The organism is Campylobacter concisus, from assembly GCF_003048875.2.
In the GTDB taxonomy this organism is placed as follows: Bacteria; Campylobacterota; Campylobacteria; order Campylobacterales; family Campylobacteraceae; genus Campylobacter_A; species Campylobacter_A concisus_AU.
Genome location: NZ_CP049264.1, coordinates 343,253 through 400,221, shown reverse-complemented (window position 1 = coordinate 400,221; position 56,969 = coordinate 343,253). Strand labels below are relative to the sequence as shown.

Below are 56,969 nucleotides of genomic sequence, written 5' to 3'. Positions count from 1 at the left end.
GGTTTGCCCTCAGCTTTTAGCTCTTCTTCGATCGCTTTTGTAGCTTTTGCAAGCTCTGCCTCACCTATCTGGCAGCGGCTAGCATACTCAGGGATGTGGTGAAGTGGCTTGCCTAGGCGTTTTAACTCTTCATTTTCTTTTTCAAGTTCAGCGCGAAGTGCGATAAATTCTTTCTCAACAAAATCTTTATCAAGGTCTTTGTAGCTTATAACGCTTGGCTTCATAGCAGCTGCGTGCATACATAAATTTCTTATAAATTCAGCTGCTTTGTTTGCAACTTCAGCACTTTCGCAAGCTGCACCGATAAGCACGCCAACACGGCCATTTGAGTGAACATAGCCATTTACCACGCCCTTATCATCAGCACTAATAGTCTCAAAGCGGCGAACTACAAGGTTTTCACCGATAGTTGCGATCTGAGTCTTGAAGTATTCTTCAAATTTAACACCGTTTAAAGTGCTTGTATTTAGCTCTTCAACTGTTTTTATGCCACTTGATTGGATGTGAGCTGTTGTGTCTTTTGCAAGCGCTTGAAACTGTGGGTTTCTAGCAACAAAGTCAGTCTCAGAGTTGATCTCGCTGATAGTTGCTTTTTTGCATTTTGAGCAAACTTCAACGCTTACTAAGCCCTCACTTGCAAGGCGGTCAGCCTTTTTAGCAGCTTGGCCTAGGCCTTTTTCGCGAAGGATATCAACAGCTTTTTCCATGTCGCCATTTGCTTCGCCAAGTGCCTTTTTGCAGTCCATCATACCAGCTCCGGTTGATTCGCGGAGCTCTTTTACCATTTGTGCAGTTATTTCCATTACTCTTCATCCTCGCCAAAGTCTTCTTCGCTCATAGCTTCAGCTACAACTGCGTCTTTCTCGTCTTGGCTTACTTCTTCGCCAGCAGCTTGCTCGCCACCATCTTGCTCAAGAAGTGATTTGCCTTCATTGATCGCCTCAGCCATCTCTTGGCAGAAAAGCTGAACAGAGCGGATCGCGTCATCGTTTCCTGGGATAGGGTAATCAACAACGTCAGGATCGCAGTTTGTATCGATCGGTGCTACAACTGGGATTTTTAGGCGATTTGCCTCTTGAACAGCGATCTTTTCCTTAACTGTATCAACGACAAATATCATATCAGGTAGGCTTTTCATATTGCGGATACCACCAAGAGTTGCGATAAGTTTCTCTTTTTTGCGGCGAAGCATCAAAGCCTCTTTTTTAGTTAGTAAATTTATCGAACCATCTTCTTCCATAGTCTCGATAACTTCTAGTTTGCGGATAGACTGGCGGATAGTACCGAAGTTTGTCATCATACCACCTAACCAGCGGTGATTTACATAAGGCATTCCACATTTTTCAGCGTACTCTTTTATAGCGTCGATAGCTTGTTTTTTAGTACCGACAAATAGCACTGACTTGCCTTCAGCAGCTGCGTCACGAACGATGTTGTAAGTGTAGCGGAAGTAGCGGATAGTCTTTTGTAGATCTATAATATAGATACCTTTTCTCTCGCCAAAGATAAATTTTTTCATCTTTGGGTTCCAGCGGCGTGTTTGGTGACCAAAATGTACGCCACACTCTAATAAATCTCTCATAGTTACCATGAGTTTCTCCTTGTTTTAGGCATTTTGCCTTGAATTTAGTTTTATCCTCCACGACCATTAATGCTTTTGCACAACCAAATTTAGGATTGTCGTGTGTGAAATAAAGCTTGGATTTTACTAATTTTTTTATAAATTCAAGCTTTATATAATAACAAAGTCTTATTTTTGCAAATTCTCCACTTGTTTACTATTGATTACTTTTTGAATTTCTAATTTTTCCCAACCTAGAAATTTTTGCCAATCCATGCAGCCACCAGCAAAACCAAGAAAGAAAGCAAAAATAGCAATCAAAATAGTAGTAATACTAACAAATTTTTGAAAACTCTTTTCTCTTTTTCTATCTTCAATTTTATTTAATTCATTTTGTATATAAAATTTTTCTCTTGATAATTCTAAATTTTCATCAACTTGACTACACTTTCCAAACATAGTATTTAATTTTTTATAAAACTCTATCAGCCCTACTTTTAAAACTGCATTTCTTGATTTAATTTTAAATTCCAACAAATTCTCTCTTGCTTTTAAAACAGATTTCAAATCATTAATATTATTAGTCAGCGTTTTACTAAGTTCACTAGTATATTTCATAACAAGATATAAAAAAACAACGACTACTTCACAACCTTTATTTAGTTGATTAAAAAAAGGATTTTTTATCTTACTAATAAAAACAATCCCTTTTTCACTATAAAATATATTGTGTGTATTATCTAAGTCTAGGAAATCGTAATTCCCCAATTTATCTATCTCAGAACTAACTTCTTTATCATACTCATTGAGTTGTTCATCTTCTCTAAAAATTGTAATAAAGTGCTCATAATAAATTCTGTCATCGGCTAGCACATTTAAAATAAAAAGAATATTTTCCTTTTCAAAATAAATAAAAGTATCACTATAGGGTATTTTTCTATTTATGTAGCTATCATTTAGTTTTAAATTTTTTACTTCTTTTTTAAAGTCTTCTTTCTTTTCTTTCTCTATTGTATAAGTTTTGCACACTGTTCCATCACAAAAAATTGCAGAATTATTAAAAAAAGAAGTGCCATCTTTCTGTCTATAGGCAAAATTACTAAACTTAACATCAAGTTTATCGTTTAAAAAATTGATAAATTTTTCATCTATTACCTGATACACTCCATATCTTATGTTAATCAATGGTTCTTTATTATTATCTAATGCATAAATTTGCTCATCCATATTTAGTCCTTGTATAAAATATCCTTTTTAAAAAATAATGTATTTTATTCTGGTTATTTTTAATTTTTACTTAACTTACATTAATAAAATATTTAATATATTAATTTACAGAATTTCACTCATAAAAGCCTATAAAATCGGTATGTATGAGCATATAAAAAGATATAGTAAATTTACTATATCTTTAAGGATATTAATTTTCGAAAAAGCCTTTTTTAACGACCTTTTCGTCTTTAACACAAAACTCGCCTTTTGCGATCACATCGTATAAATTTAGCTCCTCGTCAAAGACGCAAAGATCAGCGTCGTTGCCGATTTTTATCTCGCCTTTTTGGCTTAAATTTAGATATCTCGCCACGTTTTTGCTCATCAAAGCCAAGGTATCTTCTATATTTAAAATTTTATTTCTTACTAAAGCTTGCAATACCTCTAAATTTGACGCACATGAGGCACAGCCATATCCCACTAGCTCGCCATTTTCGTTAAATTTAGGCACGCTGCCATTGCCGTCTGAACTCATAGTTAGTCGCTCTAAATTTAGCCCATTTTCAAGGCCATAAGCCACCACCTCATGAAGTGGGGCAAATTTACTACCACCGCTTGTGATATCGATATTTCCGCCCATTTTTTGAAATTTCAAAGCCTCGTTAAACAGGTCTTTCGTCCTAGCGCAGTGTGTCGGCGAGAAGTAGTAGGCTGGAAATTCATAGTCTTTTATCACCTTAAATACGTTGTCAAATTTCTCGCTTAAAGCACCCATGTGCATGTGAAGCACGCCGCCTTTTTTAGAGACCATGCCGCCTATACGTATCTTGCTTAGTATATTGATGAGCTCCTCTTTTGAGACGTAGCTGCCGCGGTTATCGGTTAGTGCGATCTTTACGCCGATCACTTTGTCGATTAGTATGAGATCTTTTGCGATGTCGCCGGTAAATGTCACACAGGGGCTTGCGTATGAGCCGGTGTGTATGAAGGTCGAGATGCCCTCAAACTCGAGCGCTTTTGCCTTTGAGTAGAGATTTTCCAAGCTTCTGGTGACACCATCGGTCCCCAAAACGCCAACAAGCGTCGTCGTGCCGTACTTTACGATCTGACTAAGCGTAATCTCAGGCGTTCTTGAGTGATATCCAGCTTCGCCGCCACCACCCGTGATATGCACGTGCTGATCAATGAGGCCCGGGGCTAAAATTTTGCCTTTTAGGTCGTAAATTTCTAGCCCTTCTACACTAAAGCTTAGCCCCTCGCCGATGGCTAAAATTTTACCGCCACCTACCAAAACATCGCATTTGCCAAGAAATTTTGGCGTGTATAGATTAGCATTTTTAAGCAAAAGCATATTTTCTCCTTTATTTGCTAAGTTGTACTTTTTCTTCTATCTCCATCAGTTTTATAAAAATTTGCTCGATACTTTCCCTATCCACGGCGCTTAGCTCCATCTTTTTTGAGCTAAGTAGCATCTGCACAAACTCTTCGTTCATAAGCTGCTCAAAGCCCAAATTTCTAGCGTTTTGAGCTATTTTTGCCGCTAGTGGATTTTTAAAGCTCTCATATCCCATTTTTATCCTTAAATTTCACTGCAAATCCGCAAAATCTACCGCACACGCCGTCTCTTCGGTACGAAAAATATCTCTCATCACAGTGCGTGCAGATCTCGCTAAAGTTTAGATTTCTAACCCCAAGTGCCTTAAATTCATCCCTTAAGGTCGCGTTCATATCAAAATTTCTACCTATCTTATATGCGTTAAATTCCCCAAGATCAAGCTCGCCCACCTCGTAGCAGCCACCTTTTATATTTGCCCCGACAAAGACGCTCATTTCATCTGCTTTTGAGCCAAATTTCTCGCCCATGAGCATAACTGCTTTTGTGCAAATTTTTAGCATAACGCCGGCTCTTCCTGCATGAGCCACGCAGATCACACCGCGCTTTTCATCTATCATCACAACTGGCGAGCAGTCCGCCACCAAAACGCAGACGCCCACACAGCTTAAATTTGTGATCACAGCGTCGCACTCTGGTAGCTCATCGTCCTCGTTTTCAAGAACAAAGACCTTGTCCGAGTGGATCTGCTTCATAAATTTAAGCTGCCTAACACCCAAATTTCTAGCCAAAATTTCTCTATTTTTTATAACATCTCTTGGCTCATCGCCCACGTGATCGCCTAAATTTAGCGAGCTAAATTTACCCTCGCTCACGCCGCCAAGCCTGTTTGTAAAGCCAGCTACTATGCCATTTTTATCAAAAACGATCTCTAAATTTTCACGCATCTTTGCTCGCTTAGTAAAGGCTTGAAATTCTCTCGACCTCGTCCCAGCTAAGGCCGCCATTTTGCTTAGCCTCAAGCATCCTAGCCACGTAGCGAGCCAGCAAGTCGCTCTCGATATTTACGCGTCTGCCGACCTTGAAAGTGCCAAAAAGGCTATCTCTAAAAGTGATGGGAATGATCGTGAGCCTGATACCCTTTGGCAAAATTTCATTTATCGTAAGGCTCACACCCTCAACGCCCACTGAGCCCTTGTTTGCCATGAGAGCCATCGCCTCCTTTGGCAGGTCGATGTAAAAATCAACGCCGTTTTCATGCTTATTTATAGCTGAGATCACGCCGATAAAGTCGATATGCCCCTGCATCAAATGCCCATCTACTCGCTCTCCAAGCTTCATCGCAGGCTCGATATGCACCAAGCCGGCTAAATTTTCAACCGCGACATTTGCCCTGCTCTCTGCGCTTAGCTCCACACTAAAGCCATCATCATATAGTTTTGTTACACTTAAGCAAGCGCCATTTACTGCGATGCTATCGCCTAAATTTGGGCGAAATTTAGCCTTTAGCCGTAAAACATTTTGCGAGTAGCTAATGACCTCGGCAAGCTCTCTGATTAAGCCATTAAACATATTTTGCCTTTAAATTTTTTAAGGATTTTACTAAAATTTGCCTAAATTTGGCGCATGGATAGATATGCTAGTTTTGTGAAATTTAATACCAAATATCGTGGATAAGATAACTTTTAAAGCAACTATTGAGCGGTTACGCCAAAACACAAAAAGTACATAAATTTCTATCTAATCAGCAAAGAGAAATTTAAAGAGAGCCAAGAATGTTGGCAAATTTAGCGATGAGCCGCTAGTATGGGAGTAAAAGTCACTTGCAAAGTAAATTTAACTAGCTGCAAAACTACAAAAAATTAAATTTCATCTACTATTTGCCTTTAAATTTTTAAATTTACACATTCTACGCGCGAAATTTAGATGGCATGCCAAATAATTTTACTACCAAATCCACACCAGCAAGAACTTTTGGCTAAATTTTCGTCCCTAGCTCGTTTGTAAAACTAGCCAAGTTTTGTTAAAGTCACGCGCCGCTAGGTCGTCCCTCTTTATCCACAGATAAATTCTACCCTCTCCGTCCCAGTCCATGTCGCTCTGCTCATCGCTATCTATCTGCAAAAGCAGCTGCCACTGGGCGGCATTTTTCTCAAACTCCGCGATATTTGGGTGGTGATAAGCGCTACCATCGCCGCAGTCAAGGCCATTTGCCACGAGCTCGCACTCTAGCTCCATGCCGTCTTGGATGTTGTCAGAGTGACCAAGTAGCTTGTTTTCTTTGGCCTGCCAGCTTGGCTCGATGACCTCGTGATAGGCCTCCCACTCCTCCTCACTAAACTTGCCAAATGGCACGAGCGAGCTTTGCAAACTTGGCAAATTTAGCTCGTTTTTAAAGCTAAGAGAGCGTGCGCCAAATGTGAAATTCACGCCATCCATGTTTTGGCGAGCAAGTTGGTCTTGAGCTGCCTCGGCAAAGATCACGGCAAAGCCCTTTTTATCAGCAGGCTCAAAGCCCCAGATGCGTAAATTTATATCATAAAAAAGATAGAGCATGCCACTTTTTGGTAGTAACCCATCGGTGTCAAATTTGCTAACCTCAGCAAAATTTATCTGCGCCACAAAGCTAAGCGCGCCGTTTTCATTTGACGGCCAAGGCACGCTAGCTGGCAGATCTGGCTGTCCGCCAAATTTAGACGCTCCAACAGCGATATCACCGTCATCTTTAGCCTGCGTATCTATCTTTATAGCATTTTTAGCCATTGGCTTTAAAAACTCAAAAAGCCCCTCCAGACCGCGCTCTTTGCAGCCTTTATAAATTTCATTTAGATCCATATTTTTCCCTTTTTAGCAAGCATCAATGTAGATGTGATACTTTTTACAGTGCAAACAGCGAAACAAATATCCAGCAAAGTTGCCGCCCGCTACAAGCACCTCGCGCGCCATTTTCACGTCGTAATCGTCTCTTTTTGCGTAGTCATCAAAGACCTCGTCTGCGATGCCAAGCTCTAAAAGCTCCTTCGTGCCCACATCACCCAAAAATGCGCAATAATCATCACAGCATGCCACCCAGTGCTCGCCCTGCCAGCTCTCATAGCCAGGTGTTCTTCTAAAAAGCTCCTCATCTTTTTTGGCGTCATCAGTGGCGAGTTGGTCGGCGTCTTGCACAAAGATAGCGTCAAATTTCTTGGCAGCTTCGCCATTTGCGATGCAAGCTGAGCAAAGATAGGTGACATCTTGCTCGCTATATATGCTGCCATCATAGTAAATTTCAGTGGTTTTGCCGCAGCACTCGCAGGTGACACTCATATCATCTTTAAATGCGCCAGTTTTTAATGGCTCTGGGTGATAGCGAAATTTTGGCAAGGTGGCGACCTTTGCCTTTTGGGCTAAAATTTGCCCTTTACTTTTTGGTCTTGGCACCGCCCATTTGTCGCCCTCATCCATAAACTGCGAAAGGTAACCAAGTGTTTTTAGCTGCTTTTTGTCGTTTTTATCGTGTATCTTTAAAAGTAGCTCATAAGCGCTCTTTTGCATAGATAAAAGCTGATAAATATCTACTAAAACGTGTTTTGCTTGCGCATCCTTGCTTGCTTCAAGCTCTTCTTTAAACTGATACAAAGCCTCCACACTCGCTGCATTACCGTTATTTTTGTAGTAATCTTTTGAAAGTTTTATATATTTTTCTTGAAATTTATCCACAAATGACCTTTGTTTAAATTTGCTAAGAATTTTAGCCTTAAACACTTAAAAGTCGCATAGATGAGTTATTAAAATTTAGAAGATTGCGATAAAAATATAAAAATATTTCATTTTTTAGAATTAAAAAAGCGTATTAAATTTAATGCAAAGGAGAGTCACAAGCAAATTTACTTAAATTTCAACTCACTTGTGACTATAAATTTTACTCTTCGTAAGCTCCGATAGAGAGAATTTTATCTATTCTTTTTGCGACAAGCTCGTTTATATCAAGCTTCTCAAGCTCAGCTAGCTCTGAGATGAAGTAGTTTGCAAGTGCTTTTGCAGCACCGTCTTTATCTCTATGAGCTCCATTTATCGGCTCGTTTATCACGTCATCTATAAGCGATAAATTTTTTAAGTCATCAGCCGTTATCTTCATAGATTTTGTAGCTTGCTCTTGCTTAGCTGGGTCGTTCCAAAGTATCGCAGCACAACCCTCTGGCGAGATGACTGAAAAGACAGAGTTTTTCATCATAGCAAGTCTATCAGCCACGCCGATAGCTAAAGCACCACCACTTCCGCCTTCACCGATAACGACAGCTATTATTGGAGTTTTTAAATTTGCAAATTCAAATAAATTTCTAGCTATGGCCTCGCTTTGACCTCGCTCTTCAGCACCAACGCCAGGATACGCACCTGGAGTGTCTATCAAAAATAAGATAGGTAGGTTAAATTTTTCAGCCAATTTTGCTACGCGTAAAGCCTTTCGGTAACCCTCCGGATGAGGCATACCAAAATTTCTTTTTAGTTTATTTTTAGTGCCACGACCTTTTTGCTCGCCTATAACGACAGTCTTTTTACCTCCGATATAGCCGATGTAGCAAACTATTGCTGGGTCATCGCGAAACGCCCTGTCGCCATGGATCTCATAGCCATCAACTAAAAATGAATTTATATAATCAATAGCATATGGTCTATCTGGATGACGAGCAAGTTGCAAACGTTGATATTCGTTTAAATTTTTATATACTTTTGATATCTCTTTAGATAAGTTCTTATTTAAAATTTCAACAGCATGTTCATCGCCTCTGATTTTAGCATTTGCTATATCTTCATCAATTTGCTTTATGCTCTTTTCAAAATCTAAATAATTTGACATCTTAATCCAACTTTTTAAATATCACGACGCCGTTTGTTCCACCAAAGCCAAATGAGTTGCTCATAACAGCTTTTATATCAGCTTTTCTGGCTTTATTTGGAACGTAGTCTAGATCGCAATCTGGATCTGGCGTTTCGTAGTTTATCGTTGGAGGGATGATGCCATCTCTCATTGCCATTATAGATATGACAGCTTCGATCGCACCAGCACCGCCTAAACAGTGTCCAGTCTGACCTTTAGTTGAACTAACTGGTGGGCACTTATCACCAAAAACAGCCTTTAACGCAGCTGTCTCATTTTTATCATTTACTGGCGTTGAAGTACCATGTGCGTTCACGTAGTCTATTTTTACGCCTTTTGCCATATCAAGTGCTTGCTTCATCGCGCTTAATGGGCCTTCAAGTGTTGGTGATGTGATGTGGTGTGCATCTCCGCTCTCACCAAATCCAACTACTTCAGCGTAAATTTTAGCGCCTCTTGTAACAGCCGACTCATACTCTTCAAGTACAAGTGCGCCAGCGCCCTCACCCATTACAAAGCCGTCGCGGTTTGCATCAAATGGCCTTGATGCCTTACTTGGCTCATCATTTCTAGTTGAGAGTGCTTTCATCGCTGCAAAACCACCTATGCCAACGCCACAGATAGTAGACTCAGCACCGATAACTAGCATATTTGTTGCTTGACCGATCATTATGCATTTTGCAGCTTGTGATATCGCATGAGTGCTTGCTGCACAAGCTGTTACGCTTGATAAATTTGGACCTTTTAGTCCGTGGTTTATTGAAACTATGCCACCTAGCATATTTACAAGTGCAGATGGGATGAAAAATGGCGAAATTCTCTTTACGCCTTTTTCAAAATATGTGATTGAGTTTTTCTCAATATTTGGCAAACCACCTATACCAGCTGCTGAACTAACGCCAAATTTATGAGCATCAAACTCCTTAAAATTTGCATCAGCCATAGCTTCGTTAGATGCTTTTATGCCAAGCTGTATGAAACGATCTACTTTTTTCACCTCTTTGCCGTCTAAAATGCTATTTGGATCAAAATCAGTTATCTCGGCAGCAATTTTAACAGGGAATTCGCTTACATCAAAGCTCGTGATCTCTTTCACACCTGTTTTACCCTCGCAAATAGCCTTAAAAGAGCTCTCTTTATCAAGACCAAGTGCGTTTATCATGCCAATACCAGTTACAACGACTCGTTTCAATACATCTCCTTAAATCAAACTATGCAAATTTAAATTATTTGCCTAGTTTTTCTATATAATTTACAACGTCTTGAATGCTTACTAATTTCTCTGCTTCGCTATCAGGAATTTCTACTTCAAATTTCTCTTCTAAAGCCATAACTAGCTCTACAACGTCAAGTGAATCAGCGCCCAAATCTTCGATGATTTTAGACTCTAGTTTTACCGCTTGTGGATCTACGCTTAGTTGCTCTACAACTACGTCTCTTACGTCTTCAAATACTGCCATTTAAGGTCTCCTTATAAAAAATGTCTGTTATCTTATAATATTTACGCTTTTATTTATTTTAAATTTCAAAACTTGTTGAAATTTCATTACATATAAAGTCCGCCGTTTATTTTTAGCGTCTCGCCAGTCACGTAGCTCGCGTGATCACTTAGTAAAAATGCCACAGCCTCAGCCACCTCGCTAGCGCTACCAAAGCGTTTTAGCGGGATATTGTCGCTATAAGTTTTTTTTACCTCATCACTTAGCCCATGCGTCATATCAGTCTCGATAAAGCCCGGAGTTACGCTATTAAAGCGAATATTTCTGCTTGAGCCCTCTTTTGCAAAGCTCTTACTCATGGCGATTAGTCCGCCCTTGCTAGCTGAATAATTCACCTGTCCAGCATTTCCCATCTCACCAACGATAGATGCGACATTTACGACCGCTCCAAAGCGCTTTTTACTCATCACTTTCAAAGCCTCTCTACATCCTATGAAAGCTGAAGTTAAGTTTGCATTTATCACATCTGTAAATTCGCTAGTTTTCATGCGAAGCGCTAGCTTGTCATTTGTGATACCAGCGTTATTTACAAGGTAGCTTAGCTCGCCGTCGCTATCGACTATCAAATTTATACCTTTTATAAACTCATCTTCGTCTGTTGCGTCAAATTTTATCACCGCAGCCTTGCCGCCATTTTGTTCGATCTCAGCCTGCAAAGCGTCTGCTATCTCAGGCTTTGAGCGGTAGTTTATCCACACTTTTAAGCCCATATTTGCAAGCGTCTTTGCGATCTGTGCGCCGATACCTCTGCTTGCACCTGTTATTAGCACGTTTTTTCCGCTAAATTTCATAGATTCTCCTTATAAATTTTGCTTATATTATCAAATTTAAAATAACGCATCGTCCATTTCAGCTGGGATCTCAAGCCCCATGAGTTTTAAAACGCTAGGCGCGATGTTGTTTAGACCGCCGTTTTTTACTTTTTTTACGCCATCAGCCATCACAAAGCAAAAGACGTCATAGGTCGTGTGGTTTGTCAGTAACTCGCCGCTGCTATCACGCATCTCTTCGCAGTTTCCGTGATCGCTTGTGATGATCATAGCGTAGTTTTTCTCTTTTGCCTTGGCATAAATTTCTCCAAGAGCTGCATCCACCGCTTCAACCGCCTTTATAGCGGCCTCGTAGTTGCCAGTATGTCCCACCATGTCGCCATTTGCAAAATTTACCACGATAAAGTCTTGCTCGTCATCCATGCCCTTTAGCACGGCTTTGCAAACCTCAGCAGCGCTCATCTCTGGCTTTTCGTCGTAGGTTTTTACTTTTGGACTAGGGATGAGCACCCTAGTTTCGTTGCTAGCTAGCTCCTCGACGCCGCCATTAAAGAAAAATGTGACATGTGCGTATTTTTCAGTCTCAGCCGTGTGAAGCTGCCTTAGTCCAGCAGCCGCTATGACCTCGCTTAGAGTGTTTTTTATCTTTTCATTTTTAAAGAGCACTTCAAATTTAAAATTTGCGTCGTATTCGGTCATGGTGATTAGATTTTTGATAGCAAAAGGGCGCTCAAACTCGCTAAATTTCTCTTCACCTAGAGCCTGGCAAATCTCTCTTGCTCTATCATTTCTAAAATTTATCACAATCACGCCGTCATCTTCGCCCATGCCACTAAAGCCATTAAAGCTTGCTGGCTTTACAAACTCATCTGTCACGCCCTCATCGTAGCTTTTTTGTAGATACTCACTTGGCGACAAGCTGCTTAAATTTGCTCCCTTTACCAAGCTATCATAGGCCTCTTTTACGCGCTCCCAGCGTTTATCTCTATCCATTGCGTAAAATCTCCCACAAACGGTCGCTACCTTAAATTTAGCCTCCAGGCTTTTTATGAAATTTAGACCGCTATTTGGGCTAACGTCGCGTCCGTCGGTGATAGCGTGGGCAAAAACTTCGCAGCCACTTTTGCTAGCAAGCTCGCACATACCATCAAAATGCTCCATATGAGAGTGCACGCCGCCGTCGCTATAAAGCCCTATGACGTGGATCTTTTTGCACTTTTTAAAAAGAGCTTTTAACGCTTCATTTTCTGCTACTGAGCCATCATTAAAGCCTCGTGAAATTTTGACCAAATTTTGATATAAAACTCGCCCGCTTCCTATGCACATGTGCCCTACTTCGCTGTTTCCCATCTGCCCTTCAGGTAGTCCCACAGCGTTTCCAGAGGTTTTTATAAGTGAGTTTGGAATTTCTTTAAAAAATTTATCGTAGTTTGGCTTTTTTGCCGCCTCAAATGCGTTAAATTTGCCATTTTTGTTTGAACCAATGCCATCAGTTATTATAAGTATAGTTTTTTGAGCCATTTTTAAATTTTATCCTTAAATTTAGATAATTTTTAAGGCCATTATACTAAAATTGCTTTTTTTTAAAATAAAGGCCCCTATGTTTTACTATATCTATGAAATTTTAAATTTTAATATCTTTCAGTATATCACCGTTCGCGCTGGCATCGCGTTTTTCATAGCATTTATCTTGACAGCTTATCTGATGCCTAAATTTATCGCTTGGGCAAAGGCAAAAAACGCCGCCCAGCCTATCTACGAGCTTGCCCCGCAAACTCACCAAAAAAAGGCAAAAACGCCAACCATGGGCGGGCTTGTCTTTGTATTTACAGCCGTGATCGCCACGATCATCTGCGCTAGGCTTGATAACGCCTTTGTGCTAGCCTCGCTCTTTTGCCTAGTTTGCTTTACTCTGCTTGGCTACAAGGATGACTACAGCAAAATTTTAGGTGCGAAAAACCACGCCGGCCTAAGCCCAAGGGCAAAGCTCTTTTTTCAGTTTCTCATCGCCTTTTTACTCGCAGCGTTTTTATACATCAGCAAAGAGCTAAACACCGAGTTTTACCTGCCGTTTTACAAGCAGCCGATCTTTGATATGAAAATTTTTGCCATTTTCTTTTGGACGCTAGTCATCGTCGCAGCCTCAAATGCGGTAAATTTAACAGACGGACTTGACGGACTTGCCGCCGTGCCATCGATATTTTCGCTTTTAACACTTGGCGTTTTTGCCTACATCTGCGGCCACGCTGTCTTTAGCTCGTACCTACTTTTACCAAAGATCGCAGGCGTTGGCGAGAGCGTAGTCGTAGCCTCTGCGCTAATTGGCTCGCTCATGGGCTTTTTGTGGTTTAACTGCCATCCGGCCGAGGTCTTTATGGGCGATAGCGGCAGCCTAAGCGTTGGCGCATATATCGGCTTTATGGGCGTTGCGACCAAAAACGAAATTTTGCTCATCATCATCGGCCTCATCTTTGTCGTTGAGACGCTAAGCGTCATCTTGCAGGTTGGCAGCTTTAAAATTTTTAAACGCAGAATTTTCTTAATGGCGCCTATACATCACCATTTTGAGATAAAGGGCTGGGCTGAAAATAAGATCATCGTGCGCTTTTGGATCATCGCGCTTTTGGCAAATTTGATCGCACTAACCGCGCTAAAGATCAGGTAGATCATGCGAGCGCAGATAGAGCCTGACTTTGAAGCTGCTAGAAAAAAGTATGATGAAATTTTGGAGCAAATTTTAGCCTACACCGACTATTGCGACGAATTTGGCGATGAAGACGGCAAAGAGTACCGCAAGGTAGAGCAGCGCCTAGCCAAGATAAGCGGCAAGGATATGAGTAAATTTAGCCTGCACGAGTGGTGGGAGGCCGAGGGCGCTGAAAATCTCGCCTTTGACATCGCCTTGCCAGAGCCAAAAATGGTGCCTGATATAACAAAAGATGAGCTTAGCGAGATCGTAGAGCGTATGTTGGCGCCTGTGCCTGAATTTGATGATGATTTTTTAGAGGCATTTTATGTAAGAGTGACATTTGCCTGCAAAGGCGCTTATTTTGCAGAGTTTTTGAAGCTAAATTTTGCCAAAACATTTAGCTTTGAGCTCTTTGAGCGCCGCGAGATAGAGGGCGTGATGCGTGAGCTAAGTGCTAACGAGATAGTAGAAATTTTATGGGGCAAAAGAGGATAAAAGCATGAGAAAATCACTTTTTGGCTATGGTGGCACGACAAAGGCGATCGCTAAAAACTTCGTAAATGACGGACTTTGGGATATCTACGATGATAAATTTAGCAAAATTTCTAAGGACGAGTTTGGCAACGCTCTTTTGCCAGTTGGCGAATTTGACCCAGCAAAAAGCGGCCTAGAGATACCAAGCCCAGGCATCCCGCCTCACCACGAGCTTATAAAAAAAGCTAAAAATTTGATCAGCGAATATGACTATTTTTATGAAATTTACAAGGCGCATTTGCCATTTAACATCTGGATAAGCGGCACAAACGGCAAGACAACGACTACAAAGATGATGCAGCACCTGCTAGAGAGCAAGGGCTCAGTCATGGGCGGAAACGTCGGCATCGCGCTAGCAAATTTAGACCCGCATGCTAAAATTTGGATACTTGAGACTAGCTCATTTACGCTGCACTACACAAAGCACGCAACGCCTGGCATCTACGTGCTTTTGCCGATCACTCCAGATCATCTAAGCTGGCATGGCAACATGAGCGAGTACGAAAAGGCAAAACTTAAGCCGCTTGCTAGCATGAGCGAAACAAGCGTAGCTATCGTGCCTGAAATTTATGCTAAAACGCCTACAAAGGCCAAAGTGATCGCCTATAAAGATGAGAGCGACTTAGCTTGTTTTTGCGGTGTAAATTTGGGCGATATAGCCTTTAAAACGCCGTTTTTACTTGATGCACTGCTGGCACTTGCGGTGGAGAAAATTTTATTTGATCGCTGCGATGTGGGGCTTTTAAACACATTTGTCATCGAGGCAAACAAGCTCGAAGAATTTACTGATAAGATGGGTCGAAACTGGGTAAATGACACAAAAGCGACCAACATAGATGCGAGTATTCAAGCTGTTAAACGCTACAAAGATCACTTCATGCACCTGATCCTCGGCGGCGACGACAAGGGCGTTAGCATGGATGAGCTATTTGAGATTTTAAAGGATCTTAAAGTCAAAATTTACGCCATCGGCTCAAATAGCGACAAGCTTATGAATTTAGCTGCTAAATTTGGCGTCCCTGCCCTAAAATGCGACTTTTTACAAAACGCTGTAAATGAGATAAGTAAAGAGCTACAAAAAGGCGAGATAGCGCTTCTAAGCCCAGCAGCTGCGAGCCTTGATCAGTTTAAGAGCTACGCCGAGCGAGGAGATAAATTTAAAGAGTTTATAAGGGCTCTTTGATTTTAAACTATTTTTTAGATGTTGGCGTTTTGTCTAAATTTTGCTACCAAAATTTAAAGAAAAAGCAAAAATTTTCTCTATAAGAGTTTTTTATTGAATACTTTTTAAGTTTATGCTAATATTTGGCGAAAAAATTAAGGAAGAATTTTATGCCAATTACCCCTAGAAATGATGCAAATTTTAAAGAAAACTTAATAGATATCATCAAACTATCATATAGCGCCGACATCAATAAGCCTTTCATCTCTGGCGACAAGCTACTTATGGGCTATAGCTTTAGTCTAAAAGACGATCTAGACGCGATATGTACTCAAATTTATGGTGCCAACAAAGCAAAAGTGATAGAGGCTATTAGAAAAACAATAACCGACACTACAACTAAAACCGTGGTTTCAAAAATAAATACAGAAAAGCTTTTTAACGATATAAATAATGCTGCAAAGGTCGCTTACGGCACAGAGTTGCCTGAGTTTAAATTTAGCCAAGACGAGCAGTTAAATGCCATATTAGAGTCAAAACTAAAGCCACTAGTGGCTGATATAAAAGAGAAGCTAAGGGGCTCGTCGCTTGCAAATTTAGAGGAGGTCAAACTCACTTCATCTGGGACATCTAATGTCTCAAAAGAGCATGTAGCACTCCTAGCCTTGCTTCACATAAGTAGCAAGAAAAATATCGACCCAGCCTTAGCAAGCTATATCAAGAGCAAAAGCCGCTTTAAAGCGTGGTTTTGGCTAGCTCACGAGAGCTTTAGCGGTGACAATCCACACAACCTTAAACTTTTAAGAAAAAAGATCTCAGCTCAGTTTGGCCTTTACGAGTCAGACGAAAACAACAAAGCTCTAAACGACACGTCTAGCGCAGCTAGCATGGAGCGCGTCAGCTTTGGCGAGTGCATAGATATCTTTACCCACCTAAATATCTCAAAAGCTATGTATGTCACAAAAGACAAAAACGGTAAAGAGCATAAAGAGGATGTCACTCATTTAGAATTTATGCAAAAAGATGAAGAGAGATCAAATAGCACCGATTCAAAGTGCGAGGGGCTATTTAAGCCATTTGCCGATAAGCTAAATTCTCTTTTGAGCTCTGAGACATCAAAGAAATTTGAGACCGAAAATATCTACTGCGTAAATTTAACATCCTCTTCTACATCTAACGCTTCAAGGATAAATAAGCTCTTAAAAAGAAGAGAAGAAGAGCTTTATAAGCAAGAGGATATGCTAATACTCTGCCCTATCAAGACGGCTACTCCTATTAGGATATTTCAGCCTAAAAAGAGCAACTTTACCATAGTGTTAGCTAGCCAAAGCGAATTTGACTGCAGCGAGCTAAACCCAAAAGAGCTAAACCCTAGCAGGCCAAACTATGGCAAGCTAAATTTATGCGAGCTAATACTCACTGACTTTAAATTTGACTCTTATGAGAAAGAGAATAAGGGCGCTTCATCTGATAGAGATATCAAATTTAAAAACGCAAAGACAAAGTCAGATAGTGTGATCCTTTATAAAGAAAACGATGATGGCAAAGATGATAAAAACAAGACAAAGGGTGCTTGCTTTACTAGTATAAGGCAAAGTAGCGATGAGATAGAGTACAAGCTAGAAGATGGTGTGGTAAAGATGAGCCACTTCCCCCTCCCTTCATCTAAAGACGAATATCTAAATTTCAATCTTCTAAATTTCGCTAAGGAGAATAACTTTACCCTTAGAGATGATAAAGACTCAGCTATGTTTGATATGAAGCTTCGTCTAGCTCTTGGTAATAATGCAGAACCTACATCAACATCTAGCTCAAGCCTTGCTCTAACACTAAATAATCTCATCATTGAAAACGAAAAAGGTGAAGCTAGTGATATAGATAAGATATATCTTCACCACTGCGGTGATAAGAGTATATATGAGAGTATATCTTTAGTTAAAAATAAAGACTCAGATATCAAAAACTCATATACAGCTACATTTAATATCCCTATAGATAGAAATGATAAGAAAGATACCAAGCTTATAGTCTATTCAAGTGATCTAAGCAAAATTTATGATACCAAAGGGATACATGCCTACACTGGTACAGCTATCATATCTATAGGATATAAAGATAAAAGTGGTGGTAGCTTTAGCTATACAAACAAAGTATCTTTAAGAGATATAACAGATCATATAGTAAATGTAGTATCTGACAATGAGTATCCATTTAAGACAAATGAAGAGATAAGCCTAAAGGCTATATATAAACAAGAAAAAGGTAGCAAGAGGTATAAAGAGGTACTTTGGGGATATATGGTGATAAAAACCATAGAATATAACGAGCTATCAAAGAAACAACCTAGAGAAGCTGTAGCCTTAAAAGATCAAAAGGGTAAAGAGATAGCATTTAAAATTTCAGATCTTATAAAAAAAGATGATCTAGAGAGGCTAAAGCAAGGTGGTCATACTATAGTATTTTTTGCATATCTTGAAGGAGAGAAGGATAAATTTAAATACAAAAGCGTATATGGTAAAAACCATATAAGGATAGATATAAAGATACCTCTATATATTAAATTTAAAGATGATAAGCTCATCATATATGAGTTTGAGCATGCTATAAAAGAGAAGAGCTTTAAAGCTAGTCTAAATCATGATGATGCCTTAGTAAATAAAAGTGGCTACTTATATATAAATAAAGATATGTCAGCACAGGATATAAATATCTATGAAGATGACAAGCTTACTAAAGAGCTAAAGAGTGAAGATAGTACAAATAAGAGATATCAAATTTACATAGATGAAGCAAATTCCACAAACAATCAAAACCCAAGCAACACAAACCAAACAGATCAAACAAAGATAAACCAAGATACCAAGTATGGTATCAATCTACTAAGCAAAGATAATATGAATAGCTTTATCAACTCTTTTAATGAGTCAAAGAGTATAACAAGAGTAGATAAGGGTATGTGGGTGGATGGGGATGAAGGGGTTGGGGTTGATTTAAAAACAGACAATAAAATTGCTTGGGGTAAAAAAGTTTCTTTAGAATTTAAGGAAAAAGTTATAGAAATATGTATAAATTTAAAAATAAATCCTGATTTTTTAATGTCATGCATGGCTTTTGAGACAGGTGAGACTTTTTCAGCTAGTATAAAAAATCCAGTTGCTAGTGCTATAGGACTTATACAATTTTTAGAAACAACAGCAGCTAGCCTAGGGACAACCACATCAAAACTAGCAAATATGTCTGAAGTTGAACAACTTGAATATGTAGAAAAATATTTTATGCCTTATGCTGGAAAAATTGAAACCATAGAGGACATTTATATGGCAATTATTTATCCAAAAGCTGTTGGTAAGTCGAACGATTACGTATTATTTAGTTCTAGTAGTTCTAGCTATATAGCAAATAAAGGATTAGACAAAAATATGGATGGAAGCATTACAAAAGAGGAAGCTGCGGCAAAAGTTAAGGAAAAATTAGAAAAGGGTCTAAAAAAAGGCTATAAAGGTTAATTCTATGAAAAAATTTTTATTTTTATCACTACTTTTTATCGTATTTTCTAATGCTCAAAACTTAAGTATAGAAACATATAGCAAGGATAACAAATGCTCCATAAGCATAAATGATGAAGAGATTTATAGCAGAGAGTGCGAGTATGAGCTTGAACCAAATTTAATATTTTATACCAAAGTTAATCGCAGCGAAGTGTGGATATTTCAAGACATACAAAACTATGCTGCTTGCAATGGACACGGCCCTTTAAGAATTTTTGAAAAGAAAGACGATGACAAGATAAAATTTCAAGGCGAGATAGATTGGTGCGCGAGTGTGCCATTTTTCGAAGTCACTAATGAAGGCATCTTGATAATAGACAAACCACACAAAAATGCACTAACCAACAACGGCGACCCAAATTTTAAAGGTAGCGGGAAACTATCTGAAGAAAGCAAATATAAATTTGAGAATGGAAAGATCAAAAAGATATAGTTTTACCTTTGTTAAATAGATATAATGCGACTAATAGAATAAACGGTGGTTTTAATGGATTTAGTGATAGGAAAAATAATTTACTCAAAATGCATTCAAAAATAGAATGTTTGAGGGATAGTTTTAATAATCTAGAAGACAATAACTACTCTATCAAAAGCAGCAAAGCATGGAATATTCACGATGCTGTTTATCAATATGCCAATTTAAATAACTCTGAATCAAATGAGTGTCGCTTAAGATACCTTGAACTAACAAAAGATTATTTAAAATTACCAAAAGGAAAAAAGAGAGATACAATCATGAGTAGAAGAGCAAAAATTAATACAATTTTAGGAGTAGATAAATGAAAAAATCACAATTCTTTATAGCATTTTTTGTGCTTATAGTATGCTCTAGCAGCTATGCTAAGGATATAAATATAACTGGAACATATAAATTTAAACCATGCAATATATTAATAAAAATTTCAAAAAAAGATAGTGGTAATAAAACAAAATACCACTACACTATAACAGAAAATAATCAAACCAAGTCAAAAGGATATATGCCCGATATAATAAGCAATAGCGAGGGTGAATTTTATGTACAATTTAAAAATTTTCAAGCAGCATATGAAAATGATACTCTTGTTATACAAAACTATGGAAATTCAATGAATCAATATATGCATTTTAAGGATTGCGATATCAAATTTTTAGAATTTGAAAAAGAACAACAGAAGTGATAGTAACTATGCTTCACTTTGAGTATTTTACAAATGGGACCAACAAAGACGCTCCTTTAACTGTCACAAATGATCCAAATAATAAATTTAAAAGACGTAAAGACCTAGCAGATCCTATAGAGATACTAAAAGAGGGATATAAAAACACGTTTGGAGAGACACTATGAAAACTGCATTTTTTAAAATAGTCTTAATTTTATTTTTAGCATTAGGTGCCTCATTTGCAACAGATGATTATGATGACGACTGGGAAAGAAAGGCAGTACCTAAGAAATTTTTAAATAAAGATTGTAAAAAGCTTGCTAAGAAAATTTGGAATGAAGATATGTATATTTACTATAGAAGCATATTAGATGTATGGAAAGATTATGTTTTAATATTATTTTATCCACCGCAGCCAGAGCTAAAAGATATAGAACGAATGAAAAATATAAGATATATAACCCACGATGCAAATAACTATTCTTATGATTTTGATTTTAAATGGATAAATAAAAATACTCTTTTGGTTCAGTTATTTTCCCCTAAAAGTGAGCGTAATCCTGACGACAGCTGTGAATTGTGGTTATTTGAAGAAAAAGATGACAAAGTAAATGCATATCATTTTATATCTTGGAATTTACCTGACTAATAAATTTATAAAGGATAAAAGATGAAATTTAAAGCCATACTATTAATAAGCCTTATAATGAGTTTAAATTTATATGCGTACGAACCTCCAAAAAATGCCAATAGAGCCGAAATAAACTGCATGTTTATCTCTAAAAAGTTTCAAAGCCAATGGACAAAAGATGACTGGGAGCAATGCAAAATAGATGATAAAGCTACAATGCCCCATAAACCAGTCGTAGTAAAACTAGATGGTGCTTTAGCTGTACTTACGTTTTTAAAAACACAAAACAACAAAACACAAATGGTACTCTTAAACACAGATAAAAACTTAGTAGAACCTGATATTATAGATATCTTAGATGAAATAAAGTCAGTGTTTTTTGCGGATATAAATAAAAAGAAAAATCTTTGTGTCATCAATAGTTACTCTTTAAATGGCACAAAGAGCAATATAACTAATTGCTATGAGTTAAACAAAAAAGAAAATTCGATCATTGTTTCGCCTCTAACAAAAGTCTTGGATTTTCAATGTGACGAAGAGTGCGAAGGATATGATGCGGATGCTGTTAAAAAATTCCTAACAAAAAATCCTGATGGATATACTGTTGAAGGATCATAGAATATGAAAATTTGGTTTTTGTTGTTTGCCACTATGGTAGTCGCAAATTTATATGCTTACGAGCCTTTAGATTCTACAGATAAAAAACTAGAGGCTGAGTTTGAGAAACATAAGGTCAAAGAAGTATATAAAGGTGAGATAAAAATTTCAAATAGCTACAAGAAGGATGAAGAAGGGCTTTATAGGGATGAACTTGGTAAATTTGTAAGCAATCAACAAGATTTTTACGTAAATTTTGCAGGTAAGTATATGATAGTTACACATAGTTGTGGCACTAGTTGTTATTACAGAACGGTTGAAGATTTAAGCAGGGGTGTAACAGTAAAAATAGAAGGTATAGAGAAATTTGATAATACTGAAGCAAATTTTGCTGTTGGGAGTAGCAGTTTAACTGGTTTTGCTGAACTCTACACTAGAGAGGATAGCGATCTGCTAATGGCAAGATACATAAATTTTGAAAGCGAAGATTGCAAACAAGAATATTTTGTACTAAAAACACTTAAAAATGGTAAAAAGGAACTAAAAAGCATATCAAAAAGAGCACCTTGCGATACGCCAATAGAATAATCATGAAAATTAAAACCATATTATTAATAAATTTGTTAGTAAGCTTAAATTTATATGCTTTTGAGCCTTTAAGCCCGGACGAAGCTATGAGAAAATTTGCCTCTCTTTTTTTACAGATAAACGACTATCCACTTGATCCTACAATGGACTATGGCAGCCACACTGTCTCACCAAGCTTTGCCTGCTATGACGCCAAAGGAAAGTATAAATTTAAAAAATACTCTTTAGAAGACTTTATATGCCAGTCAGACTATAACTCTTTTAGAGATAATTATTTTGCTGATCTTTATAATCTAATAATAAAAGAAGCTCCGAATTTAAAAGAAAAAGCTCAAAAAATAGCTAGAGAAAGGATAGCTAAAACCCAAAAAGAGTGCATCAGATACTCCAAAAAAGAGTATGACTATAGCTTTGTAGAGAGCAAGGCTTTATTTGTATCTGAAAGTATAGGTTGTATAAGTGAAAAGTATAGAGACTTTACAGCAAAGCTAGCTTTAATGCTTTACGAGAACGATAAAGAGCTATTTAGTAGAATTTACGGCGAAGATTACGAGAAATTTAAAGAGGTATTTGAAGATACCATCTCTATATCAGACCTAAAATTTGAAGGCATAAGCGCAAAGCAAAAAGAAGAAAATTTAAAGCTTTATGAAAATTTTGAAGAGAAATATAAGGATTACGATATTGAGGGCTTTGAGCATAATCACTACTGGGATGTAAGCTATGTTTTACTAGTCCAATACTCCCTAATAGATAAAAATGGTCACTTAGTTTTACCTGAGAATAGAAAAGAGGAGTAGTGTGCTCGCTTGCAAAGTCAAACTCATACAACCTATAGGCGATTGTCTAAATTTTGTTAAAAATGGATAAGCAACAAAATGATTAAATTTATAGTTTTAATATTTGCTTTAGCAAGTGGCTTAAATGCAAAAGATACTGTCATCAAGTCCAAAAATGGAAACTCTTTGATATTTAAAGAAGTTCATAAAAATGAACATTTTGAGGTAAATTTATACAAGAAACTAATCTTTTCTAGCAAAGAATATAATTCTACGATATATATCAATAACGCCACATACTACTTTGGTCCTAATGGCAGTATCTTGTCTGGTTATGGTAGATATGTAATATTAGATGCTTTAGAGGGAGGCTACATTACTGGTTATTCTGATGATAAAAATGAAAAACCTTTATGGAAAGATAAGACACATTGTTTGGTCATTGATATGCAAAATGGCTGTGTTTTGATAAACGAAACAGATGATGCCTGCATGATGGAGTGGAAAGGAGATGAGCTATATAATAATGCAGAACAACAAAAAGAGAAAATCGAGCTAAAAAGGAACATTAAAGATGACTTGGACCATCTTTTAAAATGTGAAAATATAGGTTTTGTGGATAAAAATGAGTGTAGAAAGCAAAACAAAGGCAAGATAGATAATGCTATCCGCTGCAATCCAATAAACTCTAAAAATATAAAAGAATATGAAAAGTATCTAGGTAGCGATATAAATTTGGATACAAAGAGTATCTTGAATAGATCACGATAGATTTATCTTAAATAGAAATAAGGAAAATTATGAAATTTAAAATAATATTACTGGCAAGCTTTCTAATAAGCCTTAATTTATATGGATTTGAGCCTATGATGCCAGGTAGAGCTTATGAGAAAGCTAGCGACGACTATGGGCAGGTTGATACCATAGTATGGTGCAGTGCAGATTATGGTGTTGACACAATTACTCCTAGCTTTAAATGCTATGATGATAAGGATAAGTATAAATTTAAAGAGTACTCTTTAGAAGATTTTATATGTCAGTCAAGAAGTACTGCCTTTAGAGATAATTATTTTGCTGATCTTTATAATCTAATCGTGAAAGAAGCTCCAAATTTAAAAGAAAAAGCTCAAAAGATAGCTAGAGAGAGGATAACTAAAACTCAAAAAGAGTGTATAAAGAAGTTTTCAAAAGAGTTTAAACAAAATTGCAAACTAACATTTAGTATATCTGGTGCTATTCATTGCTCTAGGTCATATTATAGAAGCTATACGGCAAAGCTTGCACTCATGCTTTATGAGAGCGATAAAGAGCTATTTAAAAGAATTTACGGCGAAGATTACGAGAAATTTAAAGAGGTATTTGAAGATACTTTAAAGTATGTGCCTATACTTTATTCAGAAGTAGAGCTAAATGGTATTAAAAATACAGATGATAAACCATATGCTGAGTTTTTAAGAAAATATGATGACTATACTGGTGATTATGATAATTATAAAATCCATGATCTAATTTATATAGTCTTAGTCCAATACTCACTAATAGACAAAAATGGTCATTTAGTTTTACCAGAGAATAGAAAAGAGGAGTGATGTATAAATTTTTTTCACAAAGGATTTTTAATGAGCCTAAATTTTATCTTGATCATAATTTTCTTTGAAATAGGCATATTCTTACTATTTCTTTTTCTTAAAGCTCTATTTAAAAAGGTCTCTCAAAAATTTGATACTCTAGTTTTTAAGCTAGTTTTATTTGTCACACTTAACGTTTGGATCGGATGTGGTTGCTTTTTATACAATACCTCAAAAGATCTTTTAGATCCTACTTTTTGGGATCCAGATACTGGAGAATTTCTTTTTTTGCCTTTTATATCAGTGCTAATCTTAATAAATTTAGCCTTAGTTGCAACTATTGCTATATTACGCATCGTTTACCAAATAATAATTAAATATAGGTAAAGGCAAGGAAATAGAATGAAATTTAAAATTATATTGTTAGCCCTAATTGCTAGTTTAAATTTAAGCGCTTTTGAGCCTTTAAGCCCTGAAAATGCTATCAATAAATTTAGTAATGATTTTTACCAACTAAATGATTATGATTCAAGTCCTTGGAGAGACTACGGTACAAAGAGCAAGCCAAGCTTTGCCTGCTATGATACAAAGGGCAAATATAAATTTAAAAAATACTCTTTAGAAGACTTTATATGCCAGTCAGACTATAACTCTTTTAGAGATAATTATTTTGCTGATCTTTATAATCTAATTGCAAAAGAAGCTCCAAATTTAAAAGAAAAAGCTCAAAAGACAGCAAGAGAAAGAATAAAAGATAGTAAAAAAGAGTGCATTAGATACTCAAAAAAAGAGTATGACTATAGCTTTGTTGCTAAATCAGCATTTTTTGTATCTGAAAGTATCTACTGCATAAAGAATTTCTATAGAGAGTATACTGCCAAACTTGCTCTACTGCTTTACGAGAACGATAAAGAGCTATTTAAAAGAATTTACGGCAAAGACTACGAGAAATTTAAAGAGGTCTTTGAAGATACCTTAAAATATGTACCGATAGAAAATGGTAGCATGCCAAGAGATGTAAAAAGAGCTGAAATAAACAACGAATTTTTGCAAAAATACAAAATTTACTACTATGATGACAAGTACCCACAGATAGATGACATGTTGTATCTCATGCTCGTGCAGTACTCACTCATTGACAAAAATGGTCATTTAGTTTTACCTTTGTTATAGGATATAATGCGACCAAAAAAGAGCGGATAGATATGGTAAAAAAGATAGTTGTTTTTTATTTTATAGCATTAGGCTTTATGGCGCATAACGCCTACGCAAAAGATATAAATTTAACGGGGATTTACAAGAATGAGCCTTGTAATATTTCAATAGAAATAACGAAAAATACCAATAAGGCAAAGTATTTTTACAAGATAGTGGATAATAATCAGACAAAATCACAAGGCTACATATCAAGCATAAAAAGCAATGGCGAAGGTGGAATTTATATAAAATTTAAAAAGATTGGCGGGATGTATGAAAATGGTAGCATAGTCATACAAAACTACGGAAACTCTATGAACGAGTATAATCATTTTGAAGATTGCGATAGTAAATATTTAAAATTTGACAAATAAAAATAGTGCCCTTATTTTTTGTTCTAAATAAATTTTTGGAGAAATGATATAAAAACAATACTTCTTATTGTAACTATTTGTAGTAGCTTATTTGCCCAAGTTTTTACATATAAAACAGATATTGTAAGTGCAAATTTGAGCATAAAACAGATAGCTAAAGATAAGATCCAATTTAGCCTAATCTATAAGAATAAAGCAAATAACGATACCATAAAAATATCTGGAATAGCCAAGAATAAAAATATTGATCTTGACCCAGAAACAGACGATGACGAATATGGTGAGAAACTAGCCTATTTTGCAAATGAGTATATATATGAGAGTAATGGATGCTACCTGGCGCTACGAATAGATGCTGATGAAAACAAGAGAGCTGTAGTAAATTTCGAAGCGTGTGAGGCTATAAACAAAAAGGAATGGGTGCCAAAAAAAATGCTTATATCAAAAGAGTATTTTAAAGAATTACAGCAGTCAAAATAAATTTAAGTAGAAAGAACTATGGTAGTTTTTAGATTTTTTATTTTAATCAATTCATTCTTTGCATTTATCAAGGCTGATGAGTTCGGGTATTACTATGAAAATAAAAAATTTTTAATAGCTATTCCAATGTTCGAATGTGGGGGTGACATACATTGTACAAATGGTGGTTATTTTAGGGTAAATAAAAGAAATAGCAAAAGTTTAGAAATTTTATCAAAACCAACACCAATAAAAAATAGTGTAAATGAGCGCTTGATGGGATACAAATTTAAAAATTCAAACTACATGTATGAAATTTATGGCGACATAATGTCTGATGGAAAAATGTATTTAAACGTTTTTAAGCAAGGAAAAACTATTTTTAAAAGCGATGATTTACAACAGATAGAACAAGAAAAATTCCTATCCAAACTTAAAGAGATAGATAGTGGGCTACCTGCGAGCTTTGATAAATTTTACAAAAAGTTACAAAATAAATACAAAAATGAAAACTATCAATAAAATAATTCTTTTTTATCTAGTGCTATTTATGTCGTCCACTCTTTTTGCAGAGCAAGCCGCCAAGCAGTGCTTTAGTGGGTATTTAGATAGCAAGACTCATTTTATCAACTACGACAAATTTGATAAATTTGATTTTTCTGGCATTATAGCTGACACTCGTACAAAATTTTTGGGCTATATCGGCGCTGATTATCACAGGCTATATATAAATTTTAGTAGCGTCAAAAAGGCCTCAAAGACAAGATATATCGTATCTGGTGAGTACAAAATAACCGCAGAAGCTCGCCCATTTAACGGCGAAATTCAAATAACCAAGATAAAAAAATATGCAAATTTAAACTACGGCGTTGATGACTTTATGAAAGACAAGATAAATGCCCAAGGCATAGCCTTAGCGAGCTATTTTTTAAAAGGTGATGGAGGGTTTCAAGCCAAAGGTCAAATGCTCATAAAATGGTACATTGATAGCGATCAAAGGCTAGCGTATGACGATATATCAGAAGATGAGGATATGTACGCAAATGATCTATTTTGCGGAAAGTGCAAGGTGGACAAGGCACAAACAAAACCATGCGCGTGGGGGCATTACAGGATACCAAATAGTGGCGATCTTGATGTGGGAGCTGGGGAATTTAGCCCTAGTCCAAAATATCTTAATAACGGCTGGAGCGACTATAACAAGGATGAATAAAAAGACAACAAAGCGCTTTTTAATACTATCTCTAATTTTAGGCTTTTTAAATTTAACAGCTAGCGAAAATTTACCTCGCATAACGAGTGTAGATGATATCAAGATTGGTAAAAAACTAGCTTTACATAACGTCAAATACTTCTTAGACAGCGAAAAGGCGAGCTTTGTAAATTTAGACAAAACGCAGATCATGACGCTTGATTTTTGCTGTGGAGGTAACGGCGAAATTCAAAGGATAAACGTCAAATTTTATGATAAAAATTTGACTAAAGATTATATAAATTTCAGCAAGCTTAAGGAATTTACTACAAATTTTGGCATCAAACTTGGCGACAAACAAGAGCAAATTTTAAATAAGCTAGGCAAGCCAAACGACCTAGAAGAGCAAAAAGGCGCAACCACTGCAACCTATATCACCAAGCAAAACGAGAGCCGCCTCTTGCAAGAATTTGACATGCCGCTCTACTATGAGAAATTTATCTTTTATGGTGGTGTTTTAAAAGAATACGAATTTGGCTTTGAGTATCCGTGATATAAAATATAAATAAGTTTAAGAAATATGCCTATTTTGCATATCAAATTTTAATTACAATGACGTTTATTTCGTATTAAAATGCGTTTAAGCTTTTTGCTTTATTTAAGCAAGTTTTTACTACAATCCAAATTAAATTTAGCTTTTTGGGCTATCATTTGTGAAAACTTCAAGGAGCAAGATGGAACCGATTTATAAAACGCAGATCATCAAATATAAAGGCGAGCAAAAAGCGCAGGTTGATGATATTTTGGTGCGTGAGATCAAGCTTGAAATTTACATAAATGACAAAAAATTTGGTGCCGTTATGGCAACGCCAACTGATCAAAAGGCGCTTGCTGTGGGCTATTTGATCAGTGAAAACGTCATCACAAAGCCAGAGGATATAACAGAAGTTAGGCTCTCAAGCGACGAGCTAAGCGTCTATGTAAGTGCCAAAGTGAACGAAAAACGCCTAGAGCAGTTTGACGAAGAAAAGGTCATAATAAGTGGCTGCGGCAGAAGCTCAACGGCAAATATCGACCCACAGGCGATGGCGGCAAGAGCCGTAAAAAGCGGGGCTAAATTTAACAAAGATATGATCCTTGCTCAAATGAAGGAGTTTTACACGCAGTGCGAGCTCTATGAGATGACTGGCTGCGTGCATACGGCAAAGCTTTTTGTGAGCGAAGATAAATTTTACATAGGCGAGGATATCGCTCAGCACAACACGATCGACAAAGCCGTTGGCAAGGCTGTTTTGGATGGAGCTAACTTAGCGAGTTCATTTCTAATGGTGAGTGGCAGACTTAGCTCAGAGATGGTCGCAAAGGCTGTTATGCACGGAGTGCCAGCGCTTATCTCAAGGACAGCGCCAACTAGCCTTGGCGTGGTGATCGCTCGTAAATTTGAGCTGACGCTTTGTGGCTTTGCAAGGGGCGAAAATATCAACGTTTATAGCGGTGAAGAGAGAATTTATGAGTAAAAATTTAGAAGAGCTGATAAAACAAACGCTAAATAAAAGCGGCAAACTTGACTGTGGTACGGCTTTTAAGATCGCAAACAAGCTTGGCATAGAAGTCGGCGAGGTAAGCGACGAGGCAACCAGACTTGGCATCAAGATAGACAACTGCGAGCTTGGGCAGTTTGGCGCCCTAGATAAAGACCGCGGTAAATTTACATTGTCACTAAAACTAAAAGAAGTGAGCGACGAAAAGGGCAGAGTTTTTTGCAAAGATGCAAGAGAGATGGCGGCGGCTAACGGCGGGCTAAAGACCATGCGCTCGACGCTTAGAGACTACGGCTTTGACGTGAAGTACTGTCAGCTAGGCTGTTTTAAGGAAAAGAAAGGCAAAAAGATGAGAGTAAAGACGAAGACTTGGATAGAAAACGACGAGGGCGAGCTTATATTTGGCAAGGGCAAAACCGAAGTTTTAGACGTTATAGCCGAGGTTGGCTCGATATCAAAGGCAGCTGAAATTTTAGGTATGAACTATAAAAAATGCTGGTCGCATCTACAAATTTTGCAAAAAAATTTAAAAGAAGATCTCTTTACGACCAAGCAAGGTGGCGGAGATAATGCTGGCACCACGCTAAATGATAGAGCTCATGAGCTCATAAACGCCTATAAGCAGCTTCAAAACGACATCGAAGACTATGCAAATAAGCGCTTTAAAGAGTTATTTTTAAAACAAGATGAGAAGAAAAACGATAAAAAATAAACCAAATTTTTACAAGGAGAAAAACATGTATGTAAAACTAAATGACAGGACTTATCTAAACAAAGATAAGATCACTAGAATCAAGATCGATAGCGTTCAAGATGGCATTCGTATCCGTTTTTATGAGGGTGCAAACCAAGTTGCTAAGAGCCAAAGATTTGAGAGTGAAGCAAAAGCTAACGAGTGGTTAGAGAAAAACTTCTTAAACAAATAAACAGACGCGAGTGGGCGCCCTGCCCGCTTGTAACCTCACTTTATACAAAATTTCATTATAATCGCGCTTTTAACCAAAGGGAAAATCGTGCCAACCATAGATGAAGTAAGAAAAAATATCATTTTAAAAGATGGAATTTACTATTTTGACTACACAGCCTCAGGCCTTGCCTATGCGCCTATCGAAGATGAAATTTCAAAATTTTTAAAAACCTACGCAAACACTCACTCAGACAGCAGTTCAAGCGCTGTGCTAACGCAAAAACGCTATGAAAACGCAAGGGCTGAGCTAAAAGAGTTTTTGGGGCTTGATGATAGCTTTTATCTAATAGCAACAGGCCAAGGCGCAACGGCTGCGATAAAGAAATTTCAGGAGATAATGGGAATTTATCTGCCGCCAGCAACAAGAGCCTTGATCGGCGAAGCAAATTTAAGAAGCGTAAATTTACCACTCGTGCTTGTTGGACCCTATGAGCACCACTCAAACGAGATCAGCTTTCGCGAGGGACTTTGCGACTGCGAGCGCATCAGGCTTGATGAAAATGGCGAGATAGACTACGTGATGCTTGAGAGGACACTAAAACTAAACGCAAAAAGAAAGATCATCGCCTGCTTTAGCGCCGCTTCAAACGTCACAGGCGTAAAAACCGACTACAAAAAAATTTACTCGCTCGTTAAGAAATTTGGCGGAGTGGTGGCATTTGACTGTGCAGCGACCAGCTCGCATGAAATTTTAAACGCCGCGTACTTTGATGCAGCCTTTTTCTCGCCTCACAAGCTACTTGGCGGAGTTGGGAGTTGTGGGCTTTTAGCGATCAAAAAAGAGCTTTATACAAGCGATATACCAAGCTTTGCAGGTGGTGGCACCATCGCGCTTGCAACGCCATCAAAGCACCTTTTTATAAAAAATGCCGAGCAGCTTGAAGAGGCTGGCACGCCATCTATCTTGGGGCTGGTGCGAGCAAGTCTAGCCTACAACTTACAAGCAAGTGTCGGAGTAGAAAATATCAAAGCACGCGAAGATGAGCTGGCAAATTTCTTTGAAAAAGAGCTTAGCAGTATCGAAGATATTACCATTTATGGTCCTAAAAATGCAGAAAAACTGCCTATTTTTTCATTTAATGTGCGAGACATTTCGCCTTATGACTTTGCCGCAACACTTAGCAACAACTATGGCATACAAAGCCGCGCTGGAGTGATGTGTGCTGGGCCTTATGCTTTTGACCTGCTAGGGCTTAAAGAGAATAAGGTTTTAGAGAAAAAGCCAGGTTTTGTAAGGGTGAGCATGCACTACACGCACACAAAAGAGGACGTGCTCTATCTAATAAACGCTATCAAATCATCTATCAAAAAACACCGCGAACTTTGGGGCGAAGAAAAAGCGATGTATGAGATATTTGGCGGTAAAATTTAGGCTAAATTTATTAGGCTTTGAAATGCTTTTAAACAGCCTCTGCGAAACCAGTTATGTTGTCTAAATTTAAACTGGTTTTGCCTATATCAAATTTAGTCGGTCTGAAATAAATTTTAAAAATTTATCATAGCAATGCACAAGCCCAACCCAAAAAACACGCATCTGCCCATCTCATAAAATATCTTAAAATTTAACTTTTAAATTTAGTATTAACTACGACTTTTGATTTGCTCAAATTTTAATAGCAAGTTTTTTTAAAAACAGGTTTTGAAATTTAAACGCTTTGCTTTTTAACAACTACTGCAAAATTAGTTTTTTTAAATTTAAGCTGGCTTTATCTATATCAAATTTCATCACTCCAAAATAAAATTTGACTATAAAACTAAAACCTATCATAGCAACACACAAACCCAACCAAAAACACGCATCTATCACACCCAACAAAACACCTTTAAATTTAACTTGTAAATTTAGTAGCGGCTGCGACTTTTGATTTGCCCAAATTTTAATAGCAAAGTTTTTTAAAAAATTAGACAAAGTAAGCCGTGTAAATTTAATATCCTATGCACTTAAATTTACTAGCTTCAGAGTGGATAAATTTAGGCGTTTTTAAATTTAGAAGCCAAGATTTCAAATTTTACTTTGAAATTTCATCTTTTATCTTTTGATAAAGCTCCAAAATTTCATCTTTTTTGATGATAAAACTATTTTTATTTGCGATTAGATAGGCTGAGCTTTGCATGATGTCGCCAGCCACTTTTAGCCCATTTTGTTTCATGGTTGAGCCAGTCTCGACCACATCGACGATCGCGTCGCTTAGCCCAACAAGTGGCGCTAGCTCGATCGAGCCATAGAGCTTGATGATCTTGACACCAACGGCAAGCTTTGCAAAGTAGTTTCTAGTGATATTTGGCATTTTTGTAGCGATCTTTAGCTCAGACCTTGAAAAGTCAAGCTCATCTTCGTTTTTTATGCCGATGCAGACCTTGCACTTGCCTATTTGTAGATCAAGTAGCCTCACTACATTTGGTTTATGCTCTTCAAGCACGTCAAGGCCGACCACGCCGATATCTGCAGCTCCTTCAGTGACGTATGTTGGTATGTCTTGATTGCGAACCATTAAAAATCTAAAATTTCCCTCTTCAAGGATGAGTTTTCTATCCTCAAACATGAAACTCGAACCAAAAATTTTTCTAAAAATTTCAAGTGTATCTTCTGCTATCCTGCCCTTTGGCAAGGCTACTGTTATCATTTTAAAATTTCCTTTTTCTCATCGATTATTTTTTGCATGGCGCGAAAGATCAGCATCTTGTCGCAAATGGCATTTTTAAAAAATTTAGATAAAAAGTCACCATCTCCGCCAGTAAAATAGACTTTTTTGCTGCCTGCTAACTTTGAAATGAGCGTGATAATGGGCTTTATGATGCCATAACTCACAGCGTCGCTCGTCTTTTGAGGCAACGCATCGATGTCTATTTGCGAATTTAGCGTCACATCAAGGCGTGGCGAGATGCTTTTGTAGGCGTTTAACATAGTTGCGATGCCAGGCAAGATGTAGCCGCCAAGATGAAGTGAGTTTGCCATTATATCAACGGTTATGGCACTTCCAGCATCTACTATAACGCCATCATTTATCATATAACAACCTGCTTTTCTATCTACACCTAGACCTTGATAGATCGTGTCTATCTCGAAGTAAGGCTCTAAATTTACAAACATTTCGTCCTTATCTATCATCCGCAAAATTTCTTCATTTACGCAGATATAATAGACCTTTTCGTCCGGTTTATAGTTTTTAAATTCGCTAACTTTTATGTGTGTGATCTTGCCATTTTGCAAAAAAGAGGCGTTGGTGTTGCCGATATCACACAAAATCATAACAGCTCCAGCCTTGCTCTTTGAAGTAGTTTAGGGATTTTGAGCAAATTTGAGAGTTGTAAAAGATCACACGTCTTTTGATCTTGGTTTGAAATTTCTCTTCAAATTTAGTGCAAATTTCATTTATCTCGCTGGCTTCTTTAAGCAAAAGCCTGCTCTTTGCACTTCTTAAAAAAACGATCTCGTAGAAATTTTTTGTATCGACACCAAAAAACGCCTCAAGCGAGCGTTTCTTGGTAAATTCGCTAAGCTCAAGCCTTTTTAGATCCCTTAGCAAGATCTTTTTAGCTTCAAAAAGCTCCCAAATTTTTTGGTTCATTGTCCTAGATTAACATACTCGTTATCGTAGTAAAATGCGCCATTACCCATGAAGCTTTTATCTTTTATCTCGTCGCTAAATTCATAAATTTCAGCTCCGCTAAGGTCTAAATTTGTCTTTATGACATAGCCTGTTTTTTCGATAACGTAGAGCTTATTGTTGATGATAGTTGCCGCTGAGAAGATAGCAAATTTGAAATTTACCTTATTTTGCTCTTTTAGCATAAGGTCTGTTCTTACTATCGTGCCATCTTTTTTAAAGATGTAAATTTCATCGTTATGAACTAGCACGTCTTTGATCTCGCCGTCATAATAAACTGTTTGGCTTGGGTTGATGACGATTAGTTTTTTGGCTGTTGCTGCGATTAGGTTATCGCCCTCAACGCCTAAAAATATGATGTTATTAAAGAAATTTTCAGAGCTTACGACCACGTCGCGTAAAATTCTACCAGTATCTTTTTGTACGATGTAAATTTTGCCATCAAGCGCTGGATAGACGATGAGTGAGCTCATAAAGTAAGGCGCCACAACTCTTGAGTCAACCGCTGCGATATCAGAAGAGCTATACTCCATTAGCGTTGTAGCTGTGCTTATATCGATTAGATAGATGTGGTTTGATGCGCTGATGGCTGCAAGTTGGTTTTGATCAAGTGAGGCTGCTACGATCGCAGTTGGGAATTTACCACTATAAACGCTGTGACCGCTAGGATCAGTCACGTTTAGATCGCCATTTATACTAGCTGAGATGACAAAGCCGTTGTTTTCGTTTAAGAAGTTGAAATTTTCAGGCAAAGTAACGCTCTTGTTTAGCCCATTTTTAGTGATAATGTTGCCATTATCAAGCGTTGCGCCATTTGCATTTGCTGATTTGATGTAAGAAGGAAGATCTTTTGACAAAGATATCTCACCAGAAGTTTGCGCAGGCTCAAAATATTGTCTTTTTGTGCCGCATCCGTTTAGAACTAAAGCCAAGGCAAAAGCCAAGAATAGTGTAAGTTTTTTCATTATTTTATTCCCTGATAGTGTTTTAAATTTTTAACTAAAGTTTGTAGTTGTGAGTCAAGTGCGATCTTGTCAAATTCCACATTTGCCTCTTTGATTTTATTTTGTTTTAAAAGCTCAAAACCTTTTAAAAGTGCGTTATATTCGCTTAAAATTTGAGTATTAGTATCGCCAGTTTGTGAAAGGATGATATCTTTTACGATCGGATTTACTTTTAAATTTGCAAGCTCGCTAATGCCTTTTGTATCGTTTTTATCAAGCATTTGTCCAAGTGAAAAAAGCGCATATAAGCTTGGCTCTTTCTCCTTTAAAACATTTAAAGCGCTTGCGTCATTTGGATTTAAGATAAGCTTTGAATAGGCTAAATTTGCCTCCTCAACTCTGTTGTCGTTTAAAACCTTGCTAGCGTAAAATCCGATGAGAGCGACGATAGCTGCCACGCATAGCACGATCAGCAAAGTTTTGTATTTCCTAAAAAAACGCTCTCCCTTGATCATACTCTCAAGAAACTGCTCCTGGGCGTCGATCTCTTTTTTTATCTCGGTTAAGTCTTCTTTTATAGCCAACGTTTTTCCTTGCTTTTGAAAAATTTTAATTCGCAGATTTTAGCATAATTAAATTAAAAGTAGCCCAAAATTAAAGCTTGAATGTGATATAATGCCTCAAAATCAATTAAAAGGTTGCTTAATAATGCAAATAGACGACACTCTCTTAAATAAACTAGAAAAACTCTCAGCATTACAAATTAATGATGAAAAAAGAGAAGAGATCAAGAAGCAATTAAGTAAAATCGTATCTTTTGTCGATGTTTTAAACGAGCTCGATCTAAGTAGCGATGAGGCCGTAGTTAGCTCTATAAAAGGCGGTACTCCGTTAAGAGAAGATGAGCCACATTTAAGTGACGTTGTCGATGAAATTTTAAAGCACGCCCCTTCACGCGAGGGACACTTTTTTGCCGTGCCAAAGATCATAGAGTAAAATATGGATCTAATCGAACAACTAAGAACCCAAAGCTCAGATGCTCAAGCTAAAGCATCAGAGAGCAATCTCTCTGGTGACATCCAAACGCTTCTAAAAACCGTTGTTTTCAATAAAGCCAGTGACCTCCACCTAGTCTCAAGGTCTGAGCCTCAGATAAGGATAGATGGCACTTTAAGGCCGCTTGAATTTGGCGTGCTAAGTGGCAAAGATATAGAAAATTTATGCTACGCTCTAATCACAGACGCCCAAAAGAGCGAGCTTGAAAACAATAAAGAGCTTGACTTTGCTATTGAGCTTCCAAATATCGGCCGCTTTCGTGGCAACTACTACTACACGATGAATGGCGATCTAGCGGCAGCTTTTCGTATCATACCTATCGACATCCCTTCGCTTGATGATCTAAATGCACCACAAATTTTTAAATATATCATCAAACGAGAAAAGGGTCTTATCCTGGTTACTGGACCAACAGGTAGCGGTAAATCAACGACGCTTGCTGCGATGCTTAATGAGATAAATTTAAATTATAGAAAGCACATCATCACCGTTGAGGACCCAGTCGAGTTTGTACATAACAACAAAAAAGCCCTATTTTCACATAGAAATATCGGCACCGACACACACTCTTACTCAAAGGCGCTAAAATTTGCACTTCGCGAAGACCCAGATATCATACTTGTGGGCGAGATGAGGGATAGAGAGACGATCTCTACGGCTATTACAGCGGCTGAGACTGGACACCTAGTCTTTGGCACTCTTCACACAAACTCAGCCATACAAACTATAAATAGGATCGTTGATAGCTTTGATGGAAGCGAGCAGCTTCAAGTAAGAAATATGCTTAGCGTTTCGCTAACTGCCGTCATCTCACAAAGTCTGATACCAAAAATAGGCGGCGGAAGGTGCGCTGTGCATGAAATTTTGATAAATAATATGGCGATATCAAACTTGATACGCGAAAACAAAGTGCATCAAATTTACTCTCAAATGCAGCTAAATCAGCAACAAACTGGCATGAGCACGCAGACTCAAGCCCTGATGAAAGCACTAAAAGAGGGCTTGATCACAAAAGAAAACGCGCTAGCCTACTCAACTAGCCAACAAGAACTTCAAAATTTAATAGGAACTGTATGATGGATTTAGTAACTTGGTTTGACATTATCGTCATCGCCCTTGTCCTGATACTTGGTGTAAAAGGCATAATAAACGGGCTTATAAAAGAGTCATTTGGGCTTATCGGACTTATTGGCGGCCTAGTTGTCGCTAGTAGATTTTCAGATGTAGCTGAGAGCTTCATAAGCAAAAATATCTATAAATTTGAAAATCCTTCATTTTTACAATTTGTCGCATTTATCGGACTTTGGCTGGTCTTTTGGCTAGTTTGTCTGCTAGTTGGCAAATTTTTATCAAAGATAGTTTCAGTAAGCGGACTTGGATTTTTAGATAGGCTTGGTGGATTTGTCATGGGAAGTGGCAAAATTTTCCTCACATTTTCAGCAGTCGTTGCCGTAATGTCAGGCACTTCGCTAAATAAAATGATCGAGCCATACTTTACAAACAGCAAGGTCTATCCGCTCCTACTTGAAACTGGTAGATGGATAACAAATATCGATGTGAAAAACATCAAAAATGAGCTAGATGAGATGGTAGTAAGACCAAAGGATACAAACAAGAGTGATGCATTTATTTCAATGGATGCAAATGCAAGCACAAACACCGACACAAACGTCACTAAAGGGGAAGAAAAATGATAGAAAATTTAGAATATGATGCCTTGCTTGAGAAATTTAAAAGAGTTCTTCGCGACAATGGTTTAAAATATACAAAACAGCGTGAAATTTTACTAAAAACGCTTTATAACAACGATGAACACTTTACGCCAGAGAGGCTATATCTTTTCATAAAAGAGACCTATCCTGAGCTAAATATCGGCATCGCAACCGTTTATAGAACGCTAAATTTGCTAGAAGAATCAGAGATGGTAACATCTATCAGCTTTGGCTCACAAGGCAAGAAATTTGAGCTTGCCACAAAGCCACACCACGACCACATGATATGCAGAAAGTGCGGCCTTATCATAGAATTTGAAGATCCTATGATAGAAAAAAGGCAAATAAGCATCGCAAAAGAGCATGGCTTTAAACTAACTGGTCACATGATGCAGCTTTATGGAATTTGTGAAAAATGTTCAAAAAATAATATAAAGGGAAAGTAAGGTGATATTTGACAACCAACATGAAATTCAAAGATTAGAAAGCATAGATGAGCTTAGAAATTTAGGTATAAATCCATATCCACATTTTCTTAGAAGAGATATGAATATCTCTAAATTTAGACTTAAATTTAACTATATAAAAGATACAGAAGAGAAAAAAGCAGAGGGGCAGCTAGTTGGCCTTGCAGGCAGGATAAAGCTGATCCGTGACGCTGGTAAAGCGGTTTTTGCAAACATCGAAGACGAAAATGGAAATTTACAAATTTATTTTAGCAACAAGACGCTTGATCCAGAGTGGTTTAAAATCGTTAAAAAATATGTAGAAATAGGCGACATCGTCTATGTTAGAGGCTACGCTTTTATAACAAAAACTGGCGAATTTTCAATGCATGTAAATGAGCTTAGCTTAGCTACAAAATCAATAAGTCCGCTTCCAGAGAAGTACCACGGGCTAGTTGATGTTGAGACAAGATACCGCCAAAGATACCTTGATATGATAATGAACCCTGAAGTTAGGGCTGATTTTAAAAAGCGCTCGGTGATTATAAGCACGATTAGAAGATTTTTTGAAGAAAAGGGCTTTTTAGAGGTTGAAACTCCGATGCTGCACCCAATAGCTGGCGGCGCAAATGCAAAACCATTTGTGACATTTCACAACGCTCTTGGAGTTGAGAGATACCTAAGAATCGCTCCCGAGCTATATCTAAAACGCCTTGTAGTTGGCGGTTTTGAAGCTGTTTATGAGATGAATAGAAACTTCAGAAACGAGGGCATGGATCTAACTCATAACCCTGAATTTACAAGCATAGAGTTTTACTGGGCATACCACAACTACCACGATCTAATGGGCATCACAGAGGATTTATTTAATGTCATTTTAGAAAAACTTGGCATGGAGAAAGTAATAAATTTTGATGGTATGGAGATTGATTTTAGTAAGCCATTTAAACGCATAAGCTATAAAAAAGCCTTAGTTGAGATAGGCGGACTTGCTGAAGATATCGTAAGCGATAAGGCTAAAATTTTAGCAAAACTAAGAGCTGATGGCTTTGAAGCAAACGAGAAGCTTGACCTTGGTCACTTGCAGGCTGAACTCTTTGACAACTACGTAGAGAGCAAGCTCATCCACCCAACTTTTGTCATCGACTATCCGATCTCTATAAGCCCACTTTCAAGAAGAAGCGACACAAATCCTGATGTGGCAGAGAGATTTGAGCTATTTATCGCTGGTCGTGAGCTAGCAAATGGCTTTAACGAGCTAAATGATCCAATCGATCAATACAACCGCTTTAAAGCGCAAATCGATGCTAAAAACGCAGGTGATGACGAGGCTCACGAGATGGATGAAGACTATGTAAAAGCCCTAGGATACGGCATGCCACCAGTTGCAGGAGAAGGCATAGGCATAGATAGGCTTGTGATGCTTTTAACAGATAAAAAATCAATACGCGACGTTGTCCTCTTCCCAGCGATGAGGCCACTAAAAACTGAGACAAAGGAGAACGAAAAATGAGTTTGCAAAGCTATGATAAAGATATTTACGACCTAGTAAATTTAGAGTTAAAACGCCAGTGCGACCACCTTGAGATGATCGCTAGTGAAAATTTCACATATCCAGATGTTATGGAGGTTATGGGCTCAATCCTAACAAACAAATACGCTGAGGGCTACCCAGGCAAGAGATACTATGGTGGCTGTGAATTTGTTGATGAGATCGAGCAAATCGCGATCGATAGATGTAAAGAGCTCTTTGGATGCGAATTTGCAAACGTTCAACCAAACTCAGGCTCTCAGGCAAACCAAGGCGTTTATGGTGCTTTGCTTAATCCAGGCGATAAAATTTTAGGCATGGATCTAAGTCACGGCGGACACCTAACTCACGGCGCAAAGGTAAGCAGCTCTGGCAAGATGTATGAGAGCTTTTTCTACGGCGTCGAGCTTGATGGTCGCATAAACTACGATAGAGTTATGGATATCGCAAAGATAGTAAAACCAAAAATGATCGTTTGTGGTGCTAGCGCATACACAAGAGAGATTGAGTTTAAGAAATTTAGAGAGATAGCTGACGCTGTTGGCGCGATACTCTTTGCAGACGTTGCTCACATCGCTGGCCTAGTCGTAGCCGGTGAGCATCAAAATCCTTTCCCACACTGCGACGTCGTAAGCTCAACTACGCATAAAACTCTAAGAGGCCCAAGAGGCGGTATCATAATGACAAACAACGAAGAGTACGCTAAAAAGATAAACTCTTCTATCTTCCCAGGCATCCAGGGCGGTCCGCTAGTTCATGTCATAGCTGCAAAGGCAGTTGGCTTTAAGCACAACCTTAGCCCTGAGTGGAAAATTTACGCTAAACAAGTAAAAGCAAACGCTAAAAAACTTGGCGAAGTGCTAATAAGCAGAGGCTTTGAACTAGTAAGTGGCGGTACTGATAACCACCTAATCCTAATGAGCTTTTTAAACCGCGAATTTAGCGGAAAAGACGCGGACATCGCTCTTGGAAATGCTGGCATAACTGTAAATAAAAACACGGTCCCAGGTGAAACAAGAAGTCCGTTTATCACAAGCGGCATACGTGTAGGTAGCCCAGCTCTTACAGCTCGTGGTATGAAAGAAGCTGAGTTTGAGCTAATAGCAAACAAGATCGCCGACGTGCTAAGCGACATAAATAACACCTCTTTGCAAGAGAAGATAAAAGCCGAACTAGTCGATCTTGCTCATAAATTTATAATCTACGATAAAGCGACATTTTGATGCAAAGTATTGATACATCTCTTATAAAGATAATAACGACCCACTACTACATCAAACGTGACACGATCGTCAATAAGATAGAGTACAAGGGTAAAATTTTCTTTGATAAATTTGAAAAGATCAACGAACCACTAACTTATAGTGTCATGAAAGAGCATGAGGAGGGCAAAGCTATAATCGCCCACTCGCTAATCAATGCAAGTGACAAGGTTGAAAATATAGTCTTTGACTACAACGGCAGAACTCCAGATAGGTTTTGGCATAGAGCGCAGCTTCTTTTAAGAGAAGAAGGCTTTATAAATTTCACAGCCTACGAGACCAAGACGCCAGGACATTTGCACCTTTATGTGCATAAAGGTCACACTACGCTAAATGAAGCTTGCACGCTTGCAAATATGCTAAGCGCAAAGCTCTCACAAAAGTTAGCCAAAGAGTGGAGAATGTTTCCTAATCAAGATATGCCAAAAGAATTTAACATCCTAACTTTGCCATATAACCTCTATCAAAAAGAGCGTGGGGCAAGTTGGTCAAAATATATGTAAGGAGAAATAATGGAAAACGAAGAGTTAAAAGATATACTTTTAGAAAAAGATGATGAGGCAAAGGGCGCAAAACTAAAGAAACTTCTTATGTTTATAGCAGCTTTAGTTATACTTTTTTTGATTATTATAGTCGCTATGAAATTAGTTAATTCAAATGATTCTGCACAATCTCAAAATGAAGCCGACTCAAGACTAGTTCTGCCTCCAGTGCCAGCAGAGCAGCCAGTCGATACGCAGGTGCCTGCACAAGATACAAATTCAGATGTTAAAAAAGGCGATACACAACTTTTCGAGCAAGTGCCTATCGTGCCTGAAAACAAGCAACAAGATGATTTTGAAGATATGATCAAAAAGCTAAAAGATAAAGAAGGCGCAAAATCAGCTCCTAAAACTGAAGAGCCAAAAGAGGTAGTAAAAGCTGTCGAGCATCCAACTGAAGCGCCTAAAAAAGCTGAGACAAAGGTAGAGGCTCCAGCTAAAAAAGCTGAAACAAAAAGCGAAGCTAAAGCAGAGAAAAAAGCTGAAACAAAGCCAGCTAAAACTGAGGCAAAAACAGAGAAGAAAGCCGAAACTAAAGCTGAGAAAAAACCTGAAACAAAGGTAGAAAAAAAGGCTGAAACTCCTGCAAAAGCAGAAAAAGCAGAAAAAGCTGAGAAAAAAGTAGAAGCTCCAGCTAAAGCTGAGAGCGTCGCAAAAGGCTCTTATGTTCAAGTATTTGCAACTAGTAAATTTAACCCAAATGCCGACTATATGAAAAAAATAGCAGCCAAAGGCTATAGCTACAAAACTATAAAAGCTGGCGAGCTAACTAAAATTTTAGTTGGTCCATTTGATGAAAAAGGGCTACAAAAAGCCGTAAATGACATAAGAAAAGATGTCAATAAAGACGCTTTTGTCTTTAGAGCAAAATGAAAACCTTCGCAGTTTTTGGAGATCCGATAGCTCACTCGGTATCTCCAAGACTACACAACAAAGCCATTGCCGATCTAGCTCTTGATGCCCTTTACACAAGGGTTTTGCTAAAAGATGGCAATGAGCTAATCAATAAATTTAGATCCCTAAAACTAAACGGCGCAAATGTCACACTCCCACATAAAGAATTTGCTCTAAATTTAGCTGATGACGCCTCAGAAACAGCACGTAAAATAGGCTCTGCAAACACTTTAGTGCTAAAAAATGAGAAAATTTATGCCTACAACACTGACGCACCTGGCTTTTTAAAAGCGATATCAAATTTCAAAGAGGCAAAAAGCGCCATCATCCTTGGAGCTGGAGGCACCGCAAATGCCCTAGCCTACGCACTTAAATCACAAAACATAGATGTTTGCATACTAAATAGAAGCAAGGCAAGACTTGATAAATTTAAAGATCACTATGAGTGCTTTAGCTGGGATGATTATAAAGAGCATAAATTTGATCTGGTGGTAAATTCAACCTCAGCAGGGCTAAAAGATGATCTTTTGCCAGCACCAAAAGAGATTTTAGATGGTATTTTAAAAAGCGCTAAATTTGCATTTGATGTTATTTACGGCAAGCAAACGCCATTTTTAAAAGAGGCTAAAAGCCAAAATTTAGCATGTAAAGACGGAGCTGATATGCTCTTGTATCAAGCGGTTTTAGCGTTAAATTTATTTTATAATGGCAGCCTTGATGAGAAAAAGATAGAAATTTCTATGCGAGAGGCTCTTAGTTTATAGAGCTCTTGCAAGGAGTGCATTAAACAAAATGGAAAAATCATCAAGCTTGATAAATAAGGCTCTAAAGCTTAGCGATATAAATTTTAACTCCTTTAGCCACTCTAAAAACTGGATAGGCTTTTTTGAGATAGAGGATGAAAACTGGGCTTCTGGCGTAGATACCGCACTAAAGCTATTTGATAAATATTTTAATAAATTTAAAAATGAAGCATTTGTCATAAGCGCCTTAAACTACGACGATACTAACTTGAGCGATGAAACGCTTGAAGTAAAAACTTTGCACGATAAATTTAAAAAGTTAGGCATCTTGCAAGAGCCAAATGAGCACTTTGATCTTGGTTTAGATGGTGAGATTTTGCTACCTGCCATCTGCCTTAGGATGGATGCTTTGAAATTTGATGAGATCAAAGATCTAGCTAAACTACTCATGCTCTACACATACTCCTTAAACGAGTGGTGCTTTTTTATCTTTCCAAGCCTAAATTTAGCGCTTTATCCCCATGATGAGAGAGGATTTGGCTGCACCAGACTAAATGACGATACAAAAAATGGATTAAGTTTTTTAGAGTTTTGTAAAAGAGAGAAAAATGCAAAGGTTGTTTTAAAAGAGCAAAATACCAACTAAATTTTAAAATCAAATAAAACTAAAAAGCCCTCCCTTGCCGAAGCAAAGGAGGAAAAAATTTACTTTTCAAACGCTTTTTGCAAGCTAAATGGAAACGCTTGATAGCCCATAGCATTTGTCATCTTTATCTCGATGCTAGGCTCTTTTGCGCCCCACTCAAACTCATCGATGTGCGGGCTAGGAAGTCCTACTGGGCGACCTTTTGCGATGTCAAACTGCATGCCAGCAACGGCTGAATAGACCATCACGCTATCAAGGTCATCTTGATACTGCGTAAGGCTAGTAACTGAGCTATACCACTCTTTGCCGCGCTCTTTGCCGTACTCCCAGATCTGCTCAACGGTCTTTTTGTTCTCATCGATCTTATAAACGACCGCACGAGAGTACTTCATGCCAGCGATGGCTGGTTGCTCCATGCCCCTTGTGTCGCCGTTGTCAAAGACACTTAGATAAATTTCGCCCTTTTTAGACTTGCTATCTATCCTAAATGCTGTGTGCTGCGTCCATTGCCAGTCAAAGCCACCTTTGTCGCTCTCGTATCCTGGGCATTTTGAGTATTCATCTTCGCAGACGATCTTGTTGCCTTTGCTATCGACTGGCTGAAGCAGCTTGTCTTTAAATTTATCGCTCCAGCCCTTGTGAGCGCCCATGATCCATTTTACTTGTTTATCACGGCCGATCTTTATAACTGCGTCTTGGTGGCGGCTTGAGATGATGATACTATCATCGCTTGGGTCGTAATCCACGCTATTTACGTGTGCCCAGTTGCGTCCGGGACCTGCGCCAACTATGTCGCCCCATTTATCGTGTGTATCCATAGACTGAAGCTCATCAGAGCTTGCTGTGTGGCCTGCTTTTTTAGCGTCTATGTTTAAGCAAACTGCGCCTTGATCAAGCGTTTTTAGCACGATGTCGCGGTATGGGTCGAGGATTTCATATAGTCTAAAGTCATCAACTACGTTGCCATCTCTGTCAAGCTCAACGATGACGTCGCGCACTGTTCTTACGTTTTTGCCATCAGCCCTTTTATAGTCGGCATTTGCCACGCGCAAGAAGTAGTGTCCGTTTTGTGCTATGTCCATCGAGTGAGAGAAGTCGTTGTAGCTAGCTGGTAGCTCGCGGTTGAAAATTTCTCTACCCATGATGTCGTATTTTGCGTATCTTTGACCATATCCCCAAGTCATCGCGCCGTCGTCATTTTGCTTAAAGCCCATCATAACGCCAGCGTGAAATGGCTGTTTTAGGTCATAAATTTTACTTGGCTCAAGATACCATCTAACCTCGCCTTTTGTATCAAGGATGAAGTTATTTGGGCTGTAGTTCCACTCGATCGCACCGCCGGCTGGGTTGTTCCAAACGACTTTTGTGCCCTTGCCTGTTTTATTTACAAAGTTATTTACATAGTAGAGGCGGTTTGCAAATTTAGCGCTTGCTGGCTTAGTAACCTCGATCTTATCAAATAGCGCGCCCTTTTGATTTGGCGTGCCAGCACTCTCTAGGTAGATAGCTGGGGCGTAAATTTTATAGCTCTCTTTTATATGCTCAGTCTTGCCCTTGTAGCTCTTGTCGTACTCGACTTCAACGGTGTTTTGATAGTCAGGATACATGCCAAAAACTGGGATGCCGCCATGTGTGCGAAGATGCTTGTCAGCCACTTTGTAGCTTATAGTTTGACCACCTTGTTTTGGCACGATGGTTACTTTTGCATTGCTTAGTGTATAGCCGCCATTTTTGATGACTGCAGTAAGTGGCGCTGTGTCGTACGGATTTACTACTACTTCGCCGATTTGCCCAGTGATAGCGTAGTCAAGTTTAGCCCCGCTTGGACCGCCTATCGCAAAAGCGCTCGAGCAAAGCACAGAGGCTAGTGCAACACAACTCAAAGTCTTTTTCATAACATCTCCTTTAGATAAATTTTATAAACTCTACTCATAAAGCTTATAAAATTTAGAAAAAGCCTTGGCAAAAACCAAGGCTTAAATCAGTAAAAGGAATAACAAAAATGATTTGCTTTGTGTGTAATTGTAGTAAATCTTTATAACATAAATTTCACGCTAAAGTTAATACTAGCTTAAAATTTAAAAATAATTTAAATTTTTGCAAATTTAGGTAAAAATGGAGTTCTATATTAAATTTTTGTATCTATTAGAATTTATCAAATTTAATGCAGTTAAATTTACAATTTAGGGGATCTCTCCCCTAAAAAATTATTTCTTAGGCGAATCGCCATTTGGTTTTATAAATTTATCAATTAGCCCTTTACCTATCTCACTTTGGTTTAAGCCTTCAAGCATTGAAGCTAAATTTGTGCCACCTTTTGAGCTTAGCACGTCGCTTATTTTAGATAGGCCGTTTGATACGCTGCCCTCATTTGCGATGATCTTTAGATCAGCTGCACTTAGCGCTTTAGCCTGCTCTAAGCCCACATCTCTATTTGCCTCGATCTGTTTAATAGAGATAAGATAAGTCTGGTAGCCCTCGTTTTCGCCGATCTCTCTAGCAAGCTCGATCTGTGCATTTACAGGTGCAAGCTCTTTTAGTCTTAGTGCCTCAGCCTCGGCAGAGCCGATTTTTTGTATACCTTGTGACTCTTTATCTTTAGTCTCTAGTAAAGCAGCAGCCTCCAAAAATGCCTTCTCTTTCTCACCCTCAGCTGTTAAAATTTGATTTTGCTTGTGTGCTTCAGCGTCTTTGATCTTTGCATTTTTCCTAGCTTCAGCGTCGATCTCTATCTTTCTTTGCTCTTGCTCAGCTTTAACGATCTCTACTTGTTTTGAAATTTCAGCTTGCTTAACATCAGTAACTCTGATAACTTCCATCTCTTTTTCTTTAGTGACCTTCTCTTGGTCAGCCACTTGTTGGCAAGCTTGCTGACGAGAAATAGCAACCTCTCTTTCGTTTTCAACTGTTTTTAGACCAACAGCCTTTTCAGCCTCTTGTTTCTTAACGTCAGTCTCTTGTTTTGCATTTACTTCAGCGATCTCGGCAAGCTTTTTATTCTCAGCCACAGTCATACGAGACTCTTTTTCGATTTCTGATTTTTTCTTCTCCATGATATTAAAGATAACCTTGCTATCTCTACTATCACGGATGTCCATTAACTCGATATTTTTGACAGGCTCTATGCCCCAGTTTTGAAGCTGCTCTTTGACTGCTGTTGTAAATTCTAAGCCAAATTCACTTCTTTGTTGAAGAATTTCTTCTAGCTGCTTGCTCGCTAAAATAGAACGGATCGAGCCTTGGATGATGTCAGTTAGCTGAAGCTCCATATCTTTAAGATTTATAACACGTTGCGCCGCTAGGTTGCTATCTTTTATCCTAAAAAATGCAGTAATATCGACCATAAATGGCAAACGACCTACATCATATGCCTCATAGCCATCTATCTTTATACTAAAAACAGAAACTGGCAAAACTATCTTTGTTACACCGATTATTGGTATCCAGCTTGGAAATTCATAGTAGCTATTTCCATTTGCCGTATCTTTGCCGTAAGATGTGGTGCTTTTTGATGTTTGAACGATATGCACCTCATTTGTTGCAACAACGCGCCTAAATAAAAGCGGTATTAAAATGATAAACAGTATAACCACTGCGCCTACAATCATTGGAACTGAATATGCAAATTCCATTTATTCTCCTTTTTATAATTTTTATAAAATATTAATAACCTACACATTTATGCTAGGTTATACACTTTAGACTTTAACTTTAAAATGAATTATTGTGCCTAAATTGGCATGTTTGAATTAATTTTATATCTACCTCCTTTTAAATGTTTTAGTTTTATAAACAAGAATTATTTTTGGCAATTATAGTCAGTAATCCTTAAAATATAATGTAAATGTATTTATTATATTATAAAATTTATATTGAAGCCTTAACCTATAAACAAAACCACTATGCATAGCATTAGACTTTTATTGCCTCTCTTAAAAACCTATGTTCTTTAAAAAATTTTCGGAGTGATTTTTGCTCTTTTGGGCCGATCTTGTAGCTTATAAATTTAAGATACCACTTGATATCTTGCTCGCTTATGTCGCGGCTTTTGGCATACTGGGCTAAGATATAGTTTGGGATCTTTACATTTTTTTGCAAAAATTTTGCGACCAGCCTTTTGTAAAACGAGCCATTTTTTACGTAAGAAAATCTACCAAAAACAAATGGCAAATTTGTCTTTTCGTGCCAAATTTGACCAAGGTCGTAAAAGCACTCTTTGCCCTCGCTTAAATATGCCTTTAGCGCCCTGTCGCCTATGATCACCTCGCCATTTAGCTTAAGCACCTTGGCTAGGGCGTTTGAGCTAGCTGAGGCAGGATCTAGCTTTGGGGCTGAGTTTTTGCGCACAAGCACGCTTTTTACATCTTTTTTGGCGACTATTCCAAAATTTAGCTTCTTTAAATTTGCCTTTTTGCTAGCTATGCTTGATATGACCGCAGCGTCGATCTTTCTGGCGTTTAGGGCTCTGTTTAGCTTACTTGGCACGCCCTTTTTAAACTCGATCGCCTTTTTTATCTGAGAGCTTAGTGGGGCTGATTTTAAAAAAACGTGAAATGGGAGTAAATTTAGATAATCAATCTTTCCAAATATCATTTTTCATCTTTTACAAGCTCAAATTTAACTAGCTCATTTTCGTTGCAAACGTCGCAAAATAGCTGGGTTAAGCTCTCTTTTGTGGCACTATCCAAAGCATTTTCATTTTTTAGCTTTATAAGCGTTGGCTCATTTATCTCGCAAAGGCAGTCAAAGAGTGCGTCTAAATTTTTGCCGTAGTACTCTGGCAAGTCAAATTTCTTAGCAAAATACTCATACATCTCCTCTTTTTCAACCATCTTTTTTGCATCTAAGATCACGCTTTTCATTGCATCCTCTTCTCATAAAGCAGGTAAAAATGCTCGTAGTGATCAGGCGTGTAGTAGATAAGCCCGTCGTTTGAATATAAAATTCTCTCAGCGCCGCGCCTGCCACCATTATAATTTACATCGCACTCAAACCACTTTCTACCATCAGCCTCAGGCAGCCTCTTTTCTCGGTTTGAAAATCTATCTCCACCGATGCTTTTGCCGCCGCTTATCTGCCATAAATTTCCGCTTTTTGCGTCCCAGCCAAGAGCCATTGCCTCTTTTTTAGTTATGAAATTTTTTGGCAGCTTGTTAAATTTGTAGATATAAAGTGCGACCTCATCTTTTGATATGTATGAGCCATTTTCTGCGAGGCTCTGGCTCTTTTGCCCCTCTTTGTTTAGCTGCTCAAGTAAAATTTGAGCGTTTTTGTTTGCCTCTCCGCCCTCTTTTGAAAAAAAGAAGGTGCCGATGATGATGGCAATAATAAAGGCAACTAAGGCCGGCAAAAGTCTTTTGTTCAAATTTAGCCCTTAAAGAGTGTTAAAAACTCTATCGCCAGCATCACCAAGACCTGGAACGATGTAGTTTTTCTCATTTAGTTTCTCATCGATCGATGCCGTATAGACCTCAACGTCTGGGTAAATTTCACTAAATCTCTTTAGCCCCTCAGGTGCGGCGATGATAGAGATAAATTTGATCTCTTTAACGCCCTTTTCACGCAAGAATTTAACCGCGTCTATCGCCGTGCCGCCAGTTGCAAACATAGGGTCGATGATGATCGCCATGCGCTCTTTTGCGTCTTTTGGAAGCTTTGCGTAGAAAAACTCAGCCTGCGCTGTCTCTTCGTTTCGCTGAAAGCCCAAAAAGCCAACACTCGCATCTGGTATGATGGTAAAGACGCTATCAAGCATGCCAAGAGCAGCCCTTAAGATAGGGCATATCATCACCTTTGTAGTTAGCCTTTTTGCGTCTGCCACCGCAACTGGTGTTTGGACTTTGACATCTTTTACCTTTAAATTTCTAGTCGCCTCAAAGATCATAAGGTAGCTGATCTCATCAACTAGCATGCGAAACTGAAAAGGCTGGGTGTTTTTATCACGTAAGATTGTTAGTTTATGCTCGATCAATGGATGTGAGATGAGCTTCACGTTTTGCATTTTTTGTCCTTAAATTTACTGTTTTACAAGGTTTGTCTTTTGCAAAATGCCAAGAGGAGAATTTAGCCCAAATTTGGGCTAAATTTGATTAAAAACCTTTTGCAAGTTTAGCTTTGTAAGCCTCAACATCAAAATCTTTTACTCTCGCTACGCCATCTTCAACTGCAGCTTTTGCAACTGCTGGAGCGACCGCTGTTAGTACGCGCTTGTCAAATGGTTTTGGGATGATGTACTCTTTGCCAAATTTTAGCTCGCTAACGCCACTTGCTTTTAGAACTTCAGCTGGCACTGGCTCTTTTGCAAGCTGCGCAAGCGCTTTAGCTGCAGCCATTTTCATATTTTCAGTGATCTTTTTAGCCCTAACATCAAGCGCGCCTCTAAAGATAAATGGAAAGCCCAAAACGTTATTTACTTGGTTAGGATAGTCGCTTCTGCCTGTGCCCATCATAACGTCATCTCTTACAGCTACGACGTCTTCTGGGAAGATTTCAGGCACTGGGTTTGCCAAAGCGAAGATGATAGGCTCTTTGTTCATCGATGCGACCATCTCTTTTGTCACAACGCCAGGCTTAGAAAGACCTAAAAACATATCAGCGCCTTTCATCGCATCAGCTAAAGTCCTATCCTCGGTCTCAAGCGCAAATTCAACCTTTTCTGGAGTTAGGTCTGTTCTTTTTGAGTGGATGACGCCTTTGCTATCTATCATCACAATGTGTTTTGCGCCAAGTGCTTTATACATCTTTGCGCAAGCGATGCCAGCTGCACCAGCGCCGCTAACTACGATCTTTATCTTAGATATATCTTTGCCAGAAATTTCCATCGCATTTATAATGCCAGCGCTTGTTATCATCGCTGTGCCGTGCTGATCGTCGTGCATGACTGGGATATCGACTGCTTCTTGAAGCTTTCTTTCGATCTCAAAGCACTTTGGAGCGCGGATATCTTCTAAATTTATACCGCCAAATGTCGGAGCAAGAGCCTTGCAAATCTCAACGATCTTATCAGGATCGTGCTCGTCTAGCTCGATGTCAAAGGCATCAACGTTTGCAAATTTTTTAAATAGCACCGCCTTGCCCTCCATAACTGGCTTACCAGCGATAGCGCCGATGTCGCCAAGTCCAAGAACAGCCGTGCCATCGGTGATGACAGCTACTAAATTTGCCTTATTTGTATATTTATAAGCTAGTTCAGTGTCTGCATTTATCTCACGGCATGGCTCAGCAACGCCTGGTGTATAGGCCATAGAAAGGTCTCTTGAAGTCTCGCAAGGTGTCTTTACCCTGATCTCGATCTTACCGCCGATGTGGTAGTTTAGTGCCTCTTCTTTAGTTACATGTGTCATTTCTCTTCCTTTAATAAATTTTGTATTCTGTTTTTGATCTCGTTACTACCTACTACTTCAAGCACCTCAAATATACTTGGGCTCACGCTTGAGCCAGTTAGCGCTATCCTTAGGGCCTGAGCTAGGTCTTTTAGTTTTAAGCCATTTTGCTCTAAAAATTTATTAGTTAGCTCCTCATAGCCTTTAGCATCAAGGTCGCGGTCTAAAATTTGAGCAAATTTTGCCAAAATTTCTTTGCTATTTTCATTTATAAATTTAGCCCAAGCTTTCTCGTCGTAGCTTTTTGGAGCGTTGATGATAGCATTTGCGCTGTTTGCCATTTCGATCAAGGTCTTTGATCTCTCACGGAGCGAATTTAGCAGTAGCTCGCCCTTTACCAAAGCCTTAAAATCCACGCCAAACTCAAGCATATCGTGCGCTAGCCTCTCGTAAGGCAAAGTTTTTATATAGTGAGAATTTAGCCAGTCAAGCTTTTGAGCGTTGTAGGTACTTGAGCTTTTGTTGATATCGTTTGGATTGAAGTATTTAAGCATATCCTCGATAGTAAAAATCTCATCATCACCGTGGCTCCAGCCAAGACGAACGAGAAAATTTAAGAGCGCTTCAGGCAAGTAGCCCATCTTTTTATACTCCATAACGTCAGTTGCGCCATGCCTTTTGCTAAGCTTTTTGCCGTCCTCACCGTTTATCATAGCGACATGATAAAATTTTGGCACCTTAAAGCCAAGTGCCTCGTAAAGAACGATCTGTTTTGGGGTATTTGAGAGGTGGTCATCGCCGCGAATAACGTCAGTTACGCCCATTAGCGCATCGTCTATCACAACTGTGAAGTTGTATGTTGGCGTGCCGTCGCTTCTTGCGATGATGAAGTCATCTAAGATATCTTCAACCTTAAATTTAACCTCGCCTTTTATGCCGTCATGTATGACGATCTCGCCGCTAAGTGGGGCTTTTATACGGATGACTGGCTCGATGCCAGCTGGAGGCGTGCCAGTAAAATCTCTATATCTATTATCGTATTTTGGGCGCTCTTTTCTAGCCTCTTGACTAGCTCTAAGCTCCTCAAGCTCCTCTTTGCTCATGTAGCATTTGTAGGCTTTGCCCTCATCAAGCAGCTTTTTAACATACTCTTTGTAAAGATCAAATCTCTTTGACTGATAGGTCACTTCGCCGTCGTGATCTAGCTTGCACCAAGCAAATGCCTCTTTTATCGCTTGCGTGGCCTCTTCTGAGTTTCGTTTTAAGTCAGTATCTTCGATGCGGAGCAGAAATTTTCCATTGTTAGCTCTTGCGTATAAATAATTATAAAGAGCTGTCCTAAGTCCGCCTATATGTAGGTATCCAGTAGGCGACGGAGCAAATCTAGTAACTATCATTTTGTGCCTTATTTTTATGTTATAATTGCCCAAAATTATATTTACTAAATACTTAAACAAAGGTTTCATTATGAAAAAATTGCTCTTTTTGGCTGCTGGCGTGTTAAGTGCCTTAAATTTATATTCAGCTCAGATGATAAACGGCATCGCAGCTATTGTGGAGAACGAGCCTATCACGCTTTACGAGGTTTATAGTTTGAAGGAACAGCTAAAGACAACAGAGCAGGACGCTTTAAATTTGCTTATCAGAGATAGACTTGAAGATGCACAGATAAAAAACTTAAATTTAAGCGTTACACCTTTTGAGCTAAACGACAGGATCGAGGCGATCGCAAAGCAAAATGGCATGACAAATTCGCAGTTTAGAAGCTCTATCCAAGCTCAAGGCATGGACTTTTTGGACTTTAAAAACAACCTAGAGCACAAGATGCTTCAAGAAAAACTTTATAAAAGCATAGCTGCTGAGGCTGGCAAAAACATAAACGAGCAAAAAGCAAAGGCGTATTTTGACGCTAATCCTGATAAATTTAAGGTTTTTAGCACCGCTAGAGTCGTAGTTTATAGAGCAAAAGACCCTGATCTGCTTGAAGCTCAAAAGACAAGTCCGAAGCTACTAGACGGCGTGCAAACACAAGAGGTGAGTTTAGACTATCAAAGCATAGATCCAAGACTTGCTGCGATCATCTCAAGCACAAATAACGGCGACTACACACAGCCTTTGCAAGGACCTGACAGTTTTGATATGTTTTTAGTAAAAGAGAAGATCGGCTCATACACACCAAGCTTTGCTGATGTAAAAGATAACGTTATAAACGAGCTTTACCAAGGCGAGCAAGAAAAATTAATGAGTGATTACTTCGAAAAACTCCGCGCAAAAGCAAAAATTCAAATCCTAAGATAACTTCAAATTTAGCCACTTTGGTGGCTAAATTCTCTACTTCATTTTTAAACAAAACTATTTAAATTTTAGCTATGTAAAATTTCAGTAAATTTTTTGTTAAAAATTTATTATTCTTTAATCTCATATTTATATAATTTTATAAAATAATAATGATTATTAAAATAGGAGTATATTATGAGATATAAGTTATCCATTGCATTTGCACTAACTCTTAGCGCAAATACACTATTTGCAGCCAATAGTACCAATATAAACAAGACAAACGATGCAGCTACTACCCAAAATAGCACTAGTTCAAATGACCAAAATTTAGCTGATACTAGCCTTGCAGAGGTGCAAGTAGTGGGTGATCTTTCAAAGACTGAAGGCACTGGCTCATACACAGCCGATAGGATGAATACCGCAACGGGACTAGGTCTAAGCATAAAAGAGACACCACAATCAGTCTCTGTTATCTTAAATCAGCTCATAAAAGATCTAAATTTAAAAGATGTAAATTCAGCTTTGCAATACGCCCCAGGAATTGCTGTTAGAAACGATACTGGACGCCTTAGGATAAATTCACGTGGCTTTGACGTAGATAATATACAAGAAGATGGTATCGCATCATCAGTCTCTTCATCGGTTCAAGGACCGCTTGGCTATTCTAAAGAATTTACGGATCTTGAGTTTTACGATAGAGTCGAAGTCTTAAGAGGTGCAGCAGGTCTTACACAAAGTAACGGCGAGCCAGGTGGCACTGTAAATTTAGTCCGCAAACGCCCAACTAGAGAATTTGCTTTTAACACAAGCCTAAATTTAGGCAGCTGGGATAATTACCGAGGTACGTTTGATATTAGCAATGCTTTAAATGAATCTGGCTCAGTGCGAGGAAGATTGATCGGTGTTTTAAGTAAAAATGGTACATATAAACGCTACCGCAATGGCTGGCGCGGAGCGCTGGGTGGGATATTTGAGTTTGATTTAACTGATAAAACACTGCTTACTGCTGGGCTTATATGGCAAAAGACAAGCGAAGTTTATGACATATACGGCGTACCAGCGCTTGATAAAGATGGCAATAATTTAAATTTAGATAGAAAAAGCTACTTTGGTGCAAACTGGAACAATAGCATTTATGAAAAATATAATGCCTTTACAGAAATTTCTCATCAGTTTAATGATGACTACAAAGCCTATGCAAAGCTAAACTATACAAAAAGTGACGGCGTAATAAAATTTGGCTCAATGGGCGGGGTCAATCCTTATGATCCGGCAGCACCATCTCATGATATACGCCGACAAAAATACGATAATGGCTCAAAAGAGGTCAATCTAAAGCTTGGAGTAGATGGAAAGTACGAACTATTTGGACAAAAACATGATATCTTCGTAAATGGCTCACTTAGTAAGGAGAAATTTGTAGAGCATGATATCAGAATGCCAAGTATATCCTTAGCATCACTTGGACTTGGCATATATAACTGGAGCTCTTCAGCCATAGCCGAACCAAACTGGGGTGGAACAAATTCAACTTTAAATAAAACTTTTACAAATACAATTTACCAGCAAGCTCTAACAGCTGGCACTAGATATAACTTTAGTGATGATTGGCATATGATCCTTGGTGGAAGATTTGCTAGAGTAAAATATGACAGCTTTAATAAAAATCATAAAACTGGTGCAAGATCTGCAAATACCTATATCACAAAATCAAAATTTTCACCTTATGCGGGTCTAACATGGGACTTTTTAAAAGATCATAGCTGGTACGTAAGCTATGCTGAAATTTTTAAACCTCAAAGCGCAACTGATGCAAATAAAAATGTCCTTGAACCAGTCGTAGGATATAACGTAGAAACAGGCGTTAAGTCTGAGTTTTTAGGTGGCGCGTTAAATACAGCTGTTGCACTCTTTCAAATAATCCAAGAAAATAGAGCCATAACAGATCCAAATAATTCAAACTACTCTATCGCAGAGGGGAAGGTACGAAGCAGAGGTATAGACGCTGAAATTTCAGGCTCGATAACTGAGAGGTGGAGCGTGATGGCTGGATATACATTTAATAAAAGCGAATATCTAAAAAGTGAAAGAAAAACATCATCAAATGTTGATTACAACAAAGGGGCTGACGCTAAAAAGTACATCCCAAGACATATGTTTAAGCTCTATACAAGTTATGAAATACCGCTTGTTGGCACTCAAAAACTAAGCATCGGCACGGGAGTTAGATACCAAAGCAAAACAAGTGGTATCTATATGAAAGACAATATGAGTTCAGGCTCAGCTATAAAATACTACGTACCAGAGCAAAAAGGTTATGCCCTTTGGGATGCAAATATCAACTACTTGATAAATGACAACTTTAGTGTAGGTCTGATCGTTAAAAACATAACCGATAAGAAGTATTTTTACAATACGCACAATAGAACCGCTGGTATGAACAACTTTTACGGCGAGCCTAGAAGCTTTATGTTAAGTTTTAACTACAAATACTAAATTTAATCCCAAGGCTTTTTGGCTTTGGGACTTTAAATTTAAAGGAAAAATTTGAAAATTTTAAGGCAGTTTTTTGAAATTTCAGCTTGGTTTTGGCTAGATAAAAAAGCTTTAAAAGCATGGATAATCCTTGCCTTGATGATATTTGCAAGCCTTGGTGTGACAAAGATAGCAGTCTTGATGAATGAGTGGGAAAAACGATTTTACGACGCACTAAGCGCATTTAACAAGAGCCTGATCTTGCCACTTATAGGAGAATTTTTACTATACACGCTATTTATCGTAGTTTTCATAGTTTATGGCAGCTACTTAAAGAAATTTCTCATCATTTCTTGGCGAGAGAGCCTAAGCTCAAAGCTAGAAGATCTTTGGCTTAAAAATTCTAACTTTTACAAGGTTACTCTTATAGATGCAAATTTCGACAACCCTGATCAAAGGATTGCTGAAGATAGTCTATTGTTTGTTCAAAGTAGCGTAAATTTGGTCAAGTCCTTCGTCTATAACATCGCAAATTTAGTAGCTTTTGTCTTTATACTTTGGCAAGCTTCTAAAATTTTAAAGGTTGATTTTGGTGAAATGCATTTTGAGATAAGTGGCTTTTTAGTCTATATCGCCATCATCTACACGCTCATTTGCTCGCTCACAACTCATCTCATCGGCAAAAAACTAAAGCCCCTCAATTTTGATAAACAGCACCTTGAAGCAAACTATAGAGCAAACCTGCTAATCCTTAGAGAAAATGCTGAAGCTGCCGCCTTTTTGGGCGGAGCAAAGAGAGAAAAAGGAAGATTTAGAGAGAGCTTTTTAAAAATCGTAAAAAACTACAAAGATATCATCAACACCGAATTTAGACTAGAGTGCTTTAGCGCTAGCTACCTAAAGGTGACAAATCTAATACCAATCTTTGCCTCCTTGCCGCTTTATCTAGCTGGCACTATGAGTTTTGGCGACATGATGCAGGCAAGAACAGCATTTTATAAAGTTCAAGACGGTCTTGCGTGGTTTATGGACTACTACAAACATATCATGGAATTTGCCGCTAGTGTAGAGCGTATATATACTTTTGTGAGTGCACTTAACAGCACAAAAGAAAGCAATGTTTTTGACAAAAACGACGATGCCATAAGTTGTAAAAATTTAACGATAAAAACTCCAAATGATGAAGTTTTATTTAAAAATTTAAGCTTTAGTTTAAGCCCTAGAAGATGGCTAGTGCTAAATGCAAAGAGCGGAGCTGGCAAAAGTACGGCTTTTAGATACTTAGCAAATCTTTGGCAATACGG

General features: G+C 38.2%; 65 protein-coding genes (2 of these 65 running past the window's edge). 38 read left to right on the top strand and 27 right to left on the bottom strand.

Translation table 11 applies throughout. The features are described from left to right. The 14 genes from tsf to gpmI form a co-directional block, all read right to left on the bottom strand. Positions 1 to 803: the 5' portion of a translation elongation factor Ts gene (gene tsf / locus CVT07_RS02035; protein WP_002941206.1), read on the bottom strand. Its footprint begins 262 nt before the window's first position; 803 of the gene's 1,065 nt are visible here — the first part of the coding sequence; its start codon is at positions 801 to 803; the stop codon falls past the left edge of the window. Continuing rightward, entirely contained in the window at positions 803 to 1,591 is a 789-nt protein-coding gene (gene rpsB, locus CVT07_RS02030; RefSeq protein ID WP_002941277.1) for a 30S ribosomal protein S2, read from the bottom strand. The genes tsf and rpsB overlap by 1 nt, the downstream gene beginning before the upstream one ends. Positions 1,592 to 1,750: 159 nt before the next feature. Then, positions 1,751 to 2,788: a hypothetical protein gene (locus CVT07_RS02025; RefSeq protein ID WP_021088606.1), complete on the bottom strand. Its 1,038-nt coding sequence runs from the start codon at positions 2,786 to 2,788 to the stop codon at positions 1,751 to 1,753. A 193-nt stretch (positions 2,789 to 2,981) separates the two neighbouring features. Then, positions 2,982 to 4,124, bottom strand: a complete 1,143-nt coding sequence (iadA, locus tag CVT07_RS02020; protein ID WP_107936853.1) for a beta-aspartyl-peptidase — start codon at positions 4,122 to 4,124, stop codon at positions 2,982 to 2,984. A gap of 10 nt (positions 4,125 to 4,134) precedes the next feature. Beyond that, entirely contained in the window at positions 4,135 to 4,344 is a 210-nt protein-coding gene (locus CVT07_RS02015; RefSeq protein ID WP_107936851.1) for an acetyltransferase, read from the bottom strand. Further along, positions 4,334 to 5,053 (bottom strand): polyphenol oxidase family protein, encoded by a 720-nt coding sequence (locus CVT07_RS02010; RefSeq protein WP_107936849.1) that lies wholly within the window; start codon positions 5,051 to 5,053, stop codon positions 4,334 to 4,336. The genes CVT07_RS02015 and CVT07_RS02010 overlap by 11 nt, the downstream gene beginning before the upstream one ends. A gap of 10 nt (positions 5,054 to 5,063) precedes the next feature. Beyond that, entirely contained in the window at positions 5,064 to 5,678 is a 615-nt protein-coding gene (locus CVT07_RS02005; protein ID WP_107936847.1) for a riboflavin synthase, read from the bottom strand. A gap of 420 nt (positions 5,679 to 6,098) precedes the next feature. Then, positions 6,099 to 6,941 carry a YwqG family protein gene (locus tag CVT07_RS02000; RefSeq protein WP_107936845.1) on the bottom strand — a complete coding sequence of 281 codons (843 nt, stop codon included), beginning with the start codon at positions 6,939 to 6,941 and terminating at the stop codon, positions 6,099 to 6,101. A 12-nt stretch (positions 6,942 to 6,953) separates the two neighbouring features. After that, positions 6,954 to 7,808 (bottom strand): CbrC family protein, encoded by an 855-nt coding sequence (locus CVT07_RS01995; protein WP_107936843.1) that lies wholly within the window; start codon positions 7,806 to 7,808, stop codon positions 6,954 to 6,956. 202 nt (positions 7,809 to 8,010) lie between these two features. Further along, positions 8,011 to 8,946 carry an acetyl-CoA carboxylase carboxyl transferase subunit alpha gene (gene accA, locus CVT07_RS01990; protein ID WP_087582860.1) on the bottom strand — a complete coding sequence of 312 codons (936 nt, stop codon included), beginning with the start codon at positions 8,944 to 8,946 and terminating at the stop codon, positions 8,011 to 8,013. Between the two features lies 1 nt (position 8,947). Then, positions 8,948 to 10,159 carry a beta-ketoacyl-ACP synthase II gene (locus CVT07_RS01985; protein ID WP_107936841.1) on the bottom strand — a complete coding sequence of 404 codons (1,212 nt, stop codon included), beginning with the start codon at positions 10,157 to 10,159 and terminating at the stop codon, positions 8,948 to 8,950. 34 nt (positions 10,160 to 10,193) lie between these two features. Further along, complete coding sequence (gene acpP / locus CVT07_RS01980) at positions 10,194 to 10,427, bottom strand: acyl carrier protein (protein WP_002941395.1); 234 nt, start codon at positions 10,425 to 10,427, stop codon at positions 10,194 to 10,196. An 86-nt stretch (positions 10,428 to 10,513) separates the two neighbouring features. Continuing rightward, positions 10,514 to 11,257, bottom strand: coding sequence for a 3-oxoacyl-ACP reductase FabG (gene fabG / locus CVT07_RS01975; protein ID WP_107936839.1), 744 nt, complete (start codon positions 11,255 to 11,257; stop codon positions 10,514 to 10,516). 36 nt (positions 11,258 to 11,293) lie between these two features. Continuing rightward, the gene (gpmI, locus tag CVT07_RS01970) at positions 11,294 to 12,757 is read right to left on the bottom strand and encodes a 2,3-bisphosphoglycerate-independent phosphoglycerate mutase (protein WP_107936836.1); all 1,464 of its coding nucleotides are present in this window, start codon (positions 12,755 to 12,757) and stop codon (positions 11,294 to 11,296) included. A gap of 79 nt (positions 12,758 to 12,836) precedes the next feature. Here gpmI and mraY point away from each other — a divergent pair, with 79 nt between their 5' ends. The 25 genes from mraY to CVT07_RS01845 all read left to right on the top strand — a co-directional run bounded on the left by mraY (position 12,837) and on the right by CVT07_RS01845 (position 31,576). Further along, entirely contained in the window at positions 12,837 to 13,901 is a 1,065-nt protein-coding gene (mraY, locus tag CVT07_RS01965) for a phospho-N-acetylmuramoyl-pentapeptide-transferase (RefSeq protein ID WP_107936835.1), read from the top strand. Between the two features lie 3 nt (positions 13,902 to 13,904). Next, positions 13,905 to 14,420, top strand: coding sequence for a hypothetical protein (locus tag CVT07_RS01960; protein WP_107936833.1), 516 nt, complete (start codon positions 13,905 to 13,907; stop codon positions 14,418 to 14,420). A 4-nt stretch (positions 14,421 to 14,424) separates the two neighbouring features. Beyond that, positions 14,425 to 15,642, top strand: a complete 1,218-nt coding sequence (gene murD, locus CVT07_RS01955) for a UDP-N-acetylmuramoyl-L-alanine--D-glutamate ligase (RefSeq protein WP_107936831.1) — start codon at positions 14,425 to 14,427, stop codon at positions 15,640 to 15,642. A gap of 149 nt (positions 15,643 to 15,791) precedes the next feature. Then, positions 15,792 to 19,127, top strand: coding sequence for a hypothetical protein (locus CVT07_RS10090; RefSeq protein ID WP_230855727.1), 3,336 nt, complete (start codon positions 15,792 to 15,794; stop codon positions 19,125 to 19,127). A gap of 4 nt (positions 19,128 to 19,131) precedes the next feature. Continuing rightward, on the top strand, positions 19,132 to 19,602 hold the full coding sequence (locus CVT07_RS01945) for a hypothetical protein (protein WP_107936829.1): 471 nt from the start codon (positions 19,132 to 19,134) through the stop codon (positions 19,600 to 19,602). A gap of 8 nt (positions 19,603 to 19,610) precedes the next feature. Continuing rightward, positions 19,611 to 19,952, top strand: coding sequence for a hypothetical protein (locus tag CVT07_RS01940; RefSeq protein ID WP_107936827.1), 342 nt, complete (start codon positions 19,611 to 19,613; stop codon positions 19,950 to 19,952). Continuing rightward, positions 19,949 to 20,329 carry a hypothetical protein gene (locus tag CVT07_RS01935; protein ID WP_107936825.1) on the top strand — a complete coding sequence of 127 codons (381 nt, stop codon included), beginning with the start codon at positions 19,949 to 19,951 and terminating at the stop codon, positions 20,327 to 20,329. Before CVT07_RS01940 ends, CVT07_RS01935 begins: the two co-directional genes overlap by 4 nt. Continuing rightward, positions 20,326 to 20,496, top strand: a complete 171-nt coding sequence (locus CVT07_RS01930; protein WP_196375749.1) for a hypothetical protein — start codon at positions 20,326 to 20,328, stop codon at positions 20,494 to 20,496. The genes CVT07_RS01935 and CVT07_RS01930 overlap by 4 nt, the downstream gene beginning before the upstream one ends. Continuing rightward, entirely contained in the window at positions 20,493 to 20,960 is a 468-nt protein-coding gene (locus tag CVT07_RS01925) for a hypothetical protein (RefSeq protein WP_107936823.1), read from the top strand. The genes CVT07_RS01930 and CVT07_RS01925 overlap by 4 nt, the downstream gene beginning before the upstream one ends. 21 nt (positions 20,961 to 20,981) lie before the next feature. Further along, entirely contained in the window at positions 20,982 to 21,560 is a 579-nt protein-coding gene (locus CVT07_RS01920; RefSeq protein ID WP_107936821.1) for a hypothetical protein, read from the top strand. A 3-nt stretch (positions 21,561 to 21,563) separates the two neighbouring features. Then, a complete protein-coding gene (locus CVT07_RS01915; protein ID WP_107936819.1) occupies positions 21,564 to 22,127 on the top strand; it encodes a hypothetical protein in 564 nt (187 codons plus the stop codon). Between the two features lie 86 nt (positions 22,128 to 22,213). Beyond that, positions 22,214 to 22,927, top strand: coding sequence for a hypothetical protein (locus CVT07_RS01910; RefSeq protein WP_230855726.1), 714 nt, complete (start codon positions 22,214 to 22,216; stop codon positions 22,925 to 22,927). Positions 22,928 to 23,005: 78 nt separating this feature from the next. Further along, a complete protein-coding gene (locus tag CVT07_RS01905; protein ID WP_107936815.1) occupies positions 23,006 to 23,677 on the top strand; it encodes a hypothetical protein in 672 nt (223 codons plus the stop codon). A gap of 29 nt (positions 23,678 to 23,706) precedes the next feature. Then, positions 23,707 to 24,495, top strand: a complete 789-nt coding sequence (locus tag CVT07_RS01900; protein ID WP_196375748.1) for a hypothetical protein — start codon at positions 23,707 to 23,709, stop codon at positions 24,493 to 24,495. Between the two features lie 30 nt (positions 24,496 to 24,525). After that, positions 24,526 to 24,861, top strand: a complete 336-nt coding sequence (locus tag CVT07_RS01895) for a hypothetical protein (protein WP_107935703.1) — start codon at positions 24,526 to 24,528, stop codon at positions 24,859 to 24,861. 15 nt (positions 24,862 to 24,876) lie between these two features. After that, positions 24,877 to 25,647, top strand: coding sequence for a hypothetical protein (locus CVT07_RS01890; protein ID WP_107935701.1), 771 nt, complete (start codon positions 24,877 to 24,879; stop codon positions 25,645 to 25,647). A gap of 32 nt (positions 25,648 to 25,679) precedes the next feature. Further along, the gene (locus CVT07_RS01885) at positions 25,680 to 26,045 is read left to right on the top strand and encodes a hypothetical protein (protein ID WP_107935699.1); all 366 of its coding nucleotides are present in this window, start codon (positions 25,680 to 25,682) and stop codon (positions 26,043 to 26,045) included. Between the two features lie 135 nt (positions 26,046 to 26,180). Next, positions 26,181 to 26,525, top strand: a complete 345-nt coding sequence (locus CVT07_RS01880; RefSeq protein WP_107935697.1) for a hypothetical protein — start codon at positions 26,181 to 26,183, stop codon at positions 26,523 to 26,525. A gap of 18 nt (positions 26,526 to 26,543) precedes the next feature. Beyond that, a complete protein-coding gene (locus CVT07_RS01875; protein ID WP_107935695.1) occupies positions 26,544 to 27,026 on the top strand; it encodes a hypothetical protein in 483 nt (160 codons plus the stop codon). A 28-nt stretch (positions 27,027 to 27,054) separates the two neighbouring features. Continuing rightward, entirely contained in the window at positions 27,055 to 27,717 is a 663-nt protein-coding gene (locus CVT07_RS01870; protein ID WP_159071292.1) for a hypothetical protein, read from the top strand. Then, positions 27,710 to 28,249: a hypothetical protein gene (locus tag CVT07_RS10085; protein WP_230855725.1), complete on the top strand. Its 540-nt coding sequence runs from the start codon at positions 27,710 to 27,712 to the stop codon at positions 28,247 to 28,249. The genes CVT07_RS01870 and CVT07_RS10085 overlap by 8 nt, the downstream gene beginning before the upstream one ends. 181 nt (positions 28,250 to 28,430) lie before the next feature. Further along, positions 28,431 to 29,213 carry a formate dehydrogenase accessory sulfurtransferase FdhD gene (fdhD, locus tag CVT07_RS01860; RefSeq protein WP_107935691.1) on the top strand — a complete coding sequence of 261 codons (783 nt, stop codon included), beginning with the start codon at positions 28,431 to 28,433 and terminating at the stop codon, positions 29,211 to 29,213. After that, positions 29,206 to 29,949: a winged helix-turn-helix domain-containing protein gene (locus CVT07_RS01855; RefSeq protein ID WP_103590097.1), complete on the top strand. Its 744-nt coding sequence runs from the start codon at positions 29,206 to 29,208 to the stop codon at positions 29,947 to 29,949. Before fdhD ends, CVT07_RS01855 begins: the two co-directional genes overlap by 8 nt. Positions 29,950 to 29,974: 25 nt before the next feature. After that, a complete protein-coding gene (locus tag CVT07_RS01850) occupies positions 29,975 to 30,163 on the top strand; it encodes a hypothetical protein (protein ID WP_002941192.1) in 189 nt (62 codons plus the stop codon). A gap of 87 nt (positions 30,164 to 30,250) precedes the next feature. Next, entirely contained in the window at positions 30,251 to 31,576 is a 1,326-nt protein-coding gene (locus tag CVT07_RS01845; protein ID WP_107935689.1) for an aminotransferase class V-fold PLP-dependent enzyme, read from the top strand. Between the two features lie 637 nt (positions 31,577 to 32,213). Here the strand turns inward: CVT07_RS01845 and hisG are convergent. Genes hisG through CVT07_RS01820 form a run of 5 tightly spaced genes read right to left on the bottom strand, consistent with a single transcriptional unit; the run spans position 32,214 to position 35,340 of the window. Continuing rightward, positions 32,214 to 32,828 (bottom strand): ATP phosphoribosyltransferase, encoded by a 615-nt coding sequence (gene hisG / locus CVT07_RS01840; protein WP_002941288.1) that lies wholly within the window; start codon positions 32,826 to 32,828, stop codon positions 32,214 to 32,216. Then, positions 32,825 to 33,454: a type III pantothenate kinase gene (locus CVT07_RS01835; protein WP_103616441.1), complete on the bottom strand. Its 630-nt coding sequence runs from the start codon at positions 33,452 to 33,454 to the stop codon at positions 32,825 to 32,827. Before CVT07_RS01835 ends, hisG begins: the two co-directional genes overlap by 4 nt. Continuing rightward, entirely contained in the window at positions 33,441 to 33,773 is a 333-nt protein-coding gene (locus CVT07_RS01830; RefSeq protein ID WP_107935685.1) for a hypothetical protein, read from the bottom strand. Before CVT07_RS01830 ends, CVT07_RS01835 begins: the two co-directional genes overlap by 14 nt. After that, on the bottom strand, positions 33,770 to 34,777 hold the full coding sequence (locus CVT07_RS01825; RefSeq protein WP_107935683.1) for an L-seryl-tRNA selenium transferase: 1,008 nt from the start codon (positions 34,775 to 34,777) through the stop codon (positions 33,770 to 33,772). The genes CVT07_RS01830 and CVT07_RS01825 overlap by 4 nt, the downstream gene beginning before the upstream one ends. Beyond that, positions 34,777 to 35,340, bottom strand: a complete 564-nt coding sequence (locus tag CVT07_RS01820; protein WP_002941242.1) for a hypothetical protein — start codon at positions 35,338 to 35,340, stop codon at positions 34,777 to 34,779. The genes CVT07_RS01825 and CVT07_RS01820 overlap by 1 nt, the downstream gene beginning before the upstream one ends. Positions 35,341 to 35,464: 124 nt before the next feature. Here CVT07_RS01820 and gatC point away from each other — a divergent pair, with 124 nt between their 5' ends. The 10 genes from gatC to CVT07_RS01770 are packed head-to-tail and all read left to right on the top strand — an operon-like array spanning position 35,465 to position 43,588. Beyond that, the gene (gene gatC, locus CVT07_RS01815) at positions 35,465 to 35,752 is read left to right on the top strand and encodes an Asp-tRNA(Asn)/Glu-tRNA(Gln) amidotransferase subunit GatC (RefSeq protein WP_103636023.1); all 288 of its coding nucleotides are present in this window, start codon (positions 35,465 to 35,467) and stop codon (positions 35,750 to 35,752) included. 3 nt (positions 35,753 to 35,755) lie between these two features. Next, a complete protein-coding gene (locus CVT07_RS01810; RefSeq protein WP_103596634.1) occupies positions 35,756 to 36,889 on the top strand; it encodes a type IV pilus twitching motility protein PilT in 1,134 nt (377 codons plus the stop codon). Next, on the top strand, positions 36,889 to 37,506 hold the full coding sequence (locus CVT07_RS01805) for a CvpA family protein (RefSeq protein ID WP_009294809.1): 618 nt from the start codon (positions 36,889 to 36,891) through the stop codon (positions 37,504 to 37,506). Before CVT07_RS01810 ends, CVT07_RS01805 begins: the two co-directional genes overlap by 1 nt. Next, positions 37,503 to 37,970 carry a Fur family transcriptional regulator gene (locus CVT07_RS01800; RefSeq protein WP_002941362.1) on the top strand — a complete coding sequence of 156 codons (468 nt, stop codon included), beginning with the start codon at positions 37,503 to 37,505 and terminating at the stop codon, positions 37,968 to 37,970. Before CVT07_RS01805 ends, CVT07_RS01800 begins: the two co-directional genes overlap by 4 nt. A gap of 4 nt (positions 37,971 to 37,974) precedes the next feature. Continuing rightward, a complete protein-coding gene (gene lysS / locus CVT07_RS01795) occupies positions 37,975 to 39,483 on the top strand; it encodes a lysine--tRNA ligase (RefSeq protein WP_223154912.1) in 1,509 nt (502 codons plus the stop codon). Continuing rightward, on the top strand, positions 39,480 to 40,724 hold the full coding sequence (locus CVT07_RS01790; RefSeq protein WP_107935681.1) for a serine hydroxymethyltransferase: 1,245 nt from the start codon (positions 39,480 to 39,482) through the stop codon (positions 40,722 to 40,724). The genes lysS and CVT07_RS01790 overlap by 4 nt, the downstream gene beginning before the upstream one ends. After that, positions 40,724 to 41,266: a DUF1882 domain-containing protein gene (locus CVT07_RS01785; protein ID WP_002941307.1), complete on the top strand. Its 543-nt coding sequence runs from the start codon at positions 40,724 to 40,726 to the stop codon at positions 41,264 to 41,266. Before CVT07_RS01790 ends, CVT07_RS01785 begins: the two co-directional genes overlap by 1 nt. Positions 41,267 to 41,275: 9 nt before the next feature. Then, complete coding sequence (locus tag CVT07_RS01780; protein ID WP_107935679.1) at positions 41,276 to 42,178, top strand: SPOR domain-containing protein; 903 nt, start codon at positions 41,276 to 41,278, stop codon at positions 42,176 to 42,178. After that, entirely contained in the window at positions 42,175 to 42,963 is a 789-nt protein-coding gene (locus CVT07_RS01775) for a shikimate dehydrogenase (protein ID WP_107935678.1), read from the top strand. The genes CVT07_RS01780 and CVT07_RS01775 overlap by 4 nt, the downstream gene beginning before the upstream one ends. A gap of 28 nt (positions 42,964 to 42,991) precedes the next feature. Then, positions 42,992 to 43,588 carry a hypothetical protein gene (locus CVT07_RS01770; RefSeq protein ID WP_107935676.1) on the top strand — a complete coding sequence of 199 codons (597 nt, stop codon included), beginning with the start codon at positions 42,992 to 42,994 and terminating at the stop codon, positions 43,586 to 43,588. A 59-nt stretch (positions 43,589 to 43,647) separates the two neighbouring features. On the opposite strand, the gene CVT07_RS01765 is transcribed toward CVT07_RS01770, so the two are convergent. The 8 genes from CVT07_RS01765 to gltX all read right to left on the bottom strand — a co-directional run bounded on the left by CVT07_RS01765 (position 43,648) and on the right by gltX (position 52,307). Beyond that, positions 43,648 to 45,483 carry an aryl-sulfate sulfotransferase gene (locus CVT07_RS01765; protein WP_107935674.1) on the bottom strand — a complete coding sequence of 612 codons (1,836 nt, stop codon included), beginning with the start codon at positions 45,481 to 45,483 and terminating at the stop codon, positions 43,648 to 43,650. Between the two features lie 312 nt (positions 45,484 to 45,795). Next, positions 45,796 to 47,220 carry an SPFH domain-containing protein gene (locus CVT07_RS01760; protein WP_107935672.1) on the bottom strand — a complete coding sequence of 475 codons (1,425 nt, stop codon included), beginning with the start codon at positions 47,218 to 47,220 and terminating at the stop codon, positions 45,796 to 45,798. 280 nt (positions 47,221 to 47,500) lie between these two features. After that, on the bottom strand, positions 47,501 to 48,181 hold the full coding sequence (locus CVT07_RS01755) for an MqnA/MqnD/SBP family protein (protein ID WP_107935670.1): 681 nt from the start codon (positions 48,179 to 48,181) through the stop codon (positions 47,501 to 47,503). Further along, positions 48,178 to 48,450, bottom strand: coding sequence for a barstar family protein (locus CVT07_RS01750; protein WP_107935668.1), 273 nt, complete (start codon positions 48,448 to 48,450; stop codon positions 48,178 to 48,180). The genes CVT07_RS01755 and CVT07_RS01750 overlap by 4 nt, the downstream gene beginning before the upstream one ends. After that, entirely contained in the window at positions 48,447 to 48,953 is a 507-nt protein-coding gene (locus tag CVT07_RS01745; protein ID WP_103631032.1) for a ribonuclease domain-containing protein, read from the bottom strand. Before CVT07_RS01745 ends, CVT07_RS01750 begins: the two co-directional genes overlap by 4 nt. A gap of 9 nt (positions 48,954 to 48,962) precedes the next feature. Then, positions 48,963 to 49,589: a uracil phosphoribosyltransferase gene (gene upp / locus CVT07_RS01740; protein WP_004317747.1), complete on the bottom strand. Its 627-nt coding sequence runs from the start codon at positions 49,587 to 49,589 to the stop codon at positions 48,963 to 48,965. A gap of 88 nt (positions 49,590 to 49,677) precedes the next feature. Beyond that, positions 49,678 to 50,931 carry a malic enzyme-like NAD(P)-binding protein gene (locus CVT07_RS01735; protein WP_004317644.1) on the bottom strand — a complete coding sequence of 418 codons (1,254 nt, stop codon included), beginning with the start codon at positions 50,929 to 50,931 and terminating at the stop codon, positions 49,678 to 49,680. Further along, positions 50,928 to 52,307: a glutamate--tRNA ligase gene (gltX, locus tag CVT07_RS01730; RefSeq protein ID WP_012140345.1), complete on the bottom strand. Its 1,380-nt coding sequence runs from the start codon at positions 52,305 to 52,307 to the stop codon at positions 50,928 to 50,930. Before gltX ends, CVT07_RS01735 begins: the two co-directional genes overlap by 4 nt. Positions 52,308 to 52,377: 70 nt before the next feature. Between gltX and CVT07_RS01725 the strand changes: the two genes are divergently transcribed. The 3 genes from CVT07_RS01725 to CVT07_RS01715 all read left to right on the top strand — a co-directional run. Next, positions 52,378 to 53,208 carry a peptidylprolyl isomerase gene (locus CVT07_RS01725; RefSeq protein WP_021084537.1) on the top strand — a complete coding sequence of 277 codons (831 nt, stop codon included), beginning with the start codon at positions 52,378 to 52,380 and terminating at the stop codon, positions 53,206 to 53,208. Positions 53,209 to 53,382: 174 nt separating this feature from the next. Beyond that, positions 53,383 to 55,686 (top strand): TonB-dependent siderophore receptor, encoded by a 2,304-nt coding sequence (locus CVT07_RS01720; protein ID WP_107935666.1) that lies wholly within the window; start codon positions 53,383 to 53,385, stop codon positions 55,684 to 55,686. 51 nt (positions 55,687 to 55,737) lie between these two features. Beyond that, positions 55,738 to 56,969, top strand: partial view of an ABC transporter ATP-binding protein/permease gene (locus tag CVT07_RS01715; protein WP_107935664.1) — the 5' portion only. It continues 424 nt past the right edge of the window; only the first 1,232 of its 1,656 coding nucleotides appear in the window; it begins with the start codon at positions 55,738 to 55,740; the stop codon falls past the right edge of the window.

Coding starts and splice junctions, on each gene's coding strand:
- CVT07_RS01885 (WP_107935699.1), top strand. CDS start 25,680: ATGGTAAAAAAGATAGTTGTTTTTTATTTTATAGCATTAGGCTTTATG.
- gpmI (WP_107936836.1), bottom strand. CDS start 12,757: ATGGCTCAAAAAACTATACTTATAATAACTGATGGCATTGGTTCAAAC.
- CVT07_RS01755 (WP_107935670.1), bottom strand. CDS start 48,181: ATGATATTTGGAAAGATTGATTATCTAAATTTACTCCCATTTCACGTT.
- CVT07_RS01830 (WP_107935685.1), bottom strand. CDS start 33,773: ATGAACCAAAAAATTTGGGAGCTTTTTGAAGCTAAAAAGATCTTGCTA.
- CVT07_RS01775 (WP_107935678.1), top strand. CDS start 42,175: ATGAAAACCTTCGCAGTTTTTGGAGATCCGATAGCTCACTCGGTATCT.
- CVT07_RS02015 (WP_107936851.1), bottom strand. CDS start 4,344: ATGGGATATGAGAGCTTTAAAAATCCACTAGCGGCAAAAATAGCTCAA.
- accA (WP_087582860.1), bottom strand. CDS start 8,946: ATGTCAAATTATTTAGATTTTGAAAAGAGCATAAAGCAAATTGATGAA.
- CVT07_RS01800 (WP_002941362.1), top strand. CDS start 37,503: ATGATAGAAAATTTAGAATATGATGCCTTGCTTGAGAAATTTAAAAGA.
- rpsB (WP_002941277.1), bottom strand. CDS start 1,591: ATGGTAACTATGAGAGATTTATTAGAGTGTGGCGTACATTTTGGTCAC.
- CVT07_RS01890 (WP_107935701.1), top strand. CDS start 24,877: ATGAAATTTAAAATTATATTGTTAGCCCTAATTGCTAGTTTAAATTTA.
- CVT07_RS01810 (WP_103596634.1), top strand. CDS start 35,756: ATGGATCTAATCGAACAACTAAGAACCCAAAGCTCAGATGCTCAAGCT.
- CVT07_RS01935 (WP_107936825.1), top strand. CDS start 19,949: ATGAAAAAATCACAATTCTTTATAGCATTTTTTGTGCTTATAGTATGC.
- CVT07_RS01825 (WP_107935683.1), bottom strand. CDS start 34,777: ATGAAAAAACTTACACTATTCTTGGCTTTTGCCTTGGCTTTAGTTCTA.
- gltX (WP_012140345.1), bottom strand. CDS start 52,307: ATGATAGTTACTAGATTTGCTCCGTCGCCTACTGGATACCTACATATA.
- CVT07_RS01725 (WP_021084537.1), top strand. CDS start 52,378: ATGAAAAAATTGCTCTTTTTGGCTGCTGGCGTGTTAAGTGCCTTAAAT.
- CVT07_RS01945 (WP_107936829.1), top strand. CDS start 19,132: ATGAAAAAATTTTTATTTTTATCACTACTTTTTATCGTATTTTCTAAT.
- CVT07_RS02000 (WP_107936845.1), bottom strand. CDS start 6,941: ATGGATCTAAATGAAATTTATAAAGGCTGCAAAGAGCGCGGTCTGGAG.
- fabG (WP_107936839.1), bottom strand. CDS start 11,257: ATGAAATTTAGCGGAAAAAACGTGCTAATAACAGGTGCAAGCAGAGGT.
- CVT07_RS01870 (WP_159071292.1), top strand. CDS start 27,055: ATGTCGTCCACTCTTTTTGCAGAGCAAGCCGCCAAGCAGTGCTTTAGT.
- CVT07_RS01790 (WP_107935681.1), top strand. CDS start 39,480: ATGAGTTTGCAAAGCTATGATAAAGATATTTACGACCTAGTAAATTTA.
- mraY (WP_107936835.1), top strand. CDS start 12,837: ATGTTTTACTATATCTATGAAATTTTAAATTTTAATATCTTTCAGTAT.
- CVT07_RS01750 (WP_107935668.1), bottom strand. CDS start 48,450: ATGAAAAGCGTGATCTTAGATGCAAAAAAGATGGTTGAAAAAGAGGAG.
- CVT07_RS01785 (WP_002941307.1), top strand. CDS start 40,724: ATGCAAAGTATTGATACATCTCTTATAAAGATAATAACGACCCACTAC.
- iadA (WP_107936853.1), bottom strand. CDS start 4,124: ATGCTTTTGCTTAAAAATGCTAATCTATACACGCCAAAATTTCTTGGC.
- CVT07_RS02010 (WP_107936849.1), bottom strand. CDS start 5,053: ATGCGTGAAAATTTAGAGATCGTTTTTGATAAAAATGGCATAGTAGCT.
- CVT07_RS01805 (WP_009294809.1), top strand. CDS start 36,889: ATGGATTTAGTAACTTGGTTTGACATTATCGTCATCGCCCTTGTCCTG.
- hisG (WP_002941288.1), bottom strand. CDS start 32,828: ATGATAACAGTAGCCTTGCCAAAGGGCAGGATAGCAGAAGATACACTT.
- CVT07_RS01780 (WP_107935679.1), top strand. CDS start 41,276: ATGGAAAACGAAGAGTTAAAAGATATACTTTTAGAAAAAGATGATGAG.
- murD (WP_107936831.1), top strand. CDS start 14,425: ATGAGAAAATCACTTTTTGGCTATGGTGGCACGACAAAGGCGATCGCT.
- CVT07_RS01920 (WP_107936821.1), top strand. CDS start 20,982: ATGAAATTTAAAGCCATACTATTAATAAGCCTTATAATGAGTTTAAAT.
- CVT07_RS01960 (WP_107936833.1), top strand. CDS start 13,905: ATGCGAGCGCAGATAGAGCCTGACTTTGAAGCTGCTAGAAAAAAGTAT.
- CVT07_RS10090 (WP_230855727.1), top strand. CDS start 15,792: ATGCCAATTACCCCTAGAAATGATGCAAATTTTAAAGAAAACTTAATA.
- CVT07_RS01720 (WP_107935666.1), top strand. CDS start 53,383: ATGAGATATAAGTTATCCATTGCATTTGCACTAACTCTTAGCGCAAAT.
- CVT07_RS01855 (WP_103590097.1), top strand. CDS start 29,206: ATGAGTAAAAATTTAGAAGAGCTGATAAAACAAACGCTAAATAAAAGC.
- CVT07_RS01905 (WP_107936815.1), top strand. CDS start 23,006: ATGATTAAATTTATAGTTTTAATATTTGCTTTAGCAAGTGGCTTAAAT.
- CVT07_RS01760 (WP_107935672.1), bottom strand. CDS start 47,220: ATGGAATTTGCATATTCAGTTCCAATGATTGTAGGCGCAGTGGTTATA.
- CVT07_RS01765 (WP_107935674.1), bottom strand. CDS start 45,483: ATGAAAAAGACTTTGAGTTGTGTTGCACTAGCCTCTGTGCTTTGCTCG.
- CVT07_RS01875 (WP_107935695.1), top strand. CDS start 26,544: ATGGTAGTTTTTAGATTTTTTATTTTAATCAATTCATTCTTTGCATTT.
- CVT07_RS01770 (WP_107935676.1), top strand. CDS start 42,992: ATGGAAAAATCATCAAGCTTGATAAATAAGGCTCTAAAGCTTAGCGAT.
- CVT07_RS02005 (WP_107936847.1), bottom strand. CDS start 5,678: ATGTTTAATGGCTTAATCAGAGAGCTTGCCGAGGTCATTAGCTACTCG.
- CVT07_RS01735 (WP_004317644.1), bottom strand. CDS start 50,931: ATGACACATGTAACTAAAGAAGAGGCACTAAACTACCACATCGGCGGT.
- CVT07_RS01915 (WP_107936819.1), top strand. CDS start 21,564: ATGAAAATTTGGTTTTTGTTGTTTGCCACTATGGTAGTCGCAAATTTA.
- CVT07_RS01910 (WP_230855726.1), top strand. CDS start 22,214: ATGAGAAAATTTGCCTCTCTTTTTTTACAGATAAACGACTATCCACTT.
- CVT07_RS02025 (WP_021088606.1), bottom strand. CDS start 2,788: ATGGATGAGCAAATTTATGCATTAGATAATAATAAAGAACCATTGATT.
- CVT07_RS01900 (WP_196375748.1), top strand. CDS start 23,707: ATGAAATTTAAAATAATATTACTGGCAAGCTTTCTAATAAGCCTTAAT.
- CVT07_RS01835 (WP_103616441.1), bottom strand. CDS start 33,454: ATGATTTTGTGTGATATCGGCAACACCAACGCCTCTTTTTTGCAAAAT.
- CVT07_RS01850 (WP_002941192.1), top strand. CDS start 29,975: ATGTATGTAAAACTAAATGACAGGACTTATCTAAACAAAGATAAGATC.
- CVT07_RS01925 (WP_107936823.1), top strand. CDS start 20,493: ATGAAAACTGCATTTTTTAAAATAGTCTTAATTTTATTTTTAGCATTA.
- upp (WP_004317747.1), bottom strand. CDS start 49,589: ATGCAAAACGTGAAGCTCATCTCACATCCATTGATCGAGCATAAACTA.
- fdhD (WP_107935691.1), top strand. CDS start 28,431: ATGGAACCGATTTATAAAACGCAGATCATCAAATATAAAGGCGAGCAA.
- gatC (WP_103636023.1), top strand. CDS start 35,465: ATGCAAATAGACGACACTCTCTTAAATAAACTAGAAAAACTCTCAGCA.
- acpP (WP_002941395.1), bottom strand. CDS start 10,427: ATGGCAGTATTTGAAGACGTAAGAGACGTAGTTGTAGAGCAACTAAGC.
- CVT07_RS10085 (WP_230855725.1), top strand. CDS start 27,710: ATGAATAAAAAGACAACAAAGCGCTTTTTAATACTATCTCTAATTTTA.
- CVT07_RS01895 (WP_107935703.1), top strand. CDS start 24,526: ATGAGCCTAAATTTTATCTTGATCATAATTTTCTTTGAAATAGGCATA.